At 56.2% G+C, this 57671-nt stretch carries 47 protein-coding genes (2 of these 47 cut by a window edge); 18 read left to right on the top strand and 29 right to left on the bottom strand.

Annotated features, from left to right (window positions below; genetic code table 11):
* From G497_RS18905 to G497_RS0103270, 3 genes are all read right to left on the bottom strand, one after another.
* Positions 1 to 2340, bottom strand: the 5' portion of a protein-coding gene (locus G497_RS18905) for a PAS domain-containing hybrid sensor histidine kinase/response regulator (RefSeq protein WP_051257788.1). 1320 nt of this gene lie to the left of the window's left edge; 2340 of the gene's 3660 nt are visible here — the first part of the coding sequence; its start codon is at positions 2338 to 2340; its stop codon lies off the left edge, out of view.
* A 708-nt stretch (positions 2341 to 3048) separates the two neighbouring features.
* The gene (locus tag G497_RS18900; protein ID WP_169726963.1) at positions 3049 to 4524 is read right to left on the bottom strand and encodes a CAP domain-containing protein; all 1476 of its coding nucleotides are present in this window, start codon (positions 4522 to 4524) and stop codon (positions 3049 to 3051) included.
* Positions 4525 to 4755: 231 nt separating this feature from the next.
* The gene (locus G497_RS0103270) at positions 4756 to 5889 is read right to left on the bottom strand and encodes a DUF362 domain-containing protein (protein ID WP_027187074.1); all 1134 of its coding nucleotides are present in this window, start codon (positions 5887 to 5889) and stop codon (positions 4756 to 4758) included.
* A gap of 262 nt (positions 5890 to 6151) precedes the next feature.
* Here G497_RS0103270 and G497_RS0103265 point away from each other — a divergent pair, with 262 nt between their 5' ends.
* Positions 6152 to 6904 carry a tetratricopeptide repeat protein gene (locus G497_RS0103265; protein ID WP_027187073.1) on the top strand — a complete coding sequence of 251 codons (753 nt, stop codon included), beginning with the start codon at positions 6152 to 6154 and terminating at the stop codon, positions 6902 to 6904.
* A gap of 171 nt (positions 6905 to 7075) precedes the next feature.
* On the opposite strand, the gene G497_RS0103260 is transcribed toward G497_RS0103265, so the two are convergent.
* Both G497_RS0103260 and G497_RS0103255 read right to left on the bottom strand, forming a co-directional pair.
* Positions 7076 to 7732 carry a potassium channel family protein gene (locus G497_RS0103260; protein WP_027187072.1) on the bottom strand — a complete coding sequence of 219 codons (657 nt, stop codon included), beginning with the start codon at positions 7730 to 7732 and terminating at the stop codon, positions 7076 to 7078.
* 112 nt (positions 7733 to 7844) lie between these two features.
* On the bottom strand, positions 7845 to 9224 hold the full coding sequence (locus tag G497_RS0103255; protein WP_027187071.1) for a TrkH family potassium uptake protein: 1380 nt from the start codon (positions 9222 to 9224) through the stop codon (positions 7845 to 7847).
* 420 nt (positions 9225 to 9644) lie between these two features.
* Here G497_RS0103255 and G497_RS0103245 point away from each other — a divergent pair, with 420 nt between their 5' ends.
* Complete coding sequence (locus tag G497_RS0103245; RefSeq protein ID WP_027187070.1) at positions 9645 to 11195, top strand: leucyl aminopeptidase; 1551 nt, start codon at positions 9645 to 9647, stop codon at positions 11193 to 11195.
* Positions 11196 to 11231: 36 nt separating this feature from the next.
* The gene (locus tag G497_RS0103240; protein ID WP_027187069.1) at positions 11232 to 11603 is read left to right on the top strand and encodes a hypothetical protein; all 372 of its coding nucleotides are present in this window, start codon (positions 11232 to 11234) and stop codon (positions 11601 to 11603) included.
* Positions 11604 to 11907: 304 nt separating this feature from the next.
* On the opposite strand, the gene G497_RS0103230 is transcribed toward G497_RS0103240, so the two are convergent.
* Both G497_RS0103230 and G497_RS0103220 read right to left on the bottom strand, forming a co-directional pair.
* On the bottom strand, positions 11908 to 13260 hold the full coding sequence (locus G497_RS0103230) for a TIGR03013 family XrtA/PEP-CTERM system glycosyltransferase (RefSeq protein ID WP_027187068.1): 1353 nt from the start codon (positions 13258 to 13260) through the stop codon (positions 11908 to 11910).
* A gap of 447 nt (positions 13261 to 13707) precedes the next feature.
* Positions 13708 to 14841 carry a glycosyltransferase family 4 protein gene (locus tag G497_RS0103220; RefSeq protein WP_027187066.1) on the bottom strand — a complete coding sequence of 378 codons (1134 nt, stop codon included), beginning with the start codon at positions 14839 to 14841 and terminating at the stop codon, positions 13708 to 13710.
* Here G497_RS0103220 and G497_RS20320 point away from each other — a divergent pair.
* From G497_RS20320 to G497_RS0103180, 8 genes are all read left to right on the top strand, one after another.
* Positions 14840 to 15043 carry a hypothetical protein gene (locus G497_RS20320; protein WP_027187065.1) on the top strand — a complete coding sequence of 68 codons (204 nt, stop codon included), beginning with the start codon at positions 14840 to 14842 and terminating at the stop codon, positions 15041 to 15043. The genes G497_RS0103220 and G497_RS20320 overlap by 2 nt on opposite strands.
* A 58-nt stretch (positions 15044 to 15101) precedes the next feature.
* On the top strand, positions 15102 to 17213 hold the full coding sequence (locus G497_RS0103210; protein WP_169726962.1) for a UvrD-helicase domain-containing protein: 2112 nt from the start codon (positions 15102 to 15104) through the stop codon (positions 17211 to 17213).
* Positions 17214 to 17423: 210 nt separating this feature from the next.
* On the top strand, positions 17424 to 18557 hold the full coding sequence (gene hypD / locus G497_RS0103205; protein ID WP_027187063.1) for a hydrogenase formation protein HypD: 1134 nt from the start codon (positions 17424 to 17426) through the stop codon (positions 18555 to 18557).
* Between the two features lie 271 nt (positions 18558 to 18828).
* Positions 18829 to 19848 carry a hydrogenase expression/formation protein HypE gene (gene hypE, locus G497_RS0103200; RefSeq protein ID WP_027187062.1) on the top strand — a complete coding sequence of 340 codons (1020 nt, stop codon included), beginning with the start codon at positions 18829 to 18831 and terminating at the stop codon, positions 19846 to 19848.
* Positions 19849 to 20083: 235 nt separating this feature from the next.
* Complete coding sequence (locus G497_RS0103195) at positions 20084 to 20902, top strand: HD domain-containing protein (protein WP_051257786.1); 819 nt, start codon at positions 20084 to 20086, stop codon at positions 20900 to 20902.
* Positions 20859 to 21839, top strand: a complete 981-nt coding sequence (locus tag G497_RS0103190) for a D-alanine--D-alanine ligase family protein (RefSeq protein ID WP_027187060.1) — start codon at positions 20859 to 20861, stop codon at positions 21837 to 21839. Before G497_RS0103195 ends, G497_RS0103190 begins: the two co-directional genes overlap by 44 nt.
* Positions 21840 to 21841: 2 nt before the next feature.
* Positions 21842 to 23392 (top strand): YifB family Mg chelatase-like AAA ATPase, encoded by a 1551-nt coding sequence (locus G497_RS0103185; RefSeq protein WP_027187059.1) that lies wholly within the window; start codon positions 21842 to 21844, stop codon positions 23390 to 23392.
* Positions 23393 to 23490: 98 nt separating this feature from the next.
* Positions 23491 to 24546, top strand: coding sequence for a ParA family protein (locus tag G497_RS0103180; RefSeq protein ID WP_027187058.1), 1056 nt, complete (start codon positions 23491 to 23493; stop codon positions 24544 to 24546).
* 125 nt (positions 24547 to 24671) lie between these two features.
* On the opposite strand, the gene G497_RS0103175 is transcribed toward G497_RS0103180, so the two are convergent.
* From G497_RS0103175 to G497_RS0103135, 9 genes are all read right to left on the bottom strand, one after another.
* Positions 24672 to 25616, bottom strand: a complete 945-nt coding sequence (locus tag G497_RS0103175; RefSeq protein ID WP_051257785.1) for a DMT family transporter — start codon at positions 25614 to 25616, stop codon at positions 24672 to 24674.
* 99 nt (positions 25617 to 25715) lie between these two features.
* The gene (locus G497_RS0103170) at positions 25716 to 26645 is read right to left on the bottom strand and encodes a DMT family transporter (RefSeq protein WP_051257784.1); all 930 of its coding nucleotides are present in this window, start codon (positions 26643 to 26645) and stop codon (positions 25716 to 25718) included.
* 60 nt (positions 26646 to 26705) lie between these two features.
* The gene (locus tag G497_RS18895) at positions 26706 to 27404 is read right to left on the bottom strand and encodes a phosphatase PAP2 family protein (protein ID WP_084515948.1); all 699 of its coding nucleotides are present in this window, start codon (positions 27402 to 27404) and stop codon (positions 26706 to 26708) included.
* A gap of 15 nt (positions 27405 to 27419) precedes the next feature.
* Positions 27420 to 28262: a DsbA family protein gene (locus G497_RS0103160; RefSeq protein ID WP_034636334.1), complete on the bottom strand. Its 843-nt coding sequence runs from the start codon at positions 28260 to 28262 to the stop codon at positions 27420 to 27422.
* A 107-nt stretch (positions 28263 to 28369) separates the two neighbouring features.
* Positions 28370 to 28702: an AzlD domain-containing protein gene (locus G497_RS0103155; RefSeq protein ID WP_027187054.1), complete on the bottom strand. Its 333-nt coding sequence runs from the start codon at positions 28700 to 28702 to the stop codon at positions 28370 to 28372.
* The gene (locus G497_RS16490; RefSeq protein WP_051257782.1) at positions 28695 to 29411 is read right to left on the bottom strand and encodes an AzlC family ABC transporter permease; all 717 of its coding nucleotides are present in this window, start codon (positions 29409 to 29411) and stop codon (positions 28695 to 28697) included. The genes G497_RS0103155 and G497_RS16490 overlap by 8 nt, the downstream gene beginning before the upstream one ends.
* Before the next feature lie 18 nt (positions 29412 to 29429).
* Positions 29430 to 29768: a hypothetical protein gene (locus G497_RS0103145; RefSeq protein WP_027187053.1), complete on the bottom strand. Its 339-nt coding sequence runs from the start codon at positions 29766 to 29768 to the stop codon at positions 29430 to 29432.
* A gap of 2 nt (positions 29769 to 29770) precedes the next feature.
* Positions 29771 to 31141, bottom strand: coding sequence for a sigma-54-dependent transcriptional regulator (locus G497_RS0103140; protein ID WP_027187052.1), 1371 nt, complete (start codon positions 31139 to 31141; stop codon positions 29771 to 29773).
* On the bottom strand, positions 31138 to 33645 hold the full coding sequence (locus G497_RS0103135; protein ID WP_027187051.1) for an ATP-binding protein: 2508 nt from the start codon (positions 33643 to 33645) through the stop codon (positions 31138 to 31140). The genes G497_RS0103140 and G497_RS0103135 overlap by 4 nt, the downstream gene beginning before the upstream one ends.
* Before the next feature lie 353 nt (positions 33646 to 33998).
* Between G497_RS0103135 and G497_RS0103130 the strand changes: the two genes are divergently transcribed.
* The 6 genes from G497_RS0103130 to G497_RS16480 all read left to right on the top strand — a co-directional run bounded on the left by G497_RS0103130 (position 33999) and on the right by G497_RS16480 (position 39496).
* Positions 33999 to 34565, top strand: a complete 567-nt coding sequence (locus tag G497_RS0103130; protein ID WP_027187050.1) for a cytochrome c3 family protein — start codon at positions 33999 to 34001, stop codon at positions 34563 to 34565.
* Entirely contained in the window at positions 34562 to 35026 is a 465-nt protein-coding gene (locus G497_RS0103125; protein WP_027187049.1) for a multiheme c-type cytochrome, read from the top strand. Before G497_RS0103130 ends, G497_RS0103125 begins: the two co-directional genes overlap by 4 nt.
* 155 nt (positions 35027 to 35181) lie before the next feature.
* Positions 35182 to 37446, top strand: a complete 2265-nt coding sequence (locus tag G497_RS0103120; protein ID WP_027187048.1) for a nitrate reductase — start codon at positions 35182 to 35184, stop codon at positions 37444 to 37446.
* Between the two features lie 197 nt (positions 37447 to 37643).
* A complete protein-coding gene (locus G497_RS18890) occupies positions 37644 to 37943 on the top strand; it encodes a hypothetical protein (protein ID WP_051257781.1) in 300 nt (99 codons plus the stop codon).
* A complete protein-coding gene (locus G497_RS0103110; protein WP_027187047.1) occupies positions 37940 to 38410 on the top strand; it encodes a 4Fe-4S dicluster domain-containing protein in 471 nt (156 codons plus the stop codon). The genes G497_RS18890 and G497_RS0103110 overlap by 4 nt, the downstream gene beginning before the upstream one ends.
* Before the next feature lie 3 nt (positions 38411 to 38413).
* Positions 38414 to 39496, top strand: coding sequence for a 4Fe-4S binding protein (locus tag G497_RS16480; protein ID WP_051257780.1), 1083 nt, complete (start codon positions 38414 to 38416; stop codon positions 39494 to 39496).
* A gap of 269 nt (positions 39497 to 39765) precedes the next feature.
* On the opposite strand, the gene G497_RS16475 is transcribed toward G497_RS16480, so the two are convergent.
* The 7 genes from G497_RS16475 to G497_RS16450 form a co-directional block, all read right to left on the bottom strand.
* Entirely contained in the window at positions 39766 to 40311 is a 546-nt protein-coding gene (locus G497_RS16475) for an EF-hand domain-containing protein (RefSeq protein WP_034636330.1), read from the bottom strand.
* A gap of 317 nt (positions 40312 to 40628) precedes the next feature.
* Positions 40629 to 41483, bottom strand: a complete 855-nt coding sequence (locus tag G497_RS16470) for a TIGR00282 family metallophosphoesterase (RefSeq protein WP_342663647.1) — start codon at positions 41481 to 41483, stop codon at positions 40629 to 40631.
* 300 nt (positions 41484 to 41783) lie between these two features.
* Positions 41784 to 44261, bottom strand: coding sequence for a penicillin-binding protein 1A (locus tag G497_RS0103090; RefSeq protein ID WP_027187046.1), 2478 nt, complete (start codon positions 44259 to 44261; stop codon positions 41784 to 41786).
* A 258-nt stretch (positions 44262 to 44519) separates the two neighbouring features.
* A complete protein-coding gene (locus G497_RS16465) occupies positions 44520 to 45146 on the bottom strand; it encodes a hypothetical protein (RefSeq protein ID WP_051257779.1) in 627 nt (208 codons plus the stop codon).
* Positions 45147 to 45148: 2 nt separating this feature from the next.
* A complete protein-coding gene (gene mltG, locus G497_RS20855) occupies positions 45149 to 46690 on the bottom strand; it encodes an endolytic transglycosylase MltG (protein WP_051257778.1) in 1542 nt (513 codons plus the stop codon).
* Entirely contained in the window at positions 46665 to 47114 is a 450-nt protein-coding gene (gene ruvX, locus G497_RS0103075; protein WP_027187045.1) for a Holliday junction resolvase RuvX, read from the bottom strand. The genes mltG and ruvX overlap by 26 nt, the downstream gene beginning before the upstream one ends.
* Positions 47115 to 47307: 193 nt before the next feature.
* The gene (locus tag G497_RS16450) at positions 47308 to 50982 is read right to left on the bottom strand and encodes an FAD-binding and (Fe-S)-binding domain-containing protein (RefSeq protein WP_051257777.1); all 3675 of its coding nucleotides are present in this window, start codon (positions 50980 to 50982) and stop codon (positions 47308 to 47310) included.
* Positions 50983 to 51470: 488 nt separating this feature from the next.
* Between G497_RS16450 and thiM the strand changes: the two genes are divergently transcribed.
* Complete coding sequence (gene thiM, locus G497_RS0103065; RefSeq protein WP_034636328.1) at positions 51471 to 52289, top strand: hydroxyethylthiazole kinase; 819 nt, start codon at positions 51471 to 51473, stop codon at positions 52287 to 52289.
* A 1021-nt stretch (positions 52290 to 53310) separates the two neighbouring features.
* On the opposite strand, the gene G497_RS20310 is transcribed toward thiM, so the two are convergent.
* From G497_RS20310 to G497_RS0103030, 6 genes are all read right to left on the bottom strand, one after another.
* The gene (locus G497_RS20310) at positions 53311 to 53484 is read right to left on the bottom strand and encodes a hypothetical protein (protein ID WP_027187043.1); all 174 of its coding nucleotides are present in this window, start codon (positions 53482 to 53484) and stop codon (positions 53311 to 53313) included.
* 102 nt (positions 53485 to 53586) lie between these two features.
* Entirely contained in the window at positions 53587 to 54330 is a 744-nt protein-coding gene (locus G497_RS0103055; protein WP_027187042.1) for a methyltransferase domain-containing protein, read from the bottom strand.
* A gap of 473 nt (positions 54331 to 54803) precedes the next feature.
* The gene (locus G497_RS0103045) at positions 54804 to 55553 is read right to left on the bottom strand and encodes an ABC transporter ATP-binding protein (RefSeq protein WP_051257776.1); all 750 of its coding nucleotides are present in this window, start codon (positions 55551 to 55553) and stop codon (positions 54804 to 54806) included.
* A 194-nt stretch (positions 55554 to 55747) separates the two neighbouring features.
* Positions 55748 to 56518, bottom strand: a complete 771-nt coding sequence (locus G497_RS0103040; protein ID WP_027187040.1) for an ABC transporter ATP-binding protein — start codon at positions 56516 to 56518, stop codon at positions 55748 to 55750.
* Positions 56515 to 57609, bottom strand: coding sequence for a branched-chain amino acid ABC transporter permease (locus G497_RS16445; protein WP_051257775.1), 1095 nt, complete (start codon positions 57607 to 57609; stop codon positions 56515 to 56517). The genes G497_RS0103040 and G497_RS16445 overlap by 4 nt, the downstream gene beginning before the upstream one ends.
* Positions 57606 to 57671, bottom strand: partial view of a branched-chain amino acid ABC transporter permease gene (locus G497_RS0103030; protein ID WP_027187039.1) — the 3' portion only. It continues 840 nt past the right edge of the window; 66 of the gene's 906 nt are visible here — the last part of the coding sequence; its start codon lies off the right edge, out of view — the gene reads right to left on this strand; the stop codon is at positions 57606 to 57608. Before G497_RS0103030 ends, G497_RS16445 begins: the two co-directional genes overlap by 4 nt.

The following is a 57671-nucleotide window of genomic DNA, read 5'->3' as shown; positions in this document are numbered from 1 at the left end:
GAGCTGTTCTTCTGTCATGCCAATGCCTGTGTCTTCCACAGTAACGTGTAACCGCATGGTTTTGCTGGTTATTTGGCTTGCCCCGCAGTGTACAGCAACAAAGCCTGTTTCCGTAAACTTCACAGCATTGCCCACAAGGTTAGCAAGCACCTGCCTGAAGCGCCCTGCATCCCCCAAGATATTGCGCGGCGTACTGCTGGCAATGTGAATAAATACGGGCAAACTTTTGGTGTCTGCCTGTTCGGCCAGGGCAAGGGCCACCTGCTCAAAAACCGACTCCAGATTATACGGATTTTTATCCAGTACAATGCGCCCGGATTCCAGTTTGGAAAAATCGAGAATATCATTGATAATACTTAACAAAGCCAACCCGGCAGAGTTGATTTTGCGAATATGGTCGGCCTGCTTCGGGTCCAGAGAAGACTTTTGCAACAGGTAGGCCATGCCAATAATTGCATTGAGGGGGGTGCGAATTTCATGGCTCATATTGGCAATGAAATCGGTTTTGGCCCGGTTTGCGGCTTCCGCTTTCTGGGCCAGGGCTTCAGCCTGTTCCAGGGCCAGTTGCAGGGAAGTATTACTCTGCCCCAGCGCTTCCAGAGTTTCACTCAGCTTATGGGCGCTGAATTTTGCCTCTGTTATGTCCATACTGGTGCCGCGCATGCCTGCAATGCCCTCCCGCCCGTAGTAGATAGCACCTGAGGTAAGCAGCCATATGGGTGTACCGAACCTGGAGCGGATCTGGTGTTCCATACCCCGGAACGACCCCTGCACAATGCCTAGCTGGAACATTTCTCCCGTCAGGTTCCTTCCCTGTTCATCCAGGGCGTAATCTTCCCAGCGGGTGCCTTTGAATTCTTCCGGGGTATAGCCGGAAAGGGAGGCAATGCGTTCTGAAACGTGTTCCAGGTAGCCCTGGGCGTTCACTTCCCACACAACTTCCCCTGCTGCGCGAATAACGTCATCGTAGCGATGTTCAGAAGCAACCAGGGCCTCCTGCATGTACCTGCGCTGCATGGTGCCAGCCAGAAACATACCCACGGTACGCAGCACGGCCTTGTCGCCACGGCCCCAGTGCCACCTGGACGCACACACGCCAAAGCGCATAATCCCCCAGAATTCTTTATCTTGCATAACTGGCACCACCAGGGCTGCCCCCAGCCCGTGGGAATGCAGGGCTTCGCGCAGCTCTGGTGTGCTGCTTTCATCTACCACCACGGCCTTGCCCCTGACCAGGGCTTCAAAAAGTTCCGGGACGGCATCTTCATACGCCAGGGTTGACGTAAAACCATCCAACTGGTTGCCTTCATATTCTTCCCCGGCCCAAAAATAGACCCTGGTGGAAAGGGTTTTGCCCTCTGCCGTGGGGTGGTTGCGCCATACATCCACATAATCCACTCCGGCAGCAAAACCCAAGCACTGCAACACCCGAAAGGCAATGGAATCCATATCAGCAGTATCTGCAAACAGGTACTGGGTAGCGTCAATGGCAGCTTGCAGCAACCGTTCTTCCCGTTGCACCATAAGCGTTGCTGTATGCTGGGTAGTTATGTCGTGCCACACAGTAAGCATTCCACGCATTGTTCCCTGGTTGTCTACATCGGGTACGCACTGGCTGGCAAATACATGCAGTTCCTGCTCTGGGTCTGTAATTTCCAGGTTGAGTAAAAATGGCAAATTACCGGCAAAAGCTGCTGCACTCTCTGTTTCCATGTGGGCAAGAAGCGCCGGGGGCAGGTTACACTCTTTGGGGAGCCGCCCAAACAACTGGAGCAGGGTGCAGCCGCTCAACCGTTCAAACGAGGCTGTGCAACACAAAAAGCGGCCTTCCTTGTCCCGGTAGAAGCCCACTTCTGCACTGGCCTGTTCCAAATGGCGGCGCAGGCTTTCCCCCCCGGCAGTGGCTACTTCCTTTATATACACGTATCCTAGTGTACCTTGTGTACCCGGCAGGGTATGGAACAGGGTGGCAAACACCGACCTCTCCATCCGGCCATCCTCACAGCAGGCATGGAGCAGAAAAACGCATTGCCCGGCGGCACCCTGGGCGCCACCATTTTCCATGCACTGGCGCAAGTAGGCAGGCAACAAACCGCTGCTTGCCTCCAGCTTATCCAACGGAGCACCCTGGGCCACAGGGCCAAAGCTTTGGACAAAGGCCTCATTTACTCCATACACCAGCCCTGTTTCCAAAAATACAGCCAGCATTGGCACCGGCACGCTCATAATACTTTCATGGGCAACAGGGACAAGCGGCGTGCCCTGTGCGGCAATAGCCCGCCGGGGCAATGCCCAACAGGCCAAACAGGCAGCAATGGCAAATAGAATAGAGAGCATCATTGGGCTTCCTCACCAAAGGCTGGAGCAATTGTGGTTTGTAATTGCCCGTGCGTGCCCGGCAACAACATGCCAGGCAAATAGAGATAACACACAGGGCGCGGTGAACTTTTGCTTAAGGAACCGCTGATTCACTTACGGTCATCAGCTCCTTTCCCATACAGGCTAATAATACATTTGGCTCAAAAAGGCACAGAAAAATCGTCATCAATGTTTTCCTACCATACATCACACAAATACACGGAACAGCATACAGGGAAAAGGGGGTTTTGCACAAAAAATTTACGTAAATAATTTCAGGGCAAATTTTTCCGGCTGCCTGGCTGCAAAAAACAAAGCCCCGACAAAGGAAGCGGGGCTTTGTAATTGAGTCATTTCACAGGCAATTTCCCCAAGGCCCCACTCACTTACTAGCCCTTTGGAAACGCTGCATTGTTTCGTTTTGCAAGGGTGGGGTCACAGGCACTGTGCATGGGCTTTTCTTGAAGCAGGAGTGACAATTCCGCAGGAAAGCGGCATTGGGCACCGCCCACAGGGCGGGAGCCAAAGGCCCATGAAGGGTAGAGTCAACGCTGCTGTTCTGCTCCGTCGCCCTAAAGCCAACGGCAGTCGCGAGCGGAGCAAGCTGTGGAGCGAAGGCTAGGGGTGCGGGTCGCTTTGCTGCCCGCACATCCCCACAAAGCCTGAACGGAAAAGACAACGTTTCCAATGTTATTGGGCAGGCGCCGCCAACGTAAACACCCAAATGCCGCCGGGGGCAAAGCCAACCCCGGCCTCACGGTACTCTTTATTCAGAATATTCTTACATTGGTCTGTGTTTTTAATCCAATATTGAATGACACCGCTGGCAGGAGGCGAGGAAACAGCAATATTTTCACTTGCTTTTGCCCACACATACCCGGCCTGGGTAAGGCGGTGCCCAACCCCCTGCCCTTCAGGCGAGGTGCTGGAAAAATAACCGCGTGTGGACATATCCTGTGCATGCTGTTGCGCCGCAGCGGAAAGGGCGGCGTTCAACTTAAGCGGCCCAGCGGAATACGCCGTGCCCCCGCACATTTGCCCAAAGCTGCGCAGTTCATTCACTTCTGCAAACAGTTCTGCCGCTTCCGGGGCAAGGGTAGCTGCCAGGGGGTCGTTTGTGGTGGGGCCTTCTTTACTCACCGGGGCACCAGTTGCTCCCACCACCACCGGGGCCTGGGGGCTTGCGCCCTGGGCCTTGGGGGTTGGCTGCACGGGCTTGCCCTTGCTGGCTGCCCCGCCACGGTTCATCAAGTTTGTTGGTGCTTCCCCCACAAACCCCTCGCTGCTGTTTTTGTCCACCAGCATTCCCCCTTCTGCCAGGGGGCCAGAATCGTCGCCCACAATCACCACTGGCACCATTTTGCCGGTTTTGTCTTTCAACATAACCTGTTCCCCAGGGCCTTTATACGCCGGGGCTTTGCCCTGGCCCATGGCGGCATTACCCGCCGGGGCAACAGGAGAAAGGGGAGCAACACCTGCCTGCGGGGCGGGCTGGTTGGTGGGTTCCAGCGGAGTTACCCCTGCCTGCGGGGCAGGCTGGTACACCTGGGCCGGGGGCGCTGCGGGCGGAATATCATCAAGGGGCACAATGCCGGGGCGGGGCACAGCCGGCTTGGATGGGGGGGGAGGAGGCGGAGGCACCAGCGGTTCACCTGAAGGAGCAAAAGCCCCACCCGGTTGCCCGCCCACGCCACCAACAGGAGGAGTGGCCACAGGCAACGGCCCGCCTGTAAGCACAGGTTCACGCGCCGCCATCAACACCGTCCAGGTGCCCCCAAGGCTGAAGGCCCCTACATACACAAGCCGCGAATCCATGAGGGCATTGCACTGCTCGCCTGCCATCTGGCGTAGGGCCCCCTGGGCATTGCCACCGGAAACCGTTGTGCGGGAAATAAGTTCTTCCGGGGCAACGCCCCGTGCGGTGCGCACAGCCTCAAAGGGGAGGCCTGCCTCCACACTTTCCCGAGCCAGGGTACGCAGGGCGTCGGAAGGAATAAGGTGAGGCAATTTTTCCGGCTGGCCCCCCGGGCAAGGAATACCGCGCTGGCGCTGCATTTCCATAAGATAATACAGCACAGTGTATTCTTCTGCCATAGCAGCCATGGCAGGCAGGGGCAGCCCCACCAGCAATAGCAGCCCTGCAAGCAGGCACCCGGCCATTCTCATGAAAGGGGCCCGCAATGGCTGCCCCAATCCATTCCTTTTGGCCAACAGTGGCACAGGCATGCTACTTTTTTGCACGCTTTTTGATGAAATCAAGATAAAAGCCTGCTTCCCAACCATTTCTTCACTCCTCAGGGTATTTCTGCCCAGGCGCGCCCACGCGCACACCCTGGCAACCCTGTTCCCAAAACCTGCACGCACGTTTTGGCCGTTATGTATGCTTTGTTTCATATGCTATAAGGCAACCAGTTCATACACCCTGGAACCAAGCCCAATATGCTCGGCATAGGCAAGCTGCACTTCACCCGTGGTATAAGACCACGCACCCTTGAATTTGTCTTCGCCCGCGGCATGGTTTGTTTTTAAGTGGGAAGAACAAAATCCTTCCTGCTTGTTCACAAGGTCGAAACACGCCATGTCCAGGGCCACCGGGTCGGAAGAGGCAAGAATGCCAATGTCCGGCACAAGGGGTGCATCACTCCAGGCAACGCAGTCGCAGTCTGGGGTAATGTTCATGAGAAAAGTTATATAGCCCACTTTTCCCGGCTTTTCCACTACTGCACCATAGGCATATTCTGCCATGCGTTCGCAAAACGGGCCCAGTTCTGTTTTCCAGTCAATGCCCACGGCTTTGGGTTCACACACCGTCAGGCACTCGCCACAGCCCACGCACGTATCTTTATTGATGGTGGCTGCTTTTTTGCCTTCCGCTGTTTTTGTCCGGGTAATGGCCTTTTCCGGGCAATTGGCCATGCACAGCCCACAAGCAATGCACAAGCTCTGGTCCACAGTAAAGCGCGAAGCATGCTGCTCGCACTTCCCGCGTGAAGGGCAGCAACCCATGGCAAGGTTTTTCACCGCGCCACCAAAGCCTGCCATTTCATGCCCTTTGAAGTGCGAAAGCACAATCATATTGTGGGCAGCGGCTATGCCTTCCGCAATTTTTACCGAAGCAAAATGTTTTTTATCAATGGGCACGTCACTAAAGCTGCCACCACGCAGGCCGTCTGCAATAAGCATGGGGGCGTTCACCGTGGCAAAGCCAAAGCCATGTTCCAGGGCAGTGGTAAGGTGGTCCACAGCGTTGTGGCGGCTCCCACTATACAGGGTGTTGGTATCGGTTAAAAACGGTTTGCCCCCGGCTGCCCGCACACATTCCACCACCGTGCGCACAAACACAGGGTTTATAAACGTGTCTTTGCCGCGTTCACCAAAGTGCAGTTTAATGGCAGTAAGTGCGCCATGGTCGAACATGGCCCCAAACCCGGCGGCCTGCCACAGCCGTTCTATCTTCTTGCATTTACTTTCTTTGGCTGCGCGAGCCCTGAAATCTGCAAAGTATACTTGTGCAGGGGGAGTCTTTGTCATATAGGCATCCTTAATGGAACAGAGGGCTATTCCCATTTCCCCAAAAAAACGGCTAGAATCCTGGTTGCACCCAGGAAATCAGCGAGGGGCGGATGGTTCACGGTTGCATGTACCCCTACTTTTTGGCAAAAAGAAAACACCTTCTTGCCTGGCGGTACCATGACCACGGAACCCCGTTCTTGTCCTTCCAGTTTACCTTGTTCTTACCACCAAGTAAAGTCGGGCCCCAAAACAGCCCCCGCCCTACGGCCAGGAAACCAACATGCGCTTACGAACAATTGCAACAGGCCTTACAGCCGCTTTATGTATTTGCCTTGCGGTGTGGTTTGGCCTAACCCGCAAGCAAGCGCATTCTTCACTGCAAGAAGCACAATATCGCTTTTTACGTGCAGCCTATGTGCTGCAACACATTGAACCAAACGCCGCTACAGAGAAGCTGGAGTTCCCCCCTGCTGTGGCCCGCGACGACACTGTAAACGGCCTTTTACACCACACCGATAAAGTTTTTGTGCTGCAAGACCTTGCCCAGGAACTGGAAGCCTGCACCACCACCAGCCCAGAGGCTTCCCTTTTTGCGGCCTATGCCCGCCTTGCCCTTGGGCAACAGGTGGAAGCTGCCCGCTTGCTTAACGATTATGTGGCAGATGCCCCGTACAACCCAAAGCACTACGCTTTGCTGTGTGAGGCGTTATACAATGCAGGGGACTACGCATTGCTGTATGTAACCTGCCTGGAATGGGCGGAACGGGCTGAAGACTGCAGAAAAGACAGAGCCCTGTTTTTATGGCGGGCGCTGATGCACCTTGAAAGGCCGGAAGAAGCAGCGCAAATGGCCTTGCAGGCCAGCCCCTGCCTTGGCAGTGAAGCGCAGGTGTATGCCGCGCGGGCTTTTTTACAAGCAGGGAAAGAGGCACAGGCGCTAGAGTTGGTAGAGGGAGCCGCCAAGGCGGCCCCGGCGGAGAGGGATAAGATTTTTTTGCTGTGGGATAGGTTGCAGCTTTCGTCGGTATTTTAGGAAACGCTGATTTATTCCGTTTTGCGGCGTGCCGCCACGAAAACTTGTATTTTTTTGTTTTGTTTGCTGCTCCGCTAGGTGTAGAAACACAACTTTTTTTCGTTTGGCAAGGCGCGAGGTTTTATGCGGCGCAAGCGCCGCACAAGCTCCTGCAATTCCGCTCTTGCACCCCTAAGACACAATTCCCTTAATGGAATCATGCTTCCCCACCACCACAAGCGTATCTCCCGCAGAGAACCGTGTGGTAGGTGCCGGAACAAAGGTGTATTCAGCATCGTGCACACCCTTCACCGCCACCACCATCACGCCATAGCGGTTCCTCAAATCCAACTCCATCAAGCTTTGGCCTGCCCAGCTCCCCACGGTAAGTTCTTGCAGCATAATGCCGCCGCCCAGGGGCAAAAAGTCCAGCATACCGGGGTGGGTAAGGCGCAATGCGGTTTGAATAGCCACATCCACTTCAGGCTGAATTACCTGCTGCACGCCTATGCGCCGCAGCACCTTCTGGTGTTCCGGGCTAATGGCTTTGGCAATAATATGCCGCACCCCAAGGTCCAGCAGGTTCATTACGGTGAGAATGGACGCTTCCATGGAGTTGCCAGTGCTCACTGCCACAGCGTTAAAATCCTGAATACGCAATTGCTCCAGCAGTTGCTTGTCTGTGGCATCCCCCACATACACCTTGGAGAGCATGTCCTGCGCAATACGAATGCGCTGCTCGCTGGTATCTACCCCCACCACATAGTGGCCTTGCTCCACCAGGGAGGCACCAAGATTCAAGCCAAATTTGCCAAGACCAATAACAGCTACTTCCAGCTTTTTCTTCATAGTTCATTGCTCCTTCTGGCGCATTGCCTGTGCCAGGAAAAATAACGAATGGGGCAAAGCATTCCTCATAGTTCTTGCTGCACCATTTGACCCATTGCATTCGTTAATTGCCTTACCCAATGGGCATATCACTTTGGGGCAGGCGGTATTTGGGTTCATGCTGAAACTGCTGCACAGTACTAATCAGCCAAATGGGGCCAATACGTCCAATAAACATGACACAGCAAATAATCAGCTTGCCCGCTTCCGAAAGCAGGGGGGTTACGTTCAACGAAAGCCCCACAGTGCCAAATGCGGAAAATACTTCAAACAGCAGGTCGAATACCCGTACTTTGCCTTCACCATAAGGTGCCCCGCTGTTTTCTGTAAAGGCCAGGGCTGCCAGGGCAATAATAAAGGTAATAGCAGTGTATGAAAGCAGCACCATGGTGTTGTTAATGGTACGCGGCTCCAGGGCCCGGCCTTGCACCACCACCTGGCTGCGCCCAAGCACACTGGCCCGGATAAACCCGAGCAGGGCACGAAACGTGGTGGTTTTAATACCACCAGCACAGGACCCCGGCGAACCGCCAATGTACATGAGCAGCATAATAAGCAGCAGGGAAGTATCGGAATAGCGCACCAGGTCAATGGTGGCAAAGCCCGCAGTGCGTGAACTGACAGAATGGAACAGGGCGGTTAACCCAAGGGAAGAGCCAGGGGTGCTTGCCCAGGTGGGGTTGGCCAACTCGGCAAAGTAAATACCAGCCGTTCCAAATACAATCAGCGCAATGCTGGTCATTATAACAAGGCGAGCATGGTAACTAAGTTTTTTCTGCAGCGCCTCAGGGGATCGTTTCCGCAAAACATGGGTGCGCATCCAGCCCCAGGCCTGGCGCAACACTTCGTCCAGTACAAAAAAACCCAGGCCCCCCAGCACAATGAGTGACATAATAATACTGTTGGCGCCTGCCACACCTTCCCAGCGCAGCAGGCTGTCTGGCCACAGCACAAAGCCTGCGTTACAAAAGGCAGAAACCGCCAGAAAGGCCGCATGGAACGGGTCAAGCCCACCGCGGTACAAAATGTACAACATAACCGCGCCAGCACCTTCCACCAGCAGCACAATGGTGACCACGCGCTGCAAAAAACGGCCCAGGTGGAACGAGGTGTCCAGCAGCAAGGCTTCACCCACCAGCTTGTTGGAAAGGGAAATGCGCCGGCTGAACAGGTAAAAAATAAGGGTGGAATAGGTGGTTATGCCAAGCCCCCCAAGCTGAATAAGCACCAGCATAACCGTGTGCCCTGTACGGTTGAACACAGCGGAAGGGTCCACCGAGGCAAGCCCCGTTACGCACACCGCAGAAGTGGAAATAAACAACGCGTCCACAAAAGGAACCGGGTCACCACTGGCACACCAGGAAGAAGCCAAAAGCATAGCTCCTAGCAAAATGGCCCCGGCAAACCCCGCCACTGGTAATATAAGCGGAGATGTCAGCCGCTTTATCTTCATACAACCTCTCTTGTAAAACAACAGCAACACTACCCCTTGCTTGAACGCACTGCATTCCTTGCACAAGCCGTGTTGCAGTTCCCACAATGGAATAATCACCTGCTGCCTTTTGGCATTCTCCCAAAAGCAGGTATTGAAACGCATAAACCCTGCCGGACAACTTGCATCACCACACATTCTGTCTTACATAAGGAAACAGCCCATGCACCAATTACGCATGTTCCTTTATGGCGGGCTGGCAAAAGCCCCGCCACAACCGTTTCGTGCGGCGGGAAAAAAGCAAAACCCTGAAAATACTCAGATATTTTGTGAAGGCTGTGTTTTTTGGCAAAACGAAACACATTGCCCCCAACTTCTGTAGCTCATACGCCGCTCATACTGAATACGCAAGTGCCTTGATAGGGCAAGAGGAAGGACCTAATGGATATCCGTTTTCAAAACACTTCTGGCGGGGAATGGCGTGCTGCCTGCACCCTTGTTTTTCTTCCTGAAAATTCTACGCTGGAAGCATGTTCCCCTGCGCTTTTGAACCAGGCCCCCTGGCTGGGCATTAGCCCTGCTCTGCAAGACGTGAAGGGCAAAAAAAATGAACAGACCACCTTGTATGGGCACCCGGACCTGGCCCTGCCCAAGGTACTGGCCTGCGGCCTTGGCCCGGAAAAAAAGCTTACCATGCAGGCGTTTCGCCTTGCTGTAGCCGCTGCGGCCCAAACCTGCCGCAAAAAAGGGTATGAAACCCTGGCCATTCCAGCGGAAAACGCCGCCTTTGTGGCAACCCTGCTGGGAACCACACGTATTGCCGTGTTGAAAGAAGCGGTTACTGCGGCCCTGCTGGGGCTTTACCGCAGCACTGCCTTTAAAAGCGCCCCCAAGGCAGACGCCCCGGAAGAGAAAGACCCCCGCACCCTTTCCATTCTGTTTACTGAAAAAGAAACCCCCGACGCCGACCACCGCGCCGTACGCGAAGGGGAAGCAGAAGCAGCCGGGGTGCTGTTTGCCCGCGACCTTTCCAACGCCCCTGCCAACGCCCTGACCCCTGCCGATTTGGCCGAAAAAGCCACCTGCCTGGCAAAACGCCATGGCTTTACCTGCACCGTGCTGGACGAAGAAGAAATGCAGCGCCTGGGTATGGGGGCCTTGTGGGCTGTGGGGCGCGGTTCTGCCCTGCCACCACGCTTTATTGTGCTGGAACACTGCCCCAAAGGCAAAGAAAACGATGCTCCCATTGTGCTGGTGGGCAAGGGCATTACCTTTGACACAGGCGGCATTTCCTTGAAGCCTTCTGCCAACATGCATGAAATGAAAGGCGACATGGGCGGCGCTGGTGCGGTGCTGGGCTTTTTTGAAGCACTTGGGCAAATGCCTGCCTCAGAAGAACTGCCCCGCGTTATTGGCCTTGTGCCCACTGCGGAAAACATGCCCAGCGGCCACGCCACCCGGCCCGGCGACATTGTTACCACCCTTTCCGGCAAAACGGTGGAAATTCTTAATACCGACGCAGAAGGCCGCCTTATTTTGTGCGACGCCTTAACCTATGCCCAGCAACAGTGGAAGCCCAAAGCCCTGATTAACGCCGCCACACTTACCGGGGCCTGCGTTATTGCCCTGGGCGACCTTGGCACTGCCGTTTTCACCAAAGAAGGCAAGCTGCGCGGCGCCATTCTGGACGCAGCAGAACAGACAGGCGACCTTGTGTGGCCCCTGCCCCTGTGGGAAGAATATGACCCAAACCTGGACAGCGACATTGCCGACATTGCCAACATTGGCCCACGTGAAGGCGGCGCACTGCATGCGGCCCTGTTCCTGCAACGGTTTATTGAAGAAGGCACCCGCTGGGCCCACCTGGATATTGCCGGGCCAGGCTATGTGGTGAAGAAAACAGCTCTGCACCCGGTGCCCGGCGGCACGGGTATGGGGGTGAGGCTCTTCTGCCAGCTCATCCGCACCCTTTCCAAAGCGGTATTTGCTTAGTTACTCATTCAAACAACACGAAAAGGGGATTACACAATGCAAAAAAAACATCTGACCACACTGGCCCTTGCTGCCCTGCTGCTTTGCGCCTTCACCCAAAGCCAGGCCATTGCCAAAAACCACGACGACGATAAAGACGACAAGGCCACCAAAATTACCCTGCACGGCACTGTGGACAACGTGAATGCAGCAGAAAACACAGTGACCATTGTAGACAAGCAAGGGACCAAGCATGAACTGCGCGTGACAAAAAGTAGCGATATTGAAATTGATCGCGGAGAAAATCAGGATGACGTGGACGCCACCCTTGCTGAGGTTAAACAAGGGGACAGGGTGAAAGTGAAGGCCATGAAGGCCAATAAAGGCAAGAAGAAAATGCGCTTGAAGGAAATGGATATTTACCGGTAATTTGTTGATAAGTGATATAAAAACGCCTTGGCATGTGTATGCCAGGGCGTTTTTTTTGTGATGAGGGGAAATGCGTTATTCTGTGCGGCGTGCCGTGGCGTCAGTTTTTTAAGACTTGGTCATGCAGAAGATTTTACGGCGTGCCGCCGCACACCACTACGTACTGCTAACTCTATGGAAATGCTCAGTTTTTCGTGTAGCAAGGCACAAAATACAATTACGGGAGGGGTGGGCTTTTTGGCCCTGCCCTCCCGTAATTGTATTGCAGCAACGCCGCCAAACGGAAAAAAACTGCGCGTTTCCTTTATCTGGCCCCTTTAGGGAACAGTACCACCCCGATAGTCTTCAAAATAATTTTGGCTTCCAGCAGCAGCGACAAATTTTTAATATAATACAAATCATACTCCAGTTTATAGCGGGAATCTTCCAAAGAAGCGCCGTAGGGGTAACACACCTGTGCCCAGCCTGTTATGCCGGGTTTTACGGTATGGCGCACCTGGTAATACGGCAGTTTTGCTTCCAGTTCATGCACAAAGTCCGGGCGTTCCGGGCGCGGCCCCACCACACTCATTTCGCCTTTCAGCACGTTAATAAGCTGGGGCAGTTCATCAATTCTTGTTTTCCGAATAAACTTGCCAATGCGGGTTACGCGGGCGTCATTTTTACTGGCCCACACAGCCCCGCCTTTTTCGGCGTCCTGGCACATGGAGCGAATTTTATATACCGTAAATTCCTTACCCAGAAAACCCGTGCGCCGCTGGGTGTACACCACTGCCCCAGGCGATTCAAGCCGCACCAGCAGCATAACCACCGCCACCAGCGGGGCCGTGAGCACCAGCAGGAACAAGGCAAAAGCCACGTCAAAGGCCCGCTTTAAGCGCAGCAACGAGTTGTTGGCATTCACGTTAAAGCCATCAGCCAGCAGCAGCCACTGGTCTTCAATAAGGTCTATGGGCAGGCGGGAGGCAAGGCGCTCATACAACAGGCGCATGTCTGCCACACGCAGGCCGCGCAGCTTGGCAGCCAGCAGGGCTTCTGCCACAGGCTCATCAAGGTAGTAGCTGTCCAGCACCAGCACGGTGGTGGCTTTGTGGGCGCGGGCAATGTCAATAATTTTATCAGCCGGGCCAAGGCAGGGGCCAGCAGCGGCAGCTTCTGCCCCCGGTTCACCAGTATAGCCCAGAATAATGGCATCTGGCTTGTGTTCTGTCAGAATGCGGCGGGCGCGTTCCGCCATGCCTGCACCAATTAGAATAACACGCTCTTCATGGCGCTTGAAGCGGTGGCGCAGCATAAAAAACAGCAAACGCCAACCAAGGCACAACCCCAGGGTAATGCCCATTTGCACCACAAACATAAACCGGGGAAAGCGCCAGTTTTCAAACGTGTAGAACAAAAAGCCCGTGCCAATAATGCCAATACACACGGCCACCACAACGCGGATAACCGTGTCTTTAAACTCTTCACGCCCCACGGCGTAACAGTCCAGCATGTAAAAGCTCAGGAAAAAGATGACTACCGTAAAGGTGGAAGCCCCGGTGTAGTCTGAAAAAATATCCAGGTTAGGGGGCAGCATGTAGTGCGAACTCACCCCAAAGGCAATGAGAATGCAAATAATGTCCACTATCCGGAAAAAAACGCGCATCTGGCTTGTCACAGTGTCCTCGTTTGTTCAACGTACCTAAGGAAACGCTGATTTATTCCGTTTGGCGGCGTTGCCTCACTTTTTTTGAAACAGTCGAGGACGGAAGAGTCCACTCCTGCTTCAAAAAAAGCTTGCGCCTTGCCAAACGAAATAACTGAGCGTTTCCCCAATGCCATTTAATTAGTGTTTCTCTAACTTGTTTTGTGGTTATCAAACATTGGGGGACGCTGTCCCCCATCCCCCTGCAAGGGGAATGATTGACTCGGCCCGTCCTGGGCCTCGGCCTTCGGCTCCCGCACTGCGAGCGGCTCCCAATTGTGCTTCCTGCACAATTGTCCCCTTGACCCCCATTTTCGTTCATGTTCCCGCTTTGCGGGAGCATGAACGAAAATGGGTTCCAAGGGCATCATGCCCTTGGCGGAGGGGGTTGGGGAGGCAGAGCCTCCCCAAGAGATTCTACTACAGGCCCATATCATCTATAATTCCACGGGCAACTAATACGGCATCCAGTTCGCTTTCGGCCAGTTGCCTGCTTTGGCTACCGAAGCGGGCAGCCAGTTGCGGCTCCATAATAAACTGTTCCATGGCGTTGGCAAGGGCTGCGGCATCTTTTACCGGAACAAGGAAGCCGTTCACCCCTTCCTTAACCACCTCGCGTGAGCCGGGGGCATTGGCAGCAATAAGCCCGCGCCCGGTGGCCATGGCCTCCATCAGGGAGCAAGGCACCCCTTCCCGCCAGGAAGGCAGCACCACTACTGTGGCCTTAGCAAGGTAGGGCCGCACGTCTTGCGTGCTGCCAAGGTATTCTATGCTGCCTTCAGCCGCCCAGGCTTGCACTTCCTGCAAGGGAATGCTGCCCCGGCCATGCTCCGCCGGGCCAAGAATGCATACTTTGGCTTCAGGGTGCTTGGCCCACACTAGTTTTGCCGCTTCATGCAGTTCGTGCAGGCCCTTTGCTTCCAAAAGACGCCCCACAAATAAAAATACGGGGGGACCTTCTGGGAGTGGGGCTGGGGTAAAGCGGGCAAGGTCTACCCCGGTGCCCCGGCACATGCGCACAGCAATACTTTTGGGAATAATATGATGTTCGGCAAACAGCGTTCTGTCGTCATTATTCTGAAAGAAAACGGTGTTGGCGCAGCAAAACGCCCCCCGGTAGAGCAGGCAGGCCACCCACATGAGCAGCTTTTTTACCGGAGAATCTGCCTCAAACATGTAACCAAGCCCGGTTATCATGAGGTGGCGGTGCTTTTTGGCAGGCACCCCGGCCAAAAATGCGGCAAACGAACCATAAATGACGGGCTTGATGGTGGAGGCAAACAGCACGTCTGGCCGCTCGCGCTTGAACAGGCGGCGCAAAAAAAACAGGGTTTTCATGTCGCGCAGGGGGTTTAAGCCTTTGCGGTCTAGCGGGTAGCGTACAAGGCGTACCCCCAGGTTTACAAGCTTGGCTTCCCAGTCCTGCTCTTCCGGCTGTTCCGGGGTGGGCACAAGGCACAAAATTTCATGGCCCTGGCTGATGAGTTCCTGAATAAGCACAGACCAAAAATTGCTTATGGCCCTGGCCTGGTTCCCCAATATGGCTATTTTCATGTGGCGTTCACTGTGGTTACAGGAAAATTTAGGTGGAATTGCTCATAATGACGTGTTCACAAATCAACGTCAAGAAGTGGAAACGCGTTTCCCTCATATTGGCAGCAAAACAGCCCCCACGGCGTTTGTCATATGGCCTTGTTTGCGTTATGAAGAACTTGTGGGAAGTTTCTCCATACTTCCCTTTACTGACAGCAAGTAAATTTCTTTTTCCAAAATCTGTACTATGCAGCATTTCCCTAAGGCTTATGAGGCGTTTTGTGACTAAAGGCACCCCCACCCAACCACCGCAGCACGAACAAGCTCGCCAGTTACAACTGGGGGGGGCTGCCACTGCGGCCATACCCACCCGTGCCCCTGCCGGAATCAGCGCGGGTGCGCCGGAATGCCCCATGCCTGAGGGCAGCATTACTCTTTCCCCCCAGCAGTGCCAGGCCGCCCATGCCGGGCCAAAGCCGCTGTTTGTGCGCGGGGCCACGGGCACAGGTAAAACCACATTGGTGGCGGAACGCGCCCTGCACCTGTTGGATGAAGGCATTGCCCCCGGCGAAATTCTTATTATTACCCCCAGCCGCCACGGCGCTTCCCGTGTAGAAGCACGCATGGCAGGCCGCCAGCCAGGGCCATTGCCCAGGGCAGATTCGTTATACGCCCTGGCCCTGGAACAATGGCACCGCACCAATAAAGAACTGCCTGTGCTGCTGTGCGCCAGGGAGGCTTACCGCCTGTTCGTGTGGCAAAATGCCGAAAAATCTGCCCCTGCCCTTGCGGAGGCCTGGGGGCTTTTGCAGCAGGCCCGCACCGGGGCGACCCCAGTACCGGAACACATTGCCCCCCTTGCTGCCCGCTACGATGCCCACAAAAGTGCCTGGAATTTGGTGGATGAAGCCGACCTGCTGCATTTTTGGCATAACCTGCTGGAAACTGCCCCCGCCGCCCATGGCTGGAGCCAGGTGCTGGTGGACGACGCCCAACGCTTTACCCCTCTTGAACTGGGCATGATTGTGGCCCTTGCCCATCCTTCCGGCGAAGGGTTTTTTGCCGTGGCAGACCCCACCCAGCCGCCTTCTTGCATTCCCGGTTATTTTCCGGGGCACATGCCTGCCAACGATTCTGCCCAGTGCCAATACACGGCGGCATGTTCCCACCCAACGCCGGAAGAATTTTTGCACGCCGTGTGGCCCCATATGGAAAGCCAAACCCTTACCTGCAATTACCGCTCCTTGCCCCGCGTGGTTCGCCTTGTGGGGGCAGTGCTGCAAGGTGAGGAAAGTACGGGGCAAGCGAAGGGGGCAGAACAGAAAGAGGACAAGGCCCAAAGCAGTGAAGGAACACAGCGCATTATGGCGGTGTGGGAAGCCACGGAAGCTGGGAAAGAGCCAGAAACGGGCAACCCGGTATATGAAGGGGCCAATGCCTTGCTCCCCATGTATTCCGGGCGGGAAGGTACAGGCCTTGCCCACCTTTTGGCAACCCCTTCCGAAGAGTTGGAACTGGGGTGGATAGCCGAACAGCTTGAACACATGCTGGTGCCCCTGGCAGAGCGTGCTTCCATTACCAGCAAAGGCAAAACAGCCCTGGCAAAGTACCTGCGCCCAGGGGCCTATGCCCAGGCCGATGTGGCTATTCTTGTGCGCAGGCCGGAACTGGCCCAGCGGGTGCAGCAGGCCCTTGCCCACCACCTTGGGGACAAGCTGGCGGTGTTCCGGCCCGATTCTGCCTGCTTTTGGCATGATGCACGGGTCACCCGCATTGTGCACCTTGCCGGGGGTATGCTTGGCCTTGCCCCCCTGGAAGGCAGCAGAGATGACACCCCAAACCTGGACCTGCCAGAAAAAATTTTGGTGAAAGGCCCCCTGGCCCTTGCCGCCTATTTTGCCGAGGTGCCCCCCTTTGATGCGGCCTTCTGGCGCAGCCAGCCCTTCCGCATGTTGGTAAAAGCCTTTGATGCCTGCGGCGACTGGGCCGGGGTGTTCACCTTTATTGCCCTGCAAACAGAAAATGCCCCGCCCCTGCTGCATAAGGCCGGGGTGCCCCTGCTTACCTATGAAGAAGCCAGGGGCAGGCATTTTGGCGTGGTGTTCCTGCCGGGGCTGGAAGATGGCTTTGTGCCCTATGCAGGGGACATTCTTTCCGGCAAGCGCAGTAAAAAAAGTACGTTTGATGTGGATGCAGAACGCCGCCTGTTTGCCGCTGCCATTGCCTGCGCCCGCGACGCTGCCGTGCTGAGCTGGGCCACCCGCCGGCCCGGCCTGGGCGGCCTTAAGCTAAAAGTTTCCCGCTTTCTTTCCAGCCTGCCCAAAGGGGAGCTGACCTCCTCCGCCATGGTGGCCCAAACCACCCGCACCACAGAGCAGCTGACGTTGTTGTAATAAGAAGAGTATTGTTCAGCGAATTTATGGGGGACGCTGTCCCCCATACCCCCTGCAAGGGACGTGACGCCCCTTGACCCCCATATTTGCGTTTGCTTTCCCGCAAGGCGGAAAAGCAAACGCTGATAGGGGTTCCAAGGGCATCATGCCCTTGGCGGTGGGGTTTGGGGAGGCAGAGCCTCACCAATAAATGCCATTAAGGAGCATCCTGTGCCTCAAGCTTCTTTTTCATCCAAAGAGTTTGCCGACCCTGAGCTGTGCAAGGGCCTGCTGCGTACCTTGCGGGACGAGCTGGACGGGCCGTTGCGTTTTATGGAGGTGTGCGGCAGCCACACGGTGGCTATTTTCCGCAGTGGCCTGCGTAGCCTGCTGCCTGAAGGGATAACCCACCTTTCCGGGCCGGGGTGCCCTGTGTGCGTAACGCACGACAGTGAAATTGCTGCATTTTTGGCCCTGGCGGAAAAAGACAACGTGACCATTGCCACCTTTGGCGACCTTATGCGCGTGCCCGGCCCAAAGGGCATGAGCCTGAAACAGGCCAAGGCCCAGGGGGCGCGGGTACAGGTGGTGTATTCCCCGCTGGATGCGTTGGCCCTTGCCCGGCAAGAACCTGAACGGCATGTGGTGTTTTTGGGGGTGGGGTTTGAAACCACGGCCCCGGGGGTGGCTGCCACCATTCAGACAGCCGCTGCCCAGAAGCTGGAAAATTTTTCCGTGCTGTGCTGCCACAAGCTTGTGCCCCCTGCCCTGGAGGCGTTATTACAAACCAGCGCTGCCAGCCAGCAGGAAGTGGGGGCCGCCAGCCAGGGCGGCATTGATGCCTTTTTGCTGCCGGGGCACGTTTCCACCATTCTAGGGGTGCAGCCCTATGCCTTTATTGCCCAGCAGTACCACACCCCGGCTGTGGTGGCCGGGTTCGACCCGGCAGACATTCTGCAAGCGTTGCTGCTGCTGGTGCGTATGCGCAAGCAAGGCAAGGCCGAAGTGCTGAACCAATATAGCCGGGCAGTACAAGACAATGGCAACCCACGGGCCAGGGCAGTAATGGACGCAGTGTTCAGCACAGTGGATGCCCCGTGGCGCGGCATTGGCCTGCTGCCGGGCAGCGGCCTTGCCATTCGGCCAGAGTACGCCGCCTTTGATGCCATGCAACGCTTTAGCCTGACCCTTGCCCCCACGCCAGAACCCAAAGGGTGCAAGTGCGGGGCCGTGTTGCAAGGGCTGCTTACCCCGCCCCAATGCCCCCTGTTCGGCAAGGCCTGCACCCCGGCAAACCCCGTGGGGCCGTGCATGGTCTCCACGGAGGGGAGTTGTGCGGCGTATTTTGCGTACGGTAATCTTTAAGGGAAACGCTGATTTTTCCGTTTGGCGGCGTTACTCGCTTTTTTTGAAGCGGGGCAGGGCCGAAGAGCCCAGCACCCACTTCCAAAAAAACTCGTGCCTTGCCAAACGAAAAACTGAGCGTTTCCAACGCGAATACGCTCCAGATACCGATATAGGTACAATCCCTTACCGATACATTTACGGTAACTTTATGTAACAAGAATTTCAGTGGCTCCTCTCCCTATTTTATTAAGAGGGCTCTGATTAAACGGCGTTTCCTTAAAGGAATTTTATGTCTGACAACTACATCCTTCTCGATTACGGCAGCGGCGGCAAGTCGGCCCAGCGTCTTGTAAGCCAGGTGTTTGTGCGTCATTTTGCCAACCCTGTGCTGGAAACGCTAGACGACGCCGCCCTGCTGCACATGAACGGCCCTATTGCCATGAGTACTGATGGCTATACCGTGGACCCCATTGAGTTTCCCGGTGGCGACATTGGCTGCCTTGCCGTCAATGGCACGGTGAACGATGTGGCCATGCTGGGCGCTGTGCCCAAGTACCTGAGCTGCGGCTTTATTATTGAGGAAGGCCTGCCCATGGACGTGCTGGAGCGTATTGTGGCCTCCATGGGCAACGCTGCCAAAAAAGCCGGGGTGCTTATTGTCACGGGCGACACCAAAGTGGTGCCCAAGGGCGCGGCAGACAAGCTGTTCATCACCACCACGGGCATTGGCGAGGTGCAGCGCACCCCAGCCCCTTCAGGCCACAATGCAAAACCCGGCGACGCGGTGCTGCTTTCCGGCAGCATGGGGGACCATGGGCTGACCATTATGGCCCTGCGTGAAGGCCTGCCCCTGGAAATGGAAACCCGCAGCGACTGCGCCCCCCTGAACCATATGGTGGCGGCGCTCATGCAGGCCATACCCCAGGTGCACACCCTGCGCGACCCTACCCGCGGCGGCCTTGCCACCACCTTGAACGAAATAGCAGGGCAGTCTGGCGTGGCCATTGAGGTGGAAGAAAGCCAGGTGCCCGTGAACCCTGGTGTGGCGGCCGGGTGCGCGGTGCTGGGGCTGGACCCCTTGTACCTTGCCAATGAAGGCAAACTTATTTGCATTGTGCCACAGGAGTTTGCCGAGCAAGCTCTGGCTACCATGCGCTCCTTCCCGGAAGGGGCAGGGGCTGTGCAGGTGGGCACGGTGCTGGAACCTGGAAAGGGCTTGCAGCAAGGCCAGGTGGCCCTGCGCACCCCCATGGGGGGCAGGCGGCTACTAGGCATGTTAGAGGGTGAGCAGCTTCCCCGCATCTGTTAACCGCTCGGGCTGCGTTGAGATGAACAGCCAGCATAGCTGTCTGTTCCCTCCGCCCTCGCTCCACGGCTCGCTACGCTCGCGACTGCCGTCGGCTTTAGGGTAAGGTTATGGCGTAGGACTATATTGGGCAACACTACGGCTTAGGGACATTCCAAGCCCTTGCGAGTGAGTGGAGGCACCGTAGGTACACCCACGCCCAAAACCAAACACAAACAAAGGTTTAAGGGAATACAGTATGGCAACACACAATGCGCAGCAGCAGGGGCAGTCGCCGGGGGCAGGCTTGCCATATATCCCGTCATCCCAGCTTCCGCGGCTCTCGTCTGTTCCGCTGGAAGTATTCAGCCCTGCCCGGCACCTGGAAGAAGGGTGGGACCCGGCAGCCAGCAAAGGCCTGGGCCAAGAAGGCGAAGTGGTGAACTATGGCACCATGTTGCCCCTTGCCTTTGCTGCCAAGCAGGCCAAAGGGGTGTTTCTGGTCCCGCGTGAAGAAGACTGCCACGCCCTGTGGGACAAGTACCACATGCTGGACAATATTCGCGAGCACAGCACCGGGGTGGCGCAGGTGGCGGCAGGCATGGCAGAACTGGTGCAGGAACGGGGCGTGCAGGTTAGCCGGGAAATGGCAGTTGCCGCCGGTCTGCTACATGACCTTGCCAAAACCTACACTATACGGCACAAGGGAAATCATGCCCAGCTCGGGGCAGGCTGGGTAATGCAGGAAACGCGCAACCCCTTGCTGGCCCATGCTGTGCTGCACCATGTGCACTGGCCGTGGGAAAAAAAGCTGGAAGCCCTGGTGAACGACGACACCCATTTTGTAACCATGGCTATTATTTATGCCGATAAACGCGTTATGCACCACCAGTTTGTGAGTATTGAAGACCGCTACGCAGACCTTTTGGAGCGCTACGGCATCACGGAACAGATTCGCAAAAACATTATGGCATCCCTTGCCCAGGGAAAATACATTGAACAGGCGTTTTCACGCCGTTTTGGAGTGCAACTCGATGAATATACTCTTGATTCAGGGCGGCTGGTCCACAGAGCGTGATGTTTCCCTTTCCGGTGCCAAAGTGGTACGCGCTGCCATGGAACGCTTGGGCCACACCGTGCAAACGTATGATCCGGCGGAATCGTTGGCGCACCTGCCCGATGCAGTACAGGGGAAGGATTTTGCCTACATTGCCCTGCATGGCTGCCCTGGTGAAGACGGCATTATTCAGGCCATGCTGGAACGCCTTGGCGTGCCCTACCAGGGCGCAGGCCCGGCAGGTTCGTTAACAGCTATCGACAAGCACGCCTCCAAGGCGCTGTATGCTGCCGCCGGGCTCCCCACAGCGCCCAGTGTGCTGCTGCACACCCTGCCTGCCGCAGGCTGGGTGCCGCCCTTTGCTTTCCCGGTGTTTGTTAAATCCAACACGGGCGGTTCCAGCCTGAACATGGCCTATGTTGCCACCGCGCAAGAACTGCGCCCGGCCTTGGAGCGCCTGTTCGCCATTGGTGGCACCTATATTATGGAACCTGCCATGCAAGGGGTGGAAGTCACCTGTGGCATTCTGGGCACGTTGGAACTGGACGCTGCCGGAACAATGCAGGAAATGCCCAAAGCCTTGCCCCCCATTCTTATCAAAGCAAAAAGCGGGGCGGGATTTTTCGACTATCAAAGCAAATACGCCCAAGGCGGGGCGGAAGAAATTTGCCCGGCCCCCATTGGGGAAGAATTGACCCAAAAGGTTATGGATTTGGCATTGCAGGCCCACAAGGCCCTGGGCTTGTGCGGCTACAGCCGGACCGACTTTATTCTGACCCAGGAACACGGCCCCATGATTTTGGAAACCAACACCCTGCCCGGCATGACAGCCACCAGCCTGTTGCCGCAGGAAGCCGCCGCCGTGGGCCTTTCCTTTGATAGCCTCATTGAACGCCTGCTGGCCCTTGGCTTGGCGAGCAGGGGGAAAGGTAAGGCCACAGGCCGGGGGAACAACTAGCTATGTCGCGCATTGCCAGGGTTATGTGTGGTGCCCTGTACGGGGTGGACGCCTTCCGGGTAGACCTTGAGGTGGCCTTTTCCCGCACGGGCATGCCCGCCTTTACCATGGTGGGCCTTGCGGAAGGCGCGGTGAAGGAAGCACGGGACAGGGTGTTTGCCGCCCTGCGCAGTAGTTCCTTCCGCCTGCCGCCTGCCCGCATTACCGTAAACCTGGCCCCGGCAGACCGCAAAAAAGGGGGCAGTTCCTACGACCTGCCCCTGGCCATTGGCCTTTTGTGCGCGGCTGATTTGCTTCCGCCAGAAGCGGTGCAGGCAGCGGAAGGCTATTTTTTCGCCGGGGAACTTTCCTTAACAGGGGAAGTGCGCCCCGTGCCCGGTGTGTTGCCCCTGGCTATTTTGGCCCGTTCATTGGGGGTGAAGGGGTTTATTACAGCCCCGGAAAATGCCGGGGAAGCGGCCATTGTGGAAGGCCTTGCCGTGTACCCGGCCCGTTCATTGGGGGAAGCGGTGGGGTTTATTGCAGGCCAGTGCCACATTGAGCCAGCCACGCCCCCGGTGGGCACCACCTATGCTGAAGAACTGGGGGAATTTGCCCCGGACTTTGCTGATGTAAAAGGGCAGGAACACGCCAAGCGGGCCATTGAAATTGCCGCCGCAGGCGGTCACAACTTGTTGCTGCTTGGCCCCCCTGGCAGCGGCAAAACCATGCTGGCCCGGCGCATGCCATCCATTTTGCCCCAGCTTGATTTTGAGGAAGCCCTGGAAGTGACCAAGGTATACAGCGTGTGTGGCCTGCTGCCTGCGGGGCAGGGGCTTATGCAGGAGCGCCCGTTCCGCTCGCCGCACCACACTATTTCCGAATACGGCCTTGCTGGCGGCGGTGCGTACCCCAAACCGGGTGAAATTTCCCTGGCGCACCGCGGGGTGCTGTTTCTGGACGAGTTGCTGGAATTCAAAAAAAATACTCTGGAAGTGCTGCGCCAACCGCTGGAAGAAGGGGTGGTGACCATTTCCCGCTCAGCCATGAGCCTGACATACCCTGCCAATGTTATGCTGGTGTCGGCCATGAACCCGTGCCCGTGCGGCTATGCCACAGACCCAAAACGCCGCTGCACCTGTACTGACATGGACATTCAGCGCTACCGGGCGCACCTTTCCGGCCCGCTCCTTGACCGCATAGACTTGCACGTGGAAGTGCCTTCCGTGGCCTTTGAAGATTTGCGCAGCGTCACGCCGGGCAAATCTTCCGCTGCCATGCGTGAAACGGTGGAACGCACCAGGGCTGTGCAGCGTAAGCGCTACGCAGGCACACCCTTTAGCTGCAATGCAGGTCTTTCCGGCAAGGCGCTGGAACACCATTGCGCTTTGGATGAAGCTGCCCATAACTTTTTACGGCAAGCCGTAACCAGCCTGCACCTTTCTGCCAGGGCCTATACGCGCATTCTGCGCATTGCCCGCACCGTGGCAGACATGGAAGCAAGCGAGCGCATTAGCGTGGTACACCTTGCCGAGGCAGTGAACTGCCGGGTGCTGGATAAGGAGAATGGGTAAAGGGGGTAAAATGAAGACTCTTGATTGACACACTAAGAAGAAGTCATTAGTATTACACATAACTCTAAAAAATGTAAATCTAATGAAGGTAATTGGACATGGCTAATCAAATGAATCAATCATTCTACAACCGCCAGGAAGATATAGCAAATGGCAATGCATCCCCACTTCAACTGCCAAAACATTCATTATATACCATTTGCAATCTTCGCGGAGGCGTGGGGAAGACCTCTTTAGCTTTTAACCTATCTTCCCTTACAAACAATTTATTAGCCATTGACACTTGTCCACAGGGAAATCTTTCATATTTTTTTGATGATGAATATAGCTTTAAGCAAACATTATCATCCTATGAAATGTTGTTGCCATATTTCTTCCCCGGATTTGGAAAAGCAACAGGTGTTGCAAAACCTATAAAAGCTACAAACCAATACTTTAATGCTCCATTGCTCTCTAAGAACTATTTTATTAAATCATCTAACCAACTGTATTTGTTCCCATCTCAAATGGCAAACTCCATAGCGCAAGCTCGTGCGTTAAGTGGACAAAATCAAACTCAACTCATTGATACTATATTATCTTCATTGAAAACAGAAATTACAAGAGAGATGAAGGAGACATCAACAAGCAAGTGCTTAATTGATACATCACCTTTTTTTGCTGGGGCAACTCATCTTGCCTTATTAGCAGCAGAAGCATTATTGGTCACAGTGCGAACCGACCAACAATCCGTTAATTCACTTAATCTTTTGATTGATACTTTATCTAACCCAGCGAGCGAATTTAGAAAGAATATGCTTTCAAATGGTTTTACCCCAAAAATACAAATGATCATATTAACTCATTGTGGTTGGTCTACTGTAGCGGGGGCGCGTAACAAGCCAAACCAGCAAACTAAAATGTTTATTCAAAAAATATTTGATATAGTACAATCAAATATTAATTTTTTTACAACTGATGATCCCTACAACCACATTTTTATTCTAGATGACTTCTTGGGTAGTGGAAGAATGTCAACAGCTTTAAGAAAGCCTATTAATATGATGACTCAGGGGGATACTATGACTATAAATAGGGTTAGAACAAGTGTTAATAAATCTATTGTGAAGATACAGCACGAGTTGCAATATATAAGCGACTGTATATGGACGTAATAAAGTTGTGGCGCAACGCCATTTCTCTTATATCTTCATTACAAAAAATAAGGAATGGAGCGGCACCACGGCGCTCGAAACTATGCAGTTTCCCTCTTATACCGATTAATGCGGCGTGCCGCCCCTTATTTTCCCCAATCCTTCTTAATGGCTGTTTCTTTGGTTGCCAGCAAAAGGCCACCAAAAATCAACGCGCCGCTTACTAGGTGTACAAACAGTAATGGTTCCCCCAGCAGCAGGGCCGCTTCTACCCCGGCAAACAGCGGTATGGTGTAATAAATGAGGGAAGCCCTGGCAGAACCTGCCAGTTGCACAGCCCGCCCCCAGGCCCAATAACTGAACAGGGAAGGGCCAAGCCCCAAATACAGCACCTGCCAGCGCAGCCCTTCCGACCAGGGCACAACAAAGCCCTGCTGTTGCCCTTCCATCACATAGAAAGGCAATAAAAACACGACACCCAGTCCAAAAGTAACGGCGAGAAAGCCCAGCTGTGTACCCCCTTGCGGTTTTTTGCGCAGCAGCAGGGTGTATAGAGCAAAGGAAAGGCAGGCGCTGAGCATGAGCAAATCTTGGGGGGTAAAGGAAAATTGGGCAAGCACTGCAAAGCTGCCTTTGGAAATAAGGTACACTACCCCGGAAAATACCACCACCACTCCCAAAAGCCTGCGCGGGGAAATGGCGTCGCCAAAAAACACCCGGCCCAGTACCAAGGTAATGAGGGGGGAACTGGTGGCTATAAGCGACATGTTCATGGCTGGCACAGTGTGGGCCGCAAAATAAATTGCCGTATTAAAGTAGCTCACGCCAATAATGGAAACCAGCACATAGTAGCCTTTGTGCGCCCAATAATGAGCCCGTGCTTGCCACATCTCGCGGAAAGCAAAGGGAATAAGAAATAAAAAAGCAGTTCCCCAACGAAATACCGAAATGGTGATAGGGGGAACCTGACCGCTAAGCTGACGGCTGACAATAAAGTTGCCGGACCACACAAGGGTCGCCAAAAAAGCGAATATGATGCCGCGCACTTCCGGGCGGCTGAACAAGCCTTGCGGCTGGGGGGTCGGTTTCATAGGTCGGGAAGCCTTTGTTATGGAAATGCTGAGAATGTCGTGTAAAGCCCAAAACGGGCTGAGTAAACTCTTTTGCCATGCCTTAGGCATTGCCCTTCCCTACGACGCCCGAGTGGATAACGTCGCCAGGAGCAACCCGCCAATAATCAGCACACCGCTTATGGCATGCACAACAAGCAACGGTTCCCCCAGGAACAAAGCCGCTTGGAGTCCTGCCAGCAAGGGCAGGGTGTAGTAAATGAGCATGGCCCTGGCAGCCCCCGCCAGTTGCACCGCCCTGCCCCAGGCCCAGTAGCTGAACAGGGAAGGCCCCAGCCCCAGAAAGAGTATGGGCCAGCGCACCCCTTCCTTCCAGGGGGGCATAAACCCTGTTTGTTGCAATTCCAGCACAAAGGCCGGCAATAGAAACAAGCCCCCAAGGCCAAAGGTGACCGCCAAAAAACACACTTGCGAGCCGCCATTGGGTTTTTTACGCAGCAAAACAGTATACACGGCAAACCCGGCCGCGCCCCCAAGCATAAGCAGGTCATGCCGGGAAAAAGAAAGGTGCAGTAGCACGCCAAGGTTACCTTTTGCCAACAGAAACAGCACCCCCACCAGCACCACAGCCAGCCCACCAAGCTGCCGGGGTGTGAATACGTCACCAAACAGCATCCGCCCAAAGAGCAGGGTGAACAAGGGGGAACTTATGCCAATAAGGGAAATGTTCATGGCAGGCACGGAATGCGCTACAATATAGGTAACCGTACTGGCAAAGCTGAAGCCAATGGCCGCAAGGCACGCATAATAACCCTTGTGCGCCCAGTAATGCTGGCGGTGCCGCCAAAGCGGCACCGCAGCCAGGGGCAGAATAACCACAAAGGCCAGGGCAATACGGTACAATGAAATGGCAAACGGGGGCATATGCCCCACTAATTGGCGGCTTACCAGCACGTTCCCCGACCACACAAGGGTGGCAAGAAATGCAAAGAGGCTGCCGCGCACTTCAGGCCGAACCCAGAACCCTGGCGAAGAAGACGCCTGTTTCATACAAAACCTTTGGGGGGAACGTTGCCTGCCCCAGGCAGAGCAAAGAAATGACAAAAAAAATTACCGGGCAAACTTTTCAAGCCGACGAAAGAGCGAAAAAGAGGGCAACCTGCGCATAAGCACCGGCACAAGAACAAGGATGCACCATGCGGAAAACGACCCTACCAAAGCACCGGCAAACACGTCCAGCATGTGGTGTTCACGCAGCACCAAACGGGAAAAACCCATCACGGCCGGGAACACTCCCAGCGCCAGGCACCACAGCGGGGAACCCAGGCTGTGGGCCAGGGGGGCCGTGGCCCCGGTTATTTCTGCCGTGTGCCCAGAAGGGAACGAGTGATGGATACTGTGCGTGGAAAAAAAGTACAGGCCCTGCTCCCCGGCATAGGGCCGGGAACGTCCTACAACCACCTTCGTTCCCTGCACAAGCACAGCCGTTATAACTACCTGTACCAGTAAATAGGCAAGAGGCAGGCAAATAAGCTGCCACTGCCCACGGCTCAGGCCCCGCGCAAGCAGCCATGCGTACACCGCATAAAAAACCATGTTGCCGCAGGCGGAAACAAGCCGCATGCAGGCAACCAGCGCCGGGTATTGGTCCTTCACTGTTTTGAACAGCGTGTCCGGGGCTTCTCCCATTACAGCGCACAGCAGCAGCACAGAACCAAGCACAAGCATAAGGGGCAACAAAAACCACACCTGTAGTAGACAAAACTGCCACAACGCTGGTGCTGTTACCCCTTGGGTATCATTTGTCATGCAAAACGCCGGTAATTATTTTTTGAGGGCAAGTGCCATTTCAATGGCTTCCTCAAACAGTTCCTTGGAAACAGCCCCGCGAATAACCAGGTTGTTTACAAAAAAGTAGGGTGTGCCATGCACATCAAGCCTTCCGGCTTCATCACGAATGGAGCCAAGGCGTTCTTCTGTTTTCTTGTTGGTGGCGTCTGCTGTCAGGCGCTTCACATCAAGGCCCACCTTGGTCCCTGTGGCTTTCAAAAAGCCTTCCCCCTGGTTCACTAGCCCTTCCACCCCGGCAAACAGGGCATCGTAATACGCCCAGCCCTTTTCTTCGCTTTGGGCAAAGGCGGCTACGCAATAACGGGCAGCCAGGTAGGAAAGTTCGCTATCTGTTTTGGGCAGGGGTTTAAAGACAAAACGCACCTTGCCCTTATACTTTGCCAGCAGGGCAGGCATGGCTTCTTCTGCCTGGCGGCAATAGCCACAGGTAAAGTCGGAAAAAGCGACCACCGTAACCGGGGCCTGGGCTGCCCCACGGGAAAAGCCCTCTTCCACGGCTATCTGCTTGGGGGTTTTGGCGTCTTGCGCCCATTGGGCCAGCATGCCCTTGCGTTTGCGTAAAATATTTCCTTGCTGGGCCGCTTCCAGCACCACTTCACTGTTGGCCCGCAGAACACCCAATACAAGTTCCGGGTTTTCACGCAAAACGCGCTTTACCGCAGCTTCCAGGGCAGGGTCTGCGGCAGGCTGGGTGGCGGAAGGTACCGTTGCGGCCGTGGCTGAAGGCAGGGGGGCCAGGGCAAAAAGGGCGAACACGCTAGCAGCCAGGGCAGCTTTGCCCAGTATATTCCCAAAATCAATGCAAAGACGTTTCATATTTATTCTCCTGAATAACTCAGATGAGGTAGAGGTAGGGTGAGTAACGCCGCCGAAGCATCTTACCCGCCGCTGGAGCGGAGACGGAAAAACAGTGTTTTCATAGCCTAGAAGGAGAAAAATCGCAACAAGGCCATAGCCCCCATGCCTGCGGCAATGGTAGCAAGAAAGCTACGGAAATACCAGCCCGCCGCAAAGGCTGGCACCGCTGCAATAAGGTAGGAATAATCCCGCGCATAGCTTGCCGTGCCGGGTTCCCCTGTGTGGGCCAAAAACAGAGCAGGGGCTAAAAGCGCCCCAAAAATGGCAGGGGCCACCATGCTGAGCCACCGGGTAAGCCAGCCGGGCAGGGGCCGGGAAGAAAGCAACAGCATAGGCAGCCAACGCGGCAAATAAGTGACCAGGGTCATGCCTGCAATAAGCAACAGGATATCAGGCATTGGTGTGCTCCGTGTCTTGTTCCTTGGCAGGCGCCTTTTCTGGCAACAGGCAGGCCACGGTGGCCCCTGCTACTGCCGCCACAAGCACATGCAACCGCTGGCCCCCCATGCCTTCTGCCAGGGCAAGGGAAAGGCCCCCCGCCACCAGGGCAGCCGCCAGGCCCCTTTGGGTGCGTAGCCAGGGCAACAGCAGGGCCACAAACATGCCTGCCAGGGCAAAATCAAGGCCAAAGGCTTCCAGGTTACTGCCTGTGCTGCCAAAAGCAGCCCCCAGCACCCCGGCCGTAACCCAGGTTATATGGGCAAAAAAGTTCATGCCAAAGGTTTCCGGCTTAAAAGCCCCGCGGGTGCTGAACCGGCCAAGGTTCATGGCAAAGCTTTCGTCCGTCAGTTCAAAGGCAAACCAGGCCTGGGCAGGCACCCCCCAGGTGCGCACAAATGGGGTAAGGGCGGCAGACATAAGCAAGTGGCGCAGGTTCACTACAAAGGTGACCAGCACAATGGCAGGCACGGAAGCCCCTGCCACCAGCATGCCCACGGCAATGAACTGGGCCGACCCTGCATAGACAAAAAAGGACATCATGCCCGCCCAAAAAGGGCTGAGGCCTGCCTTAACAGCCAGCACCCCATAGGCAAAGCCCACAGGGAAGTACCCCAGCATAATGGGCATGGCATAGCGAAGGCCGGAACAGAAACCGCGTATATCCATATGTATTTTTCCTTCTCACTAATATATCACAGCAGCCCGCATGGCCAGCACCAGCAGCACACTTACCCCCGCGTGCAACACCAGAAGCACACGGGCAGGCACGCCCTTGCGAAAGCACAAAAATGCCCCGGCACTGTACCACACCGTCATTAACAAAAGCTTGGTGCCATATGCCCCTGGTGAAGCATAATACCACAGCCCTGCCACTGGCCCTGAATTTCCAAAAGGATACAGCCAAGGCGTGTGCCACACAATCCATGCTTCATCCAGGTTAAGGGCCAACATAAAGCAACACCACAGCAGCCACACGCCGCGCAGCGCCAATTCGCCTTTATGCATGGTAACAAAAGGATGCATCGTTAGATTTCTTTTTTGAGGAGCTCGTACAAATGCCCGCGGGAAACGCCCGCCACAGCGGCTGCCTTGCGCATATCATTTTTATACCGGTGCAACAACGTTTTCAGGTACTGGCTTTCGGCCTGGGCCTTCCATTCACGCAGGCTGGGCAAGCTTTCTTCCGGCAGGGAAAGGTCTGCCAGCACAGGGACCACAGCTTCCCTCAAGCGTTGGCGGGTAAGGGTAACGCGCATTTCTGCGGGCAGGTTGCCCACAAACAGCCGTTCCTGCCTGCCTGCGGCAAGGCAGGCCTGCCCAAGGGTGTGGAACAGTTCTCGCACGTTTCCGGGCCAGGAATAATGGGTAAGGGCGTCCATACATTCCGGGGTTATGTGCTTTTCTTCCATGCCGTGCTGGAGGCAAAACCGGGCCACGGCAAATTGCGCCAGTTCAGGAATGTCGCCTACTCGGTCCCGCAGGGCAGGAATGCGCACGGTAACCCCTTGCAGGCGGAACAGCAAGTCCGTGCGGAACAGCCCCATGTGGGCCTGCTTTTCCAGTTCTTTATTGGTGGCGCACACCAGGCGGAAATTGCTTTCCACCTCTTTTGTTTCCCCCACCGGACGAAAGCGCCGTGTTTCCAGCACCCGCAAAAAGCTGGCCTGCATGGGCAGGGGCAGTTCCCCCACTTCGTCCAGAAACAGGGTGCCTTCATGGGCCTGGCTGAGCAAGCCGTTATACTTGCGGTCTGCACTGGTAAATGCCCCCTTGGCGTGGCCAAACAACTGGCTTTCCACCAGCGTGGGGGGCAGGGCGGCGCAGTCTACCGTAATAAACGGCCCCCCGGCCTGGGGGCTGTTGCTGTGCAGGGCCTGGGCAAACAGGTCTTTCCCTACCCCGGTTTCCCCCAGTAGCAGCACGTTCACATTACTGCCTGCGGCTTCAGCCAATAGTTGCAGGGCACTTTCAAGGGTGGGGCTGTTGCCCAGAATGCCGGAACGCCGCAAAGGAGCAAGGGTGCTTTTGTCGGCCTTTGCCTCCCGAAAGGCAGCAAGCTGGGCAATGCGCTGCTTCAGCACAGGCAAGGAAAGGGGCTTTGTTAAAAACTCCACAGCCCCGCCATACAGAGCCTTTTCCACGGCCTCTCCGTCGCTGTAGCCAGTTATAACCAGCACCTCCGGCCGGGCAGGCAGGTTGCGCAGGGTAGCCACATGCTCCAGCCCGTTGCCGTCTGGCAAAAAAGCATCCAGCAGCACCATGTCCACCCCTTCCCTGGCCAGGGCCAACCCTTTGTGCAAGGTTTCAGCCCCTACCACCGTGTGCCCAAGGGCGCTGCCTGCTTCCTGGGCCAGTACGCGCACCAGCAATTCGTCGTCAATCACCAGTAATTTCATGCTGGTTGCCCATCCTGTGACCCTACAAACTGTTGCAAAGCACTGTGGGCCTCACCTATGGCGGCATCGGTAACCGACCACGGCAAATTGTCGGCCCTTGCAGTGGCGGCTTCTTCAAGCTGGGCGCAGGTGGTTTGCATACGTTTTAACCCCAGCATCCCGCTGGAGTTTTTCAGGGCGTGGGCCACAAGGGCCACCTTATCTTCGCGCAGGCTGGCAACGGCCTGGGCCAGGGCGGCACGCTGCCCCGGCAGTTCCTGCAAAAACAACTGTGCCATGTGGTGCAACAGGCCCTTGTTGCCTTCCACACGTTCCAGGGCTTCATCCATACAAAACACATCATTTTCCTGCTGCACTGGTTCCCCTTTGGGGTAAAGGGCATGCACTACTTCAAGCAGGGCTGCCGCAGTAAAAGGTTTGGTCAGGTGGGTACAGGCCCCGGCCTGCAACAAGGCCTGCTCTGTGGCTCCATCCTGGGTGGCACTCATGCTGATAACCGGCATGACCAAGGTTCTGCCGGGCTGCATTTCCTTCAGGTGGGCCAGCACTTCCAGCCCGGTTTTACCCGGCAGGTACATGTCCAGCAGCAACAGGTGGAAGCACTGCGTGGCAAGGGCTTCAAGGGCTTCAGTGCCGCTTTGCACAGTGCACACCTCATGCCCGGCCCGCTCCAGCACATCGCCAATAAAAAAGGTGGTGACCCTGGCATCTTCCGCCACCAGAATACGCAGGGGCGAAGGCGAACCAGCCTGGCATTGGGGGGGCGGGGCTTGCCCTGCCACAGAAAGCCCCACAGCAGGGCTGGCATAGTTAATTGCCTGAGCACTCATGACGACCTGGGCAGGAAGACCAGCCTGCGGCGCTTCAACCAAAATACCCGGAGTGGTGCAGGGAACTTCATTGCCCGTGGCAGCGGCAATGCTTGATGTGCCATGCTCCTTCTGCGCTTGCTCTTGCACCAGCTTTTGCGGCTCCTGCTTCGGGCCGGGCACGCGGCACACAACCCGCAGGGTAAACACGCTGCCGCCGCCAGGGGCATCTTCCAGCCACAGGGAGCCCCCCATAAGCCGGGCAATATCCCGTGCAATACCAAGCCCAAGTCCTGTGCCGGGTTGTTGCTTTCCGGCACCGCCCTGGGTGAAGCGCTCAAAAATGGTATCCCGCTCTTCCTGTGGCACCCCTGGGCCTGTGTCTTGCACGGCTATTTGCAACACAACATGTTCTTGCCCTGCCACATACGGCTGCCCCAAATGCTGTGAGGTGCAGGTAACCTGCAAGTGCACTTCCCCTGTTTGCGTAAATTTTACGGCATTGCCCACCAAATTGCCCAAGGCCTGGCGCAGGCGGAACGAATCACCCACCAGGGTGGCAGGCACATCAGGGGCAACGGTAAGGGAAAGTAGTAGCCCCTTTTCCCGGCACACAGGGCGGAACATATCCAGGCACTGTTCCAGGGCAGGGGCCAGCAAAAACACGTCTTCCTGCAACGTAAACTTGCCTGTTTCCAGCTTGGCGTGGGTGGTTATGTCGGTAATCATTTCCAGCAGGGCAGCGGCAGCGGCATGCATGTACATTGCAGCGGTACGCTTGGCGGGAGTGGCATTTTCACACAACAGTTCACTCATGCTCACAATACCACTTATGGGGGTGCGCATGTCGTGGCTCATATTGGCCAGAAAAGCATTCTGCATACGGGCTTTTTCTTCTGCCTGCAACCGCTTGCGGGTAAGAATGTAGGAAGCACCGCCAATGCCCATAACCCCCGTAAACCCCATAAGCCCATAAAAATAACTCAAAGTGCGGGCATGGTTTTCCATTACCCCCAGGAAAGGGGCATCATTCAGGGTAAGGCTGATACCGCCGCGCACGTCCCCCACAGAGGCATCTTTATGGCACATGAGGCATTTTTCTTCGGTGGGCAGGGGGGCCATGTAGCGGTATACCCCGTGGCTTTGCAGGGCCAGGGGCTCCTGCCCATTCTGTCTGTTCCGGGCGTCCTGAATATCCCGGCCGTTCTGGCTTGCAGGGCTGCTGCCTGCTGGAGTGTGTCCAAAGGCTTCTGCCTGCCCGGCCTTGAGGGCGCGTATGGCCTCTTCTTCCCAGGCATCGGCCTTATTTTTGGGGTTCAGGGGGGCATGGCTGACAATACGAATTTGTGTGCCCCGGCTGGTGGTAAAGTCGGCTATCTGGCGGCTCATGTAGGCCGGGTTCATCAGCACCAGGGGGGTGCCGTCCTGCAAGGTGGCGCGCTGTATGGCTTCCGGCAGCCAGGGGTTGGCCTGGCCGTACTCGCTTTCCTTCACATACACCCCGCCGTGCATGGTGTTCCAGGCGCGGGTGTCCAGCATCTGGTCGCCCAGGGTACGGGCTTGCAGGCGCACAAGGTCATGGGCGTGCTGCTGTTCACCAGCCACCCCCCGCTGGAACAAGCCAAACACCAGCACAAGCCACACAAGGGAAAACAAAAAAGGCACTGCATACACCCGCAAAGGATAACGTGACATACACTTCTCCGCACAACAGGTTACAAACCAACAGTCATACATTCCTTACAGGTTCATTTTTCAGGCAAGAATCACAAAAATCCGGCAACAGTCATCTATTTCTGACAGGTGTGTCATCTTTTTCTGAATGCGTCAAGAACAGCAAGACGGTTGCCACAGATGCAGCCAATTTAATATCAATAAATTCAACATAGTGAAAAAAAGAACCCCATGGCATAGTTCTTGTTATGCATTGGTAAGAGAATGAGACATTCAAATTCTGTGCGCTCCCCCACGCAAGGGGCGTAGGAGCAGCGCACAGGTGTTCTTTTTTTGGCATGATATGCCAGAAGAATGAGGAAGGAGAAGGCCGTATGCGCTTACGAAAACGCTACGGGGTGGCGGCAGTAATGTTACTGGTTATTGCCATTGGCACAAAGGTGGGCATTTCCCAAACCCAGCGGACGGAATTTTGCCTTTCGTGCCATGAAATGCGCGTATACCAGAAAGAGCTGGAAGCCTCCCCCCATGCCAAAGACGCCCAGGGGAACCCCATTGGGTGTACCCAATGCCACGTGCCAGGTTCTGGCGTGGTGCGCATGATGGCTGCCAAAAGTTTTATGGGCATAAAAGATGTATGGGTGCATTATGTGCAGCCACGGGAAACTTGGGACAGAGCCGCCATGCAGCCCGCTGCCCGCCGCTTTGTGGACGACGCCAACTGCCTTGCCTGCCACAACGACCTTACCCGCAATGCCAAGGGCGACGGCCCGGTTTCCGCCGAGGGGAAACTGGCCCACGATTCCTATTTGGGGAAAAATGGACAGGCCCGTAGCGGGTGTGCAGGGTGCCACATGAACATGGCCCACTTGCCCCCCTTTGACGCACGCCTGCCCCACAACGCAAAGTTCAAGAGTAAACTGGAGGAGATGCCCAAATGAGCTGCCCGTTACGCAAACCAATTGTGATTATTCCCTCGCTCATTGTGCTGGGGCTGCTGCTGGGGGGCGCTTATTTTGCCTACATTTCCTGGGCATTCCCGGCTGAACGCTGCGAAGCGGCGAAACATCTGGACGATCCGGACCGCATGGGCGACTGTTACGGCTGCCACGTAAAGGTCACCCCGCGTATTGCCCAGCAATGGTATGAAAGCAAACACGGCATAACCCTGGTGCGCTGCCAAACCTGCCACGGTGAACCAGACGGCAAAGGCTCCATTCCCTTTACACGCCGCCCAGGGGTGGATATTTGCGCCCGGTGCCATTCCTTGAGCATTGACCGCATGGAAGCCAAGTTCGGCAAGCGGGACGACTGTTCCACCTGCCACCCCTACCACCAAAGCCCCATGCACGGCAGCGCCTATACTTTCCGCCAGGCGACCGACAAAAAAACATTAGAATAGAGGCCCTTCAGCCGTATGATTGAGAGGCTTCTTATGCCTCCCAGCCCTGTTTCAGCCTATGCGCGGGTTGCCACAATAGCGCAGCCACAAAGCACCCGGCCTGCCACACCCGCTGCATGGCCTGCACACAGTGCTGCCACCAAGGAGAATACACTATGAACAGTTCACGCCGTGAATTTTTACGCAACATGGCCCTTGCCGCAGCCATTGCGGCAGGCAGTGGCCCCCTGCGGGCCTTTGCCGCCAGCCAGAACGATTCCCCGGAAAAATGGATAAAAGGCGTGTGCCGCTACTGTGGCACAGGCTGCGGCGTTATTGTGGGGGTAAAAAACGGCAAGGCCGTTGCCATTAAGGGCGACCCCAACAACCACAACGCAGGCCTTTTGTGTTTAAAAGGCTCCCTGCTTATTCCCGTTCTCAACTCGCCAGACAGGGTCACACAGCCTTTGTACCGCAAAAGCAAGAATGCCCCCCTGGAGCCTATTTCCTGGGACAAGGCCCTGGACCTTATGGCTGCCAAGTTTCGCGGGGCAATTGATACCCATGGCCCAAACTCCGTTGCCTGGTACGGTTCAGGCCAGTGCCTTACGGAAGAATCCTACGTTGCCAACAAAATATTCAAGGCTGGCTTTCGCACCAACAACGTAGACGGCAACCCACGCTTGTGCATGGCTTCTGCCGTGGGTGGCTACACCACCACCTTTGGCAAAGACGAACCCATGGGTTCGTACAGCGACATAGACAAAGCCACCTGCTTCTTTATTATTGGTTCCAACACCTCGGAAGCGCACCCGGTGCTGTTCCGCCGCATTGCCCGCCGCAAGCAGGCAGAGCCGGGCATTAAAGTGATTGTGGCAGACCCGCGCCGCACCAACACTTCCCGCATTGCCGACCTGCACATCCAGTTTCGCCCTGGCACAGACCTGGCCCTTATGCACGCCATGGCCTGGGTTATTCTGCATGAAGAGCTGGACAACCCCCGCTTCTGGAACAAATACGCCACGTTCATGAACCTGGAAGGCAAGCCTGCCACCATGGAAGAGTACAAGGCGTTTCTGGAAGACTATACCCCGGCAAAAGTGGCCGCCATTTGCAATATTCCCGAAGCGCAAATTTGGGAAGCTGCCAAAACATTTGCCGAATCCACCGCCAGCACATCGTTGTGGTGCATGGGCATTAACCAGCGGGTACAAGGGGTTGCCGCCAACAACCTTATTCACAACCTGCACCTGCTTACAGGGCACATTTGCCGCCCCGGGGCCACGCCCTTTTCCCTTACCGGGCAGCCCAATGCCTGCGGCGGTGTGCGCGACGGCGGCGTGCTTTCCCACATTCTCCCTGCCGGGCGCTCCGTGACCAACCCCAAGCACCGGGAAGAAATGGAAACCCTGTGGGGCGTTGCCCCCGGCACCATCAGCGACAAGCCCGGCTACCACACCGTGGCCATGTTTGAAGCCCTGGGCAAGGGCGACATCAAGGCCATGATTATTTGCGAAACAAACCCGGCCCAAACCCTGCCCAACCTGAACAAGGTACACAAGGCCATGGCCAACCCCGATTCCTTCATTGTAAGCATTGAAGCCTTCCCGGACGCCATTACCCTGCGCTATGCCGACCTCGTTCTTGCCCCGGCCTTCTGGTGTGAACGCGACGGCGTGTATGGCTGCGGCGAGCGCCGCTACGCCCTTATTGAAAAAGCCGTGGAACCGCCTGCCCAGTGCCGCCCCACCGTGAACACCCTGGTGGAATTTGCCAAGCGCGCCGGGGTAGACCCCAAGCTGGTGGCCTTTGCCAATGCGGAAGAAGTGTGGGACGAATGGCGCATGGTGGCCAAAGGCACCACCTACGACTTTTACGGTATGACACGGGATCGCCTGCGCAAAGAATCTGGCCTGCTATGGCCCTGCCCGGATGAAACCCACCCCGGCACCCTTTTGCGCTACGTGCGCGGGGAAGACCCATTAGTACCCCTGGACCACCCGGACAAGATATTCTTTTACGGCAGGCCCGATGCACGCGCCGTTATTTGGATGCGCCCCCACAAAGGCGCGGCAGAAGAACCCGATGCCGAATTCCCCCTGTACCTCACTTCCATGCGGGTTATTGACCACTGGCACACCGCCACAATGACAGGTAAAGTGCCTGAACTGATGCGGGCCAACCCCCATGCCTTTGTGGAAATTCACCCCGAAGACGCCAGCACAGCAGGCATTGCCCAAGGCGACAGCGTGATGCTGGAAACGCGGCGCGATAGCATGGCCCTGCCCGCACGGATAACCGAAGTGTGCAAAAAAGGCCTAGTGGCTGTGCCCTTCTTTGACCCAGAAAAGCTAGTGAACAAGCTGTTCCTGGATGCCACAGACCCCATCTCCCGCGAGCCAGAATACAAAATCTGCGCCGTACGCATCCGCAAGGCATAATAGGTAGAATACTAGGGGACTCCGTCCCCCATACCCCCTGCAAGGGGAATGATTCCCCTTGACCCTCATATTTGCGTTTGCTTTCCCGCCTTGCGGGCAAGCAAACGCTGATAGGGGTTCCAAGGGCATCATGCCCTTGGCGGTGGGGTTTGGGGAGGCAGAGCCTCCCCAAATTGCAAATCGCAGAGAGGTAAGTAATGGCAATTACGGGGCTTGTGATTACGCCTGTGGGCGGGCAGGAAGCGGCAGTGGTGGCGAGCTTGGCGGCTTTGCCGTATATTTCTGCACTGGAGCCTATTGAGGATACCGGCAGATTTGCGGCGGTGCTGGAAGCGCCCATGCTGGAGCTGGAAACCACGGTGAACGAGGTGCTGGCGCTGGAAGGCGTGGTTTCCGTTGAGTTGGCCTTGCTTACCTGCGAGGACGAGTTGGGGGAAGAAGGCACCATTCCCTGCCCGCCGCACAAACCGCGCAAACTGGCCAAGGCTGGAACATGAAGCCGTTTTTTACTCCCTTGCGCCCACCGGGGGCTGTGGCGGAACAAGAATTTTTGCGCCGCTGCATCCGTTGCGGGCAATGCGTGCATGCCTGCCCCTGGCAGGCGGTGCGCCTTGCTGGCGGGTGGGGCAAAACGCGCAACACCCCGGTTATTGTGCCCCGGCACACCCCGTGCTGGCTGTGCATGAAGTGCCCGCCGGCCTGTCCTTCCGGCGCGCTGGACGCCAGCGTGACCAGCATGGAAAAGGCCAACATGGGCCGGGCTATTATGATAAAAGACCAGTGCCTGAACTATAAGGGCGGCACCATGTGCTGGACATGCTATGACCGTTGCCCGTTGCGTGGCAAAGCCATTATTCTGGAAGGCGGCATACTGCCCACCATTACAGATGCGTGCGTGGGGTGCGGCGTGTGTGAATATGTATGCCCTGAAAAGGCCATTACCACTGTGCCGGAGAAAAGGTAGCCCATGCCAATGCCAACAACCACCTTTACTGAAAATATGGCCGGACTTTTGCCAGAACACTCCATACCACCTGAGCGCACGGTTTCCTGCCCTTCGGCCTTCGCTGCCGCAGCGGCAGCCGCTATGGAAGCGCAAAGCAGCCCCAAGGCAGAAGAAGCAAGAGCAGAGGCAAGCCGTGGGGCAACGGCAACTACGGAGCAGCGGCACCATTCCCCTGCCCCCAGGCCACTTCCCTTTGGCAACCGCTGGTATGTGCGCTTGCGCCGCCCGGTGCAGTGCAGTGTGTTTATGCTGTTTCTGCTTTTGCCATGGCTGCACAGCCAAGGCTTTGTGGGCATTAGTGGTTCCCTGTATGCCCTGAACGTGTTTAATGTGCCCTTTGCCGACCCAGTAAGCGCCATGCAAGCCCTGCTGGGGGGCTTGGTGCCCTTCAGCTTATGGGCCGGGGCTGGTATTGTATTACTACTTGCCCTGCTGTTTGGGCGGGTGTTTTGCGGCTGGCTGTGCCCCTTTGGCCTGCTTTCCGAAGTGGCCCATACCCTGCGCCGCCGTTTTGCGCCCCCAAAGGCTACACCGCCAGCTTCTTCCCCCCCCACGGCATACCGCCAATGGTTTCGCGTTCGCACCGGGCTGTGTTTGCTGGGGATTATTTTAGCTGCATGGCTGGGCTTTCCTGTGCTTAACAGCGTTTCCCTGCCTGGTGAACTTTCCCTGCTCTCCCTGCAAGCCCATGAAGGGATGGCTGCCGTACTTGTGGCCCTGGCCTTGCCAGTGGCGGTGCTGCTGGCTGAAGTACTCACCGGAAAACGCCTGTGGTGCCGGGTGTGCCCCCAGGCGGCCTGCCTTGCCCTGGCGGCTGCCTGCACACAACAAGGGTTTGGCGTTGCCTGGAACGCCACCCGCTGCACCTGCCCACGCCATGCCCGTATGTGTGAAGCGGCCTGCTCGCTACAATTGCCTGTGCGGCGCAAAAATGGCCCGCCACGCAGCGAATGCGTGCAGTGCGGTGATTGTGTAACCGCATGTGCCAAAGCCTGCACTGCGCCCCAGGGGCAGGCCTTACATATGGGATTTGAGAAACGCTGATTTATTCAATGCTTCCCTGCGTAGGCATAAGGGCAATTTATTTGCGCACGTACTAGAGCATTTCAACTTTGAAATGCTCTGTGGACGCGCAGCAGACATTCGCCAAGCGTGTCGTTTTATTCTATTATCACCTTGGGTTATGTTGAGTTGCCCATGTGTATTACGGAAAATGAATACAACGTTTCAAAGGTAAAATGCTCTAAACGAGTAAACGCACAGTGGGCTGGAACAAATCCAGCCCACTGTGCGTTTACGTATTCAGTATTTTTTTACTGCATGGTGGTGGCAGGCCTGCTGCGGCGCGGCTGCTGGGCCTTTTGGCGCTGTTCCTTGCGTGTTTCGCGCAGGGCCTTGCGTTGTTCCGGGGTAGTTTCTGGCTTGCGGGCCTTGGCTATTTTGGGTTCGCCAAGGTAGCGTTCAATTTCTTCTTTACCCACTTTATTATCTTTGTTGTAGTCAATAATCATAAATTTTGCCCCGGAACGGGGAAAGCACCCGCGAAATTCAAAAGAACTGAGCAGGCCGTCGGTGTTTTTGTCGCACTCTTCATAGGTGGGGCGAGCCTTTGCGGCGGCCTTGCCTTTGGGCTTTGGTTGCAGTGCTGCGCGCAGGTCGGCATCGTCTGCCGCCATTTGGCCTGAAAGGTCGCGCACCGGAGGCTTTTCCATAGGGGCTGTGGCCGCAGGGCTAGCTGCCCCGGTGGCAGGCGCTTTGGCAGGCGCAGAGGCGGGTGCGGTGGCAGCAAAGGCGGGTGCGCCCAGCAGCAGGCAGGCCATGGTCAGGGTAGCAAGGGCTGAAGAGAGGATGGAGCGCATATGAATCCTTTATGATGTTATGAGAGCGGCTACCATGAGCCGCCTGCATGTTTTATGTAATCATGAGCCAAGACAGAGAAATACTTAGGAACCACTGATTAGAGTGTATTTTGGAAACGCGCAGTTATTTCGTTTGGCTAGGCGTAAGCTTTTTTTGAAGCAGGAGTGACAATTCCGCAGGAAAGCGGAATTGGAAACTGCCTGCAAGGCGGGAGCCGAATGCCGAGGCCCAGGACGGGCCGAGTCAACTCTTCTGTCCATGACTGTTTCAAAAAAAGTGAAACAACACCGCCAAACGGAATAAATCAGCGTTTCCCTTACACTGCCAGCACACTGACCCCGCCCCGGCGCACCAAGTGAATTACCGTGGCCTTGCCTGTGGCGGCGTCCAGTTCCACAAGGGCCCCATTAAGGCCCGGTTCCCCTTTGGCAGAAACAAACGGGTGCGGCAAGGCTGTGGTAAAGCGGCGCACGGACGTTTCCTGCTGCATACCCAGCACAGAACCTGCTTCCACCCCGCACATGCCAAGGTCGGTAAGGCAAGCCGTGCCTTGCGGCAATATCATGGGGTCTGCCGTTTGTACATGGGTATGCGTACCAAAAACAAAGGAGGCCTTGCCGTCTAAAAACCAGGCCAGGGCGCGTTTTTCGCTGGTGGCCTCGGCATGAAAGTCTACCAGAATGAGGGGGGTATGCTCCCGCGCTTCAGCGCACAGGCGCTCTGCTACCTGAAAAGGGCAGTCCACCGCGTCCATAAACACCCTGCCCAGCAAATTCAACACAGCCACCTGCCTGCCACCCGGCAGGGAAAATAACCCAAGGCCACGCCCCGGCGCTTTGGGGGGGTAGTTGGCTGGCCGCAGCAGCCGAGGCTCCTTGCCAATGTACGCAAGGCATTCCTTGTGCCGCCACACGTGGTTGCCTGTGGTAATCACATCCACCCCGGCCCGGAATAAATCATTGGCTGTGGTGGCAGTAATGCCCACCCCGCCTGCGCTGTTTTCCCCATTGGCAATAATCATGTCCAGCTCTAACCGCTGCCGCAAACCGGGCAACAGCTCTTGCAACACCCTGCGCCCCGGCTGGGCTACCACGTCGCCCAGGCACAAAATGCGCACAATGCCAGGGGCGCTGGTGGGGGCGGGGTAGGCATTGGGAACAATAGATTGCATGGAAAACCTTAATGAGTTTGGTAGTACAGAGTTTTTTCGTTTAGCAAGGCGCGGGCCCAACGAGCCGTTGGGTCAGGGAGGCTCGTCATTACACGAAAAGCTCAGTAGCAAAGGCTTGAGGAAGGGCTGTATTTTTTCGTTTGGCAAGGCGCAAGCTTTTTCCCTAGGGGGGTGGGCTCTTTGGCTCTAACCCCCTTCCCTAAAGCCGACGGCAGTCGCGAGCGTAGCGAGCCGTGGAGAGAGGGCGGAGTGAACAGACAGCTTTGCTGGCTGTTCATCTCTACGACGCCCGAGCGGAAGTTAGAACTGCTTGAGCAAGTCGATCCCACCTTCCGTCGCCTCATCCATGGGGGCAAACCCCTCCCCGGAAACCACAGTGGGCTCCGTACCCGCAATAAACGGCAGCACCCGGCTTTTGGCCGTGCCCGGCCCGGAAAGAAAGCCCGTTTCCATGTCAATGTTGGCCGTGGTAATGCCTTCCGGCACCTTAAAGTCTTGCGGTGGGTACAAGCTGTCTACCATTTGGCGGTACTTGATGAAAATGGGCAGGGCAGCGCGCCCGCCAGTTTCCATGCGGCCCATGGGGCTGTTATTGTCATACCCCACCCACACGCTGGTGGTAATATACGGGGAAATACCAATGAACCAGCCGTCGCGTTCATCGTTGGAAGTGCCTGTTTTGCCCCCCACAGGGCGGCCCAGCACGCTGGCCCTGGCCCCTGTGCCTGCAGTGGCCACTTCTTTCAGCAAATACGACATAATATAGGCGTTTTGCGGGGTTATGGCCTGGCGCACGTTGGGTACAAAGTCCACAAGGTCTTCGCGCCAACTGTTTTGGATTTTGGTAATTTTGCGCGACTGCACGTATTTCCCTTCATTGGCAAAGGCGGTATACGCTTCTGCCATGGTCAGGGGGGTTGCTTCATAGCTGCCAAGGCTTAAGGCCAATACCGGGGGAATATTGCCGGGAATGCCCAAGTCCCTGGCCCGTTGCACCATGGCCTGCACGCCAATTTGGTAGGCAACACGCACGGTGCAGGCGTTGCGCGACTTAGCAAGGGCCGTAATAAGCGGAATGGGGCCAAGGTAGGAACCGTCAAAGTTCCCCGGCTTCCATTCTGCCCGGCCTGCGGCGGCTGGCAGCACAAAGGGTTCATCCAGCAAAATGCTGCCTGCGGTAAAACCGTTATCCAGGGCAGCGGAATACACAATGGGCTTGAAGGAAGAACCGGGCTGGCGCGTGGCCTGGGTGGCCCGGTTAAACTGGCTTTCCGTGGAAAAGGCATAGCCCCCGGCAATGGCTACAAGGTCGCCGCTGGCAATATCAATGGAAGCTACGGCCCCTTGCAGGTCTGGCCACTGTTCCAGGGCTAGGGGAATGGAGGTTGCCTGGGTAAAGTTACTTGCCTGATAGGCAGGCACCCCGGCCCCTTTCTTCGGGCTGGGCTGGGCTGGCACGCTTACCGGGTTTTCAGTTCCTTGGGTACCAATGGCGGAAACCCACACCACGTCGCCCACGGTGAGTACGCGGGTTAAGTCGCGCACTTGCCCGGCAGCTTCAGGGGAAATATTGGTGTTGGGCGTTCTTGCCCACCCAGTGGTTTTAATAGAAATAGTGCCAGTAAAGTCCTTGCCCAAACGCACGGTGGCTTTTTCCTTATCCACATGCACCACCAAACCTTGAACCCACCCGGCGTTTTCCAGCATGGCAGGGGCAAAGGGGTGTTTTTGCAGAAAAGCCGAATACTTGTCTTGGGTAATGTTTTCCAGCGGGCCACGCCAGCCCCGGCGCTTACAGGCGGCGTGCAACCCTTCGCGCAGCGAATTTTCCGCAGCTATCTGGTGCACAGGGTCCATGGCAGTGTATACATGCAACCCGGCCTGATACACTGCGTCCTTGCCATAAATATCTATGGGCAAGCCAAGGGCTTTCACGTTTTCTTCCTTAAAAAATTCAATAAGCTGGCGGCGTACTTCTTCCAGGTACCAGGCTCCCACTGTCCATGAAGGCTCCGGCATGGCCTTGTACACCATGGGTTCTGCTTTGGCCTGTTCATATACGGCGCGGGTTATGAAGCCCTTGTCCAGCATTTGTTCCAGCACATACAACTGCCTGTTGCGTGCGTCAGAAGGGTTGCGGTAGGGGTTGAACTTGGAAGGTGCCTGCGGCAAGCCCGCCAGCATGGCAGATTCTGCCACGGTAAGGTCTTGCACATGCTTGGCAAAATAGGTGCGGGCGGCTGCTTCAACCCCATAGGCGTTGTTGCCGAAGAAAATCTGGTTCAAGTACAAATACAGAATTTCTTCTTTGGTGAGATATTTTTCAAGCTGGTAGGAAAGAATGGCTTCTTTGGCCTTGCGTTCATAGCTGCGTTCCGGCGTAAGCAGTACGCGCTTGATGACCTGCTGGGTAATGGTGCTGCCGCCGCTACGGGTGTCGCCTGCTGCAAGGTTGGCAATAACGGCCCGCAAAATACCGCGAATATCAATGCCGGGGTGCTCAAAAAAACGGGCATCTTCCGCTGCCAAAAAAGCGTCAATCAAGTAGCGCGGCATTTGGTCCAGGTTCACAAGATAGCGCTTTTCTTCAAAAAACTGACCCAGAACGCTGCCGTCACGCGCATACACGGTGGTTACCTGGGGTAAGCGGTAGTCGTGCACCTTGGTAATGCTTGGCAGGTCGTGGGACATGTATACATACAGGCCAAATGCCCCGCCTGCGCCAAGCAGAATCAGCGATATCAAGGTGACAAGGGCAAAAGAAATAAACCGTTTCATATGAATCCTTGGATTTAATTATGCAGCAGCTCTTTTGGGGAGGCTCTGCCTCCCCAAAACCCGACCTTTTCCGTTCGGGCTACGTGATGATGTACAGGCAGCCAAGTTGCCCGTTCCCTCCGCCCTCACTCCACGGCCCGCTACACTCGCGATTGCCGTCGGCTTTAGGGTAAGTTGCAACCCCTCAAAAGGGGGTCAAGGGGCGTCACCCCCCTTGCAGGGGGTTGGGGGACAGCGTCCCCCAATGAAAAATCAACCCTATTTAGAAACTAAGCCCCAGTCTTCACACAGGCACGCAAACAGCCGTCGTACTTCTTCCGGTGTGGTACCCAGCAGGCGGCAAATACTCATGCTGTATTGCCCGGTTTGGGTCACCAGGCAGTGGGTTGGCACGAAATTGGTCAGGGAGTTGCCATGCACCCAGTTTGGGAACAACAGGCAGTACCAGGGGCGAACTTCCCTTGGCAGCACGCACCCTTCCTCCCCCAAAAAGACGCATTCCCCATTGTGGCGCACCGCAATATGAAAGTGCTTGCCTGGAACGGGGAACAGGGCTTCAAACCGGTGTCCATGGGCCGGGAACATGCGCCCCATGGAAGCTAAAAATTCCGGGCTATTGGCCACGCTTTGGCGTATGCAGTCTTCTTCCGGCTTCTGGCGTTCCAGGGTGGCATGGTCCAGCACCGTAAGGTGGGCATAGGGCTGCAACCGCTCCCATTCCTTTTGGGAAAGGGGAAAAAACAGGTGTGCCTCTTTACGGTCTGCCACACAGCAGGAATTACCCATGCGCGAACAGCGGGCGCACAGTTCAGCGGCTTGCGGCGCTGCCTGTTCAGCCGTTGAAGGGGCGTTCCCTGTGGTATGGGTGGGGGAATGTGCAGGCATGGTTACCTTCCCTGAGTTTTACGGTATGCCTGCACGGCCTGGCTGTGTTCTGCCAGATTCCGGCTAAAAACGTGACCGCCATCTGTACCGGTGGCAACAAAGTACAGATATTTATGGTTCCCAGGGGCCAGGGCCGCTTGCAAGGCCGCAAGGCCGGAAGAGCAAATGGGGCCAGGGGGCAGGCCTGGGTGCTGGTAGGTGTTGTAGGGGTTGTTCTTGTCCTGCAACTGGGAACGGCGAATGGGGCCACGAAATTCTTCCCCAATGCCGTAAGGAATAGTGGGGTCGCATTGCAACAGCATACCAATGCGCAGGCGGTTGGCATATACCCCCGCTACCACAGGGCGCTCCGCAGGAATGGCGGTTTCCTTTTCCACCAGGGAAGCCAAAATAAGCAGGTGGTGCAGGGCACTTTTTTCTATTTGTGAAGGATGCACCGGCTTTGGGGGCGCCATGGGGCGCGGCGCAGCTTTGGGCTGTTCTTTACTGTCTGCATCAGCCAGGGCCTTTTCAGGGGAAACTCCGTGCACTTGCTGCGGGGTTGTTTGGGCTTGGGCCGCAGCCTCTTCCGCGTCTTTGTCGGTATTTTCGCCAAATGCCCCTGCTGGCCCGGTGGCCGAAGTTGCGGTGCCGTTTGTCGCTCCTGCCTGGGTCGTTCCTGCGGCAGTAGTTTGCAAAGACCCCTGGGGCAGGGGGCTTTGGGCGGCGTCTTGGGCTATGTCTTGCGTGGCCTGTTGGGTGGCATTGGAAGCGCTTTCATTAATAGCCCCTTGCATGGCATCTGCCACAACGCTCACAGTCGCATTGGCCACTGCCGTGACCGCCTTGTTCACGGTGGATTTTGGCTGGGCAGGCACCTCAGAAGGTTCCCTGGCAGGCAATTGCGTCCACAAAGGTTTTGTTTTAGCCCAAAAGGTGTTCACCAAAAGGCTTGCCACAGCGCGGGCCTGGGCTTTGTCCATTTTTTTGGGTTTGCGCAGCAGGTACGTTTCCGGCCACAAAAACCCTTCTGCCGTGGCAAAGGGAATGTGGTGCTGGCGCAAAAATTCCGGGTCATGCAGCACTTCCTTGAAGTGTTCTGCCTTGGCAAAGCCCTGTTCTTCCACAGCATTAGCTGTTTCCCACAGGGTAAGGCCTTCACGCAGGCGCAGTTTGAACAAAAGAGGCTTACCCAAGGTAAGTTGGATAAGCACCTGTTCCGGCGTCCAGCCCGTGCTCACGCTAAATTCCCCGGCCTGAATTTTGCCCAGGCTTTTTTTATACTGGGCCAGCAGGCGGAAGCGGGGAACGTCCGTAATGACCCCGGCTTTTTTCAAATCCCAGGCCACACGGTCAAAAGTAGCCCCTTCATCAATGCTGATAATGACTTCTTGCGGGGTGAGGGAAGCCGGGGAGGTGAGAAAGCGGTAGGCGTCCAGGCCAACATACAGGGCGGCAGAAGCTACCAGGGCTACCAGCAACAGCAAAACGCGCAGCCACAGGCGGCGTTTTTTCAGCGGGGGCAGCCCCTTGACGGGTTCATGTATTGGGGGTGTTTGGCTCATAAAGTATGCGCTTATCAGGTGGCAAGGAAAGAAATGATTCCAGTATGATAACTGCGGCGGCCTGATCAAGCAGATGTTTAGTTTTTCGGGGGTCTTTGCCCAGCTCCCGCAGGCGTGCTTCTGCCTCGTGGGAACTGTGGGCCTCTTCTATCAGAAAAATTGGTAAAGGGCTACGGCGGTATAGGCGGCCAACCATGTTGCGCACCTGCCGGGTAGTTTCACTCTCTTCCCCATTGTTGCGCAAGGGCAAACCCACAACAAAGCCCTGCACGTTTTCCTTCTCCGCCACGGCAAGCAGCTCGGCAAAAAAAATATCTTTGCCGCGCATGGCAAGGGTGCTGTGCGGAAACGCCAGCGTGCCCGCCGCGCTCCCCACAGCCAGTCCCGTGCGCTTTTGCCCGTAGTCGATAGCTAAAAGTCTCATGGAATAAGCACCATTGTAAGAATTGCATTGGGGGACACTGTCCCCCATACCCCCTGCAAGGGGAATGATTCCCCTTGACCCCCATTAGCATTTAGCTTTCCGTAAAGCGGAAAGCTAAATGCTAATGGGGGGTTCCAAGAGCATCATGCCCTTGGCGGAGGGGGTTGGGGAGGCAGAACCTCCCCAATAATATTTACTCATCGGCGCTATCGTCGCGCTCTTCATCGTCGGCAGTGGGCGGCGGCACATGGCCCATATTCACCAGCCGGATACCGTCCTGCATTTTTGTCCCGCGCAGGGTGCGGCGTGTGGTGTGCTTCCAGGCTGGGCCGAACAGGGTTTCGGCCATCAGTTCCAGGGTGTGCAGCACGCGGCGCTTGGCCCCTTGGCCCATAAGGATGCGGGTAAGGCCCATTTTGCAGGAAGGGCAGCCCACCACAATGGGGGCATCTTCCGGCAGGGTAGCAAGTTCTGTGGCCAGCCGTTCAGACTTTTTGGCCCGAATTTTATTGTACAGTTCCGGGGTAGTAATGGCCCCCAGGCCCGATTCCCCGCAACAACCGGGGGAAAGGGTGGCCTTGTTGCCAAAAAAGGTGCCAATGGCCTTGGCGTATTGCCCGCCTGCCTTGATTTTATGCATCCCAGGGACTTCCGCGTGGCAAGGCGCGTGGTACAGCATGTGCCGTGGCACTTGTTGTGCGGCTTGTTCGGCCTGCCCTGCTTGTTCCATTCCATGCTGGGGGTGTGCTTCCTGCCACTGTGGCAGGGTGGGGTGGTGCTGCAACAGGAACCAGGCAACGTCGTTCACCGCCACCTTGTGCCCCTGAGCCGGGGGGAACACTTCAGGCACAAAGTGGCGTTCCATACCGTCGCGGCAGGAACCGCAGGAAGTAAGCACATACTCAATGCTAAAGCCTTTGTCTGCGGCTTTTTCCGCCAGCGCGCGTAGCGCCCGAATGTTGTTGTCCTGGTTCATGGCAAAAGCCTCGTGCGAACCTGAGGCCAGCAGGGGGTAGCCGCAACACAGGTGCTTTTCCGGCAATACCACGGCATACCCAGCCTGTACCAGCAAGGCAACTGCGGCAAGGCCAATGTGGCGGAAAAAGACGGAGCCGCCGCACCCGGGAAAGTAGAGAACAGTGCCTTGCACGGTGCCTTCGGGCACAAACAGGGTGCCTTCAGCCAAATGCAGTGTTTCCCCCAGGTTGCGGTAGCCGGGCTGGGGCCCGCGCCCAGCAAACATGGGGTTGGTAAACCGGCTGCGAACAGAGGCAGGCACCATGGGCAACAGGTTGTTTTGCACACGCTGCCCCACAGAAGCCAGCTTGCCCATAAGCGGAATGCGGGCAGAGGGGTTTTGGGCCACCATGCCCAGCACCCGCGACTTGATGGGGTGGCCGCCTTGGCCTTCATCTTCCAGGTAGCCGCGCATGCTTAAGGCCACTTCCTGCGAGGCAATTTTCACCGGGCAGGCTGTCATGCACTTGCCGCAGCCGGTGCAAAAGTCCATCAGGTGGCGCAGTTCAGCCATAAGGAAGGGGTCTACCTTGCCTGTGTTTACCTGGGAGTAGTAAATGGCTTCAATAAGTGCACCCAGAACCAGGTTTTTATTGCGCGGGTAGTAGGTTAGGCCAGCTTCCGGCGCATGCATGGGGCAGTGCTGCTTGCACTTGCCGCAGCGGGTGCACATTTGGATATTGGCCAGCAGGGAAATAAGGCGCTCTTTGTCTGCCAGACCGCTTTGCTGGATATCTTGAATAAGGCGGTTGAAGGAAAAAGTGAACGGGGCCACAGGCAGTTCACGCTGGGTAAGCTTTGCCGGGTTGAACACGTTGCGCGGGTCCACAAGGCGCTTGTATTCAATAAAAGCATTCATTTTTTCTTCAGTAAGGAAGGCAATTTTGGTAATGCCAATGCCGTGTTCCCCTGTTACTTCCCCGCCCAGTTCCTGGGCCTTGGCCATAACCAAATGGGCCACATGCTCCGCATTGGCCAGCATCACCGGGTCATTGGAGTTTACAGGAATGTTTACGTGGCAGTTGCCGTCGCCCGCGTGCATATGGCTGGCCACACTAATGCGGGTTTGCACCATATGGTCCGCAATTTCGGCAAACTTACCGGAAAGTGACGGGTAACTTTCGCTCAAGGAACGCAGGAACAGGGTGGCGTGCAGGAACAATTCTTCATCAGAAAGGTCTGCCATGTGCACTTCACCCTGAATAATGCGGGCAGCATAGGCCAGTTCCTGCGGAATGCGGTCATCTTCTTCCGGCAGGCCGGGCAGGTTGCCTGCGGCCTTCAGGGCGGTGCGGTAGGCCCGCGCGGCGTATTCAAGGTTCAGCCATTCCAGGTACAAGGCAAATTCCGGAATGCCCTGAATGGGAAGAACCACGTCTTCGTTAATTTTAAAGCCGGAAGTGCGCCGGGCAATCATGGAAAGTTTGTGCCTGTCTTCCCAGAAGTGTTCAGCTTCCTTGTCGTCTTTGGCCACAAAGGAATCCACACTGTCGTAGGATTCGCAAATTTGCACCACATGGCCCACCGCTTCATCAAGCGCGTCCTGGCTGTTGCTGTCCAGTTGCACAATAAGCACGGAAATGGGGTCGCCTTCATACTGGGTGGACTTGCGCTGGTAATCGATGGCCTGCACATACTTGATGTTAAAATCTTCCATGGCCGTAATTTTTACAAGGTCGCCCCGGCGGCGAATGTCGTTGCGCAGGGCCACAATGTCTGTCACCACCAGCACGGCGTTTTCCATGGAGCGGCCAAAAAATTCCAGCACCATAACCCGCTTGTACGGGAGCTGTTCATGCAAAATAAAGGTGGCGTCGGTAATCACGCCATCAGTGCCTTCCTTTTGCATTCCGGGCAGGCCCCCCAGGGCTTTGTTGGTCACGTCCTTGCCAAGGCCGGGGGTGCGAATGACAGAAGCAGGCAGGGTAACCACACTGCGCAGGCCACCGGAAAGGTCGCGCACTTCAAACACAGCGGTATCTTCCGGGGCAATGGCCCGGCGGGGGTGGTCCTTGCGGGTTACTTCAATCAGTTCCCCGGTGGGAAGCACCATGCGGTAAGAAAGCACGTTGTCAATGGTGGTGCCGTATTCAAAGCACAACGGCCCGCCAGCGTTTTCCGCAATGTTCCCCCCAATGCTGGAAGCCAGCTTGGAGGCAGGGTCTACGCTGAACAGCAGGTTGTGCTTGGCAGCCGCCAGGGTGGCGTCGTTGGTAATAACCCCGGCCTGCACGGTTATGGTACGTTCTTGGGGGTTTATTTCCGTAATTTTGTTCAGGCGGATAAGGGAAAGAATAACGCTGCGCTTGCGGGCAGGCACAGCCCCGCCTGTGGCACCGGAACCGCCCCCACGGGGCACCAGGGAAAACTGCATTTCATTGGCAAGGCGCACCACGGCCTGCACCTGTTCCGCCGTGGCCGGGGTTACCACCAAAAGGGGCAGCTCCAGGCGCAGGTCGGTAGAGTCGGTGGCATTATCCACCACGGCGTAGTTGCCTGTATCCACTGCTTCTTTGGGCAGCACCTGGGCAAGGCGGGCAATGATTTCTTTTTTGAAGGCCAAGTCGCTTTCATGGGCACTCCAGAACATGGTAATGCCTTCTTCCAGGCACGTGGCATAATGCAGGGCAAGACCGTGGCGGGAGGCAGCAAAACATTCACGCACGCTTTTACGCACCGTTTCCGGAGCAATAAAGGGGTTGTAACGTACCAGGAACAGCTCTGAGGCAATTTCCACAGTCAGTTTGCGCACCGCTTCAGGCCAGCGGGCAAATTCTTTTTCAGGAATATGCAGGATACGGGGAACGAGGCTTTCAGCGTCGATGGATATATGAGGCCCTTTGGAAAGCATTGGTGGTTCCTTTGTGCCATGCCCGGCACTGCCGGGGCCCATGCTGCCTGCGCAGAAGTTTTCCGCGTGGGGCAATGGGAGGCATGTTTTCCGCCAGTGTGGCGGGTCGTGCGCCATAGGTGGTATGTGCGCCCGGCATGAAGCCATGTGCGTTTTTCTTCCAGGGAAACGCTGATTTATTCCGTTTGGCTGCGTTGCTGCATTTTTTTGAAACAGTCGAGGACAGAAGAGTCCACTCCTGCTTCAAAAAAAGCTTGCGCCTTGCCAAACGAAATAACTACACGTTTCCAAAATACCAATTACTCAGCGGTTCCCTAGCTCTTGCCCTTTTGCACCGTAACAATGCCCGAAGGGGTGTTTACGCATTGAGGCAAACAGGGAATATAAGCCCTAGCGTTTCGCTTGACAAGGGCTTCTCTTTCTCCTTTACTTGGGGGAAACGCTGATTTCCGTTCATGAACTCCCCATACACCAAAAAGGAGCACACTATGAGTTGCGGTCTTGTAGGGCTTGTGGGTGAACAGCTTGCCAAAGTGCGGGCTGCCGCGCCCTTAGTACATAACATAACGAATTTTGTGGTCATGCAGCACACAGCCAATGCCCTGCTGGCCCTGGGGGCTTCCCCGGTTATGGCCCATGCCCAGGAAGAGGTTGAAGAAATTGCCGGCATTGCTTCTGCCCTGGTGCTGAACATTGGCACCCTTTCCCCTGCCTGGGTGGCGGCCATGCACCTGGCCCTCAAAACAGCCCAAAGCCGGGGCATTCCTGTTGTTATTGACCCTGTGGGGGCCGGGGCCAGCCGTTACCGTACCCACACCGCTTTGGAACTGCTGCGGGCTGCCAAAGGGTGCCTGCTACGGGGGAATGCTTCAGAAGTGCTGGCCCTTGCCGGAGAAGGGGGGACTACCCGCGGGGTAGACAGCACCGCCCTTTCCCACAGTGCCCTTGGGGCCGCGCGGGTGCTGGCAGCCCGGCATGACTGCACCGTGTGCATTAGTGGCGTGGTAGATATTATTGTGCAACCCGGCGGCGGGGTATTCCAGGTGGAAGGGGGCCACCCCCTGATGTGCCGGGTAACCGGCATGGGGTGTACAGCTTCTGCCCTGGCAGGGGCGTTTGCCGCCACAGCCGCAGACGGCAGCCTTGCCGCCATGAGTGCCATGGCGGTTATGGCAGCAGCGGGGAGCATAGCGGCCCGTAAGGCCGATGGGCCAGGGACGTTTGTACCGCATTTTCTGGACGCGCTGTATGGGTTGAAGGCTGCTGATGTAGCAAGGCTGGTGCGGGTTGTGGCTGCGGCGGGGTAAGTTGTTGGAAGAAGGGGACTGCGGTGTTTCATGCGGCGTGCCGCCGCCCCAGCTTGTGTTTTTTGTTTAGTTTGCCGCTCCGCTAGGGTCAGGGGGCCCTTGTGCGGCCCCCTGACAACCCCACACCCACGGGGTTGCACCCCGTGACCCGCTAGGTTACGGCCCGCGCTCAAAATGTTTGCTACGCTAACTCGCTGCGCTCGTGACGCCCGCAAACATATTCGCGCGGGGAAACCGCTGTGCCAAGCTAGAGCGATATGAGTTTCGGCTAGCTTGCCGTAATAATATGCTGCGCCGCACAGGGTAACTGGCGAATCAAAGGAAAGTGGCTATCAAAAAACCGCACATCGTATGGGTAAGCGGGCGCAACAAAGCGCGCTTACATTGGTGGAGCTATGGGTACGCTCGTCTATTGAAGGATGGGGGAGTTCATTAGCGTTGCTACAAAGGGTAATCACTATAGCGAAGGGAAGCGGTGAGATTACCACCACTCTTTGTATGAGTGAGTGGGCTTTTCTCAGATGATGAAAGTGCAGTAAAAAATAGTGCCATACAAGGCTGTGTCATTCAAAAATCAAGGCGGCGTTTCGCCGCACCGTACAGATAATTTTTCGATTCTCCCCCGTCTTATGTGCGCTTTGTTGCGCCCCTCTGCTCATGCGAAGTGCGTTACGTTTTTGTGCCGCTTGCTGCCAGTGTAGCAATTGCCTTATGTGGCAAAGCCTGTGGGGAAAGTTGTCTGTCATACACTGTCTCACTCTCACTTGGCACGGTGCCCTCCCGCGCGAATATATTTGTGCAGCGTACGAGTCTTCGAGTGAGCGAAACAAATCTACTGAGCGCGAGCCGTAACCTAAACGGGGTCTTGGGGCAGAGCCCCAAGCGCCTGGGGTTGTTAGGGGGCCGGGCGAAGGCCCCCTGACCCTAGCGGAGCGGATGAATAAAGTGAAAAGAGCAATGGTGTGGCGCTTGCGCCGCACAGCCTCCCGCCTACCCCCTGCAAATAATCCAGTACTCCACCTTACTTCCCTCGCCGCTTATTCTCCAGCCGTTGCATGGTCAGCCCGGCCAGCAGGCCAGCAATCATCCCCACGCCCACTGCCATGAACATGCTTTCACTTACGCCCATAAGGGCGCTAAACGCGCCAAGTGAGCCACCAATAAGTATACCACGGGTAATGCGGCTTGCGCCCATGCTCTTCTCCTTTCCTGAATGCGCCAGTGAACAAACGGTACTGTGCCGCCTTGCCGCACAGCATACTCTGAAAAACAACCGTCAACACAGCTTGTGCCGCAGTTATTCTGCGGAAGAAATAGCTGTGTCAATGCACACAGGCATCATTGTGCCTGTGGCCATGGGGGCAAAGTCTACCCGCAGCCCGGCAAACGCCCCCAGGGGCAAGGGGGAAACAAGGGCAATGTCTTTTTTCAGGCTGTAAGGCCACACGTTGCCAGGGCCATACAGTACGGAGGCAAATGTCATTGTCCGTGCCCCAAACGCCTGGGTGGCCAAGGAACGAACGTGCCTTGGCAATGCCCATTGTGGTGGGCTAGGCAGAGGCGTGCGGCGCTTCTGCCCAAACAGGGTTTCAAGCCAGAACAGGGAAAGTTTGTTGGCAAAAAGCAAAATGCAGCCGCCGCAACTGACCCGGCCAATTTCACCCAGAACAGCAAGCGGGTCGGGCCAGTATTCAATGCCGGAAATAGCCACGGTAAAATCGAAGGAGCGGTCTTCAAAGGGTAAATGGTCTGGAGCAGCCAGCACGCAAGGCAAATGCTTTTTGTTTTGCTCGCACAGGCGGTTGTACTGTGTGGGGTCGTCTTCCTGGCACGTTACAGTAAAGCCGCAGTCGTACAACAGCTCAGGGAATGCGCTTCTGCCAGCGTGCATTACCAAGACAGAACGTGACCGCCGGGGCCAGCCGGAAAGTAAATGGCGCAGCAGCATAAGCCTGGCCTTCAAGGCCACTTCCCCTTGCGGGGAAAATGCCCATTGCAGATATTGCTTGCGCAGTGCGCGGTATTGTTTCACGGAGGTCATTGGCACAATCTCCTGTGTGGCCCACAATAAATAGCCACCCTCTCGCCCACACTATGGGCACGGCAAGGGCAATGGGCCTTTTGCCTGTATGCGCAGCATAGCATAGGCAGGCAAAAAGCAACAGGGGCTAAGGAAACGCTGATTTATTCCGTTTGGCAACTTTCTTCCGCTCGGGCTGCGTTGAGATGAACAGCCAGCAAAGCTGTCTATTCCCTCCGCCCTCGCTCCACGGCTCGCTACGCTCGCGACTGCCGTCGGCTATAATGAAACTGCACCGACAGAAGAGCTGACTCGGCTCTCCGTGGGCTTATTTCTGCAGAATTGACACTCCCTCCAAGCGGATATAGGAAACGCTCAGTTATTTCGTTTGGCAAGGCGCGATGTTTTTTTTGAAGAGCGGGCTGGGCTCTTCTGCCCTGCCCCTCTTCAAAAAAAGCAAGCAACGCCGCCAAACGGAATAAATGAGCGTTTCCCTAGTCGCGTTGGCCGCCAAGGTACGCATTCTGCACTTCCGGGTTGGCCAGCAGGTTGGGGGCGGTGTCTTCCAGCACAACCTTGCCTACTTCCAGCACATAGCCCCTGTCTGCCAGCTTCAGGGCAGCACGGGCGTTTTGTTCTACCAGAATAACGGTCATGCCCGTTTTGTTAATGGCCTTGATGGTGTCAAAAATAAACTGCACCAGAATGGGGGCCAGGCCAAGGGAGGGTTCGTCCAGCAGCAGCACGCGGGGGCACCCCATAAGGGCACGCCCAATGGCCAGCATTTGCTGTTCCCCGCCGGAAAGGGTGCCAGCAAGCTGGCTGGCCCGCTCTTCCAGCCGGGGGAATAGCTCAAAAATCCATTGCAGATTTTTGGCGGCTTCATCGGCATTTTTGCGGGTGTATGCCCCCAGTTGCAGGTTTTCCAGCACGCTCATGGTGCCAAACACCCGCCGCCCTTCCGGCGACTGGGTAATGCCGCGCTGCACAATAACGTGGGGGGGCAGGGTGTGCAGGGCTTCCCCCTGGAACAGAATTTCCCCATGGGTTGGGCGCAACAGGCCGCTAATGGACATGAGGGTGGTGGTTTTGCCTGCGCCGTTGGCACCCAGAATGGTGACAATTTCACCCTGATTCACAGTAATATTGATGGAATGCAACGCTTCCACACTGCCATAGCTCACGCGCAGGTCGCGCAAGGTCAGGTACGGGGTGGCGGTGGCTTCTGTGATGCTGTTGGACATGCGATATTCCTTGAATGTTATTGGGGGACGCTGTCCCCCACCCCCCCTGCAAGGGACGTGACGCCCCTTGACCCCCATTTGCGTTTACGTTCCCGCGCAGCGGAAACGTAAACGCTGATGTGGGGTTCCAAGGGCATCATGCCCTTGGCGGAGGGGTTTGGGGAGGCAGAGCCGCCCCAAAAATCAGCGTTTCCTTAGTCTAATTCTTCTGAACCAAGATACGCCTTAATTACCAGTGGGTTGGCCTTTATTTCTGCCGGGGTGCCTTCAGCAATCACAGCGCCGTATTCCAGCACCACCAGCTTTTCGCACACCTGCATGACCAAGTGCATGTCGTGTTCAATAAGGAGCACGGCAATGCCCCGGCTGCGAATGGCCTGAATAAGGCCAATAAGGTCGGCGGTTTCCTGGTCGTTCATGCCCCCTGCTGGCTCATCCAGAATAAGAAAGCGCGGCTCTGTGGCAAGGGCGCGGGCCACTTCCAGCAGGCGCTGGTTGCCGTAGGAAAGGTTTTTGGCCAGGTTTGCATACTGGTCGTCCAGGCCCACAAAAGCCAGTTCCCGCATGGCTTTTTCAATGGCGGAACGCTCTTCCCGGCGCTGGGCCGGGGTGTGGAACATGGAGGCAAGCACCCCGGCCCGCATGCGGCAATGGCACCCTGCCAGCACGTTTTCCAGCACTGTCATTTCCGGGAACAGGCGAATGGTCTGGAAGGTACGGGCAATGCCCTTGCTGACAATTTCATGGGTGGGGGTTTTGGTAATGTCGTGCCGGGCAAAAATAACGTTGCCTGAATCGGGCCGGTAGTTGCCTGTTATCAGGTTAAATACCGTGGTTTTGCCCGCCCCGTTGGGGCCAATAAGCCCCACAATGGACTTTTCCGCCACGTTGAAGGAAACACCCGCCACGGCAGTGAGCCCGCCAAAGCTTTTAATGAGGTTGTTCAGGGAAAGCAGGTTGTTCATGCTGCGCCCCCTGTGCCTTTTTGTGGGGCAGGCGGTGTGGTGGTGTCTGTGGCAGGTTCTGGGGCAGGCGGCGCAAGCTTTTGGGTACCAATGGCGCAAGCGTATTTACCCACCTGCTTTGCCGCGTTATACACCCTGCGGCGCAGGGGTAAAATACCTTGCGGGCGTACAATCATCATTACCATCATGGCAAGGCCGAACACCAGCATGCGGGCGTCTGCCAGTTCACGGAACAGTTCCGGCAGGCCAATAAGCAAAAAGGCCCCCAGAATAACGCCGGGAATGCTGCCAGCCCCGCCCAAAATAACAATGGCGAACAGCAGCACCGATTCGGAAAAGGAAAAGGCCACCGGGGAAATAAACTTCATTTTAGTGGCATACAGGGTGCCTGCCATGCCCGCCCAAAACGCCCCCACCACAAAGGCCACAAGCTTGTAATGGGTGGTGTTTATGCCACTGCCGGAAGCGGCGAGCTCGTCGTGCTTAATGTAATACAGGGCGCGGCCAAAGCGAGAATTTTCCAGCATACGGAACAGCAGCACCGTAAAGGCCACAAACCCCCAGATGAGATAGAAAAAGTGCTCCGGGCTGACAAGGCGAAAGCCGAACAGTTCTGGCCGGGCAATGCCTGCAATGCCGTTGGCCCCGCCTGTCATGCCAAACACATCATTCATCAGGGAAATACGCACAATTTCCACAATGCCAATGGTCACCACCAGCAGGTAGTCGCCCCGCAATTTCAAAATGGGGCGCGTGACGAGGTAGGCAAAAAAAGCGGCAATGGCCCCGGCAAGGGGCAGGGTGTATAAAATGGGCACCCCGTACACGGTGTTTAAAATGGCGGTGGTGTAAGCCCCCATGGCGTAAAAGGCCCCGTGCCCCATGTTGAACAGCCCGGCCTGCCCCAGAATAATGTTCAGGGAAAGGCCCAGCAGGGCATACAGGCCAATGTCGTTAAGCACGCCAATGTGGTAGCGCCCGCCGCCTTCAAGCCCGGCACTGCCCAGCACCGGGGGCAGCAGGGCCATGCACAGGAAAAAGATGGCACCGGAAACAGGCAAAAACAACCGATTACTGGTGATGCTGCTCATATTTTATCCGCTACTCTTTCGCCTAAAAGGCCAGTGGGGCGTACAATAAGAATGAGGATAAG

It is taken from the genome of Desulfovibrio cuneatus DSM 11391, from assembly GCF_000430005.1.
GTDB lineage: Bacteria > Desulfobacterota > Desulfovibrionia > Desulfovibrionales > Desulfovibrionaceae > Frigididesulfovibrio > Frigididesulfovibrio cuneatus.
This window is presented reverse-complemented; position numbering and strand designations above follow the sequence as displayed.

Excerpts from the sequence above, each read along its gene's own strand:
- G497_RS18900 (WP_169726963.1), bottom strand. The coding sequence starts at position 4,524 with ATGAGAATGGCCGGGTGCCTGCTTGCAGGGCTGCTATTGCTGGTGGGG.
- G497_RS0103270 (WP_027187074.1), bottom strand. The coding sequence starts at position 5,889 with ATGACAAAGACTCCCCCTGCACAAGTATACTTTGCAGATTTCAGGGCT.
- G497_RS0103265 (WP_027187073.1), top strand. The coding sequence starts at position 6,152 with ATGCGCTTACGAACAATTGCAACAGGCCTTACAGCCGCTTTATGTATT.
- G497_RS0103260 (WP_027187072.1), bottom strand. The coding sequence starts at position 7,732 with ATGAAGAAAAAGCTGGAAGTAGCTGTTATTGGTCTTGGCAAATTTGGC.
- G497_RS0103255 (WP_027187071.1), bottom strand. The coding sequence starts at position 9,224 with ATGAAGATAAAGCGGCTGACATCTCCGCTTATATTACCAGTGGCGGGG.
- G497_RS0103245 (WP_027187070.1), top strand. The coding sequence starts at position 9,645 with ATGGATATCCGTTTTCAAAACACTTCTGGCGGGGAATGGCGTGCTGCC.
- G497_RS0103240 (WP_027187069.1), top strand. The coding sequence starts at position 11,232 with ATGCAAAAAAAACATCTGACCACACTGGCCCTTGCTGCCCTGCTGCTT.
- G497_RS20320 (WP_027187065.1), top strand. The coding sequence starts at position 14,840 with ATGTGGCGTTCACTGTGGTTACAGGAAAATTTAGGTGGAATTGCTCAT.
- G497_RS0103220 (WP_027187066.1), bottom strand. The coding sequence starts at position 14,841 with ATGAAAATAGCCATATTGGGGAACCAGGCCAGGGCCATAAGCAATTTT.
- hypE (WP_027187062.1), top strand. The coding sequence starts at position 18,829 with ATGTCTGACAACTACATCCTTCTCGATTACGGCAGCGGCGGCAAGTCG.
- G497_RS0103195 (WP_051257786.1), top strand. The coding sequence starts at position 20,084 with ATGGCAACACACAATGCGCAGCAGCAGGGGCAGTCGCCGGGGGCAGGC.
- G497_RS0103190 (WP_027187060.1), top strand. The coding sequence starts at position 20,859 with ATGAATATACTCTTGATTCAGGGCGGCTGGTCCACAGAGCGTGATGTT.
- G497_RS0103185 (WP_027187059.1), top strand. The coding sequence starts at position 21,842 with ATGTCGCGCATTGCCAGGGTTATGTGTGGTGCCCTGTACGGGGTGGAC.
- G497_RS0103180 (WP_027187058.1), top strand. The coding sequence starts at position 23,491 with ATGGCTAATCAAATGAATCAATCATTCTACAACCGCCAGGAAGATATA.
- G497_RS0103175 (WP_051257785.1), bottom strand. The coding sequence starts at position 25,616 with ATGAAACCGACCCCCCAGCCGCAAGGCTTGTTCAGCCGCCCGGAAGTG.
- G497_RS0103170 (WP_051257784.1), bottom strand. The coding sequence starts at position 26,645 with ATGAAACAGGCGTCTTCTTCGCCAGGGTTCTGGGTTCGGCCTGAAGTG.
- G497_RS18895 (WP_084515948.1), bottom strand. The coding sequence starts at position 27,404 with ATGACAAATGATACCCAAGGGGTAACAGCACCAGCGTTGTGGCAGTTT.
- G497_RS0103160 (WP_034636334.1), bottom strand. The coding sequence starts at position 28,262 with ATGAAACGTCTTTGCATTGATTTTGGGAATATACTGGGCAAAGCTGCC.
- G497_RS0103155 (WP_027187054.1), bottom strand. The coding sequence starts at position 28,702 with ATGCCTGATATCCTGTTGCTTATTGCAGGCATGACCCTGGTCACTTAT.
- G497_RS16490 (WP_051257782.1), bottom strand. The coding sequence starts at position 29,411 with ATGGATATACGCGGTTTCTGTTCCGGCCTTCGCTATGCCATGCCCATT.
- G497_RS0103145 (WP_027187053.1), bottom strand. The coding sequence starts at position 29,768 with ATGCATCCTTTTGTTACCATGCATAAAGGCGAATTGGCGCTGCGCGGC.
- G497_RS0103140 (WP_027187052.1), bottom strand. The coding sequence starts at position 31,141 with ATGAAATTACTGGTGATTGACGACGAATTGCTGGTGCGCGTACTGGCC.
- G497_RS0103135 (WP_027187051.1), bottom strand. The coding sequence starts at position 33,645 with ATGTCACGTTATCCTTTGCGGGTGTATGCAGTGCCTTTTTTGTTTTCC.
- G497_RS0103130 (WP_027187050.1), top strand. The coding sequence starts at position 33,999 with ATGCGCTTACGAAAACGCTACGGGGTGGCGGCAGTAATGTTACTGGTT.
- G497_RS0103125 (WP_027187049.1), top strand. The coding sequence starts at position 34,562 with ATGAGCTGCCCGTTACGCAAACCAATTGTGATTATTCCCTCGCTCATT.
- G497_RS0103120 (WP_027187048.1), top strand. The coding sequence starts at position 35,182 with ATGAACAGTTCACGCCGTGAATTTTTACGCAACATGGCCCTTGCCGCA.
- G497_RS18890 (WP_051257781.1), top strand. The coding sequence starts at position 37,644 with ATGGCAATTACGGGGCTTGTGATTACGCCTGTGGGCGGGCAGGAAGCG.
- G497_RS0103110 (WP_027187047.1), top strand. The coding sequence starts at position 37,940 with ATGAAGCCGTTTTTTACTCCCTTGCGCCCACCGGGGGCTGTGGCGGAA.
- G497_RS16480 (WP_051257780.1), top strand. The coding sequence starts at position 38,414 with ATGCCAATGCCAACAACCACCTTTACTGAAAATATGGCCGGACTTTTG.
- G497_RS16475 (WP_034636330.1), bottom strand. The coding sequence starts at position 40,311 with ATGCGCTCCATCCTCTCTTCAGCCCTTGCTACCCTGACCATGGCCTGC.
- G497_RS16470 (WP_342663647.1), bottom strand. The coding sequence starts at position 41,483 with ATGCAATCTATTGTTCCCAATGCCTACCCCGCCCCCACCAGCGCCCCT.
- G497_RS0103090 (WP_027187046.1), bottom strand. The coding sequence starts at position 44,261 with ATGAAACGGTTTATTTCTTTTGCCCTTGTCACCTTGATATCGCTGATT.
- G497_RS16465 (WP_051257779.1), bottom strand. The coding sequence starts at position 45,146 with ATGCCTGCACATTCCCCCACCCATACCACAGGGAACGCCCCTTCAACG.
- mltG (WP_051257778.1), bottom strand. The coding sequence starts at position 46,690 with ATGAGCCAAACACCCCCAATACATGAACCCGTCAAGGGGCTGCCCCCG.
- ruvX (WP_027187045.1), bottom strand. The coding sequence starts at position 47,114 with ATGAGACTTTTAGCTATCGACTACGGGCAAAAGCGCACGGGACTGGCT.
- G497_RS16450 (WP_051257777.1), bottom strand. The coding sequence starts at position 50,982 with ATGCTTTCCAAAGGGCCTCATATATCCATCGACGCTGAAAGCCTCGTT.
- thiM (WP_034636328.1), top strand. The coding sequence starts at position 51,471 with ATGAGTTGCGGTCTTGTAGGGCTTGTGGGTGAACAGCTTGCCAAAGTG.
- G497_RS20310 (WP_027187043.1), bottom strand. The coding sequence starts at position 53,484 with ATGGGCGCAAGCCGCATTACCCGTGGTATACTTATTGGTGGCTCACTT.
- G497_RS0103055 (WP_027187042.1), bottom strand. The coding sequence starts at position 54,330 with ATGACCTCCGTGAAACAATACCGCGCACTGCGCAAGCAATATCTGCAA.
- G497_RS0103045 (WP_051257776.1), bottom strand. The coding sequence starts at position 55,553 with ATGTCCAACAGCATCACAGAAGCCACCGCCACCCCGTACCTGACCTTG.
- G497_RS0103040 (WP_027187040.1), bottom strand. The coding sequence starts at position 56,518 with ATGAACAACCTGCTTTCCCTGAACAACCTCATTAAAAGCTTTGGCGGG.
- G497_RS16445 (WP_051257775.1), bottom strand. The coding sequence starts at position 57,609 with ATGAGCAGCATCACCAGTAATCGGTTGTTTTTGCCTGTTTCCGGTGCC.